The organism is Candidatus Bathyarchaeota archaeon, assembly GCA_026014735.1.
Taxonomy (GTDB): domain Archaea; phylum Thermoproteota; class Bathyarchaeia; order Bathyarchaeales; family Bathycorpusculaceae; genus Bathycorpusculum.
This window is the reverse complement of sequence record JAOZHT010000002.1, coordinates 1-57,671: the sequence shown is the minus strand read 5'-3', so window position 1 is coordinate 57,671 and position 57,671 is coordinate 1. Positions and strand designations below refer to the sequence as shown.

Below are 57,671 nucleotides of genomic sequence, written 5' to 3'. Positions count from 1 at the left end.
CCTCATGATTTTCTTATCCTTAATTATCGTGCCCATGCTTTTGGTTCCTATATTCTTCCAGCTCAACGATTCAGTGCTGGTTTTTCTTGAAATCTGCGACTGGATAATTGTCCTGCTCTTTGTCGCCGAGTACCTAACCAAGCTTTATGTGGCAGAGGACCGCTGGAGACACTTCAAATCATCCTGGCACATAGTGGACTTGCTCATTATTGTTTTGCCCTTCGTGCAGTACCTGCCCCTGCTCCAACTCACCCTAACCGGTTCCCCCTCGCTTCTGTTGCGGCTGCTTAGGCTGCCCCGAGCTATAGCGGTGGGCGGCAGAGCAGTTGCGGGAAGACGGGCAGGAGGCAGCATCGCGTTAGAATCTAAAGAAATGTTTCCTGAAACCCTCATCCGCCAAGTAGACTCTGAGTTGGAGCCTAAGACCCTCTCGTGGAGCGAGTTTAGAGAGCATTTAGCAGACTCGACATGCGAGGAATGGATTGACCTACAGCACGTTTCCGACGAAGGCTTCCTGGAACTCAGTCGAGTGCTAGGAGTCTCTGAGCTGCATTTTAAAAGCAACTTGGTTGACGACATTTTTCCGCACATCGATTACGTGGCGAAATCTTCCTTTATTTTTCTGCAGCGGGGTAAAATCCAGTATCCTGAGCATGCAGGCAAAGACTTTGTTATTTCCCGTTTGGGTTTAATTGCCATATGTAACGGCACCAAAGTCATCACCGTATCTCGGCACAGCACGGCTATCCTTGAAAACATCCTGCCCTCGCTTAAGCAACGACGAGACATCGACGCTTTTGCGGTTCCCGTACTCTATAGCCTCCTTGATTACATGCTAAGCGGTTACCGCTCGGTGCTCTCAGAAATCGAAATTGAATTACTCAAAATCAGCGCTACCCCCCGCTCTAAACTTCCCAAGGACTTCCTCGAACGCATCTACCAACTTGACAAAGAGGTCTCTCGGGTGGTGTCTAATTTGCTGCATTTTAAGGATATGCTAAGCGTCATCATATCCCGTAAGGTTCCTCTAGCCGGCTTCGATGAGGACGGGGAAGAGGCGTTTCATGTGCTGCAGGACAGCGCCGCCTACCTTAACGAGATATCGCATGATTTAATCGAGAATTTACGCTCCATCATCGACCTCTACATTAACCAAACGTCATTTGAGACTAACCGTATTCTTAAAATCCTCGCGGTTGTGACCTCCATTTCGGTGATCCCCTCGGCTGTCAGCGGCGTTATCGGCGCGAACCTGCTGGATGTGCCTTATGGCGCTTTTCTTTGGCAGGTAAGCTTTGTTATCGCGATTTGTATGGCTTTTGCGGCTTACAGTTTTGTTAAGTTGGGTTGGCTTAAAACTTAGCGCGTTAGGGCGTTTTCGGTTGTTTTTTTGTTTTGCTATCCTCTTAATCCATGATAAGGCATATATATTTCGCTGTGACAAATAAACACCATTTGTCTGCCAAGAGAGAGGACAGTGGATGGTACAGCAGGACTCAAAACAACAGCATCAAAACGAAACCACAAATAGACACTGTGTTTTTCAGAAAAAACACACCTTTCGATGTCTCAAAAATAATAACGCCTGCGATTACCCCGACCAACACATAGCCTGCCCGAGCTATCAACCTAAACCATCCAACGCCCGAAGTCCACTCTACGCCGGAACGAAAATCGGAGAATGCGACATCTGCAAAGCAACCAAAGAAGTCCTTTGCCTAAAGTATGGTTTCACCTTATGTGAAAACTGCTTAACGATATGTGCTGCAATACTTGATCAACTGCTAATCAACCAAAAAACCCCGCCAAAAAGCAAGGCCACCGGTAGACAAGACAGCAAACCCCAAACAATGCTTAACGAGGTTTAACTAATGCGCGTGCTCACGAATACTATAGACAAAAAGAGCAGCACACCTGAAATTGAGCAAGATACGGCTGCACTCATCAAAAAAGGCGGAAGAAAATTCTTAACCACCCTCAAGCAGAAAGCTCTCCGAGCTAACAATTCATGGTTCCGCGTTCTGCCGCTTGATAAACGACGATTCATCGACGCGGTCATCCAAACCGTTGACAGAGTACACAGCTCTCTGCTGCTAAAGATCCTTACGCCCCTGGCTGAAAAACTAATGAAGGCAATAGGGGGCCTCCAAGGGTTAATGGGGCAGTTATTCTACGGCATGCAAACCTACGGGCGCCCTCTAGCACAACGTGTAAGTGCTGTAGCCTCAGGATGGGGAAACAAAAACGCTGCTAAATGGGCAACCGATGTTGCCTTCATACGGTACCTCACCGTTATCGAGATGAATAATCTATCCATATTCAAAGTGGCAAATAAGTAACCATGGTTTCAGCTCTAAAAAGCGCAAAAGTGCAAGGTGTGAAAGGGTCGAGCGGAATCACTCCTCTTTATACTCTTGAACTCCACCGTGATGAAACCCCACAAAACCAAAATGCACTCAGAAGACGCGATCTAACCTTAAACAGAAAGCTCATGAATCAACTTTGATCGTTAGCAAAACCCCCCTGCGCTTAACCTTAGGCGGTGGCGGCACAGACCTGCCTGCCTACTGCAGCCAACACGGCGGCTTCGTGGTCACCTCAGCCATCGACAAATACATCTACCTAGTCATAAACCGCCGCTTCGAAGAGCCCGTTAGGGTCAGCTACTCCATAACGGAAATCGTGGAGCCCATCGGCAGCATCAAGCATCCTGTAATCCGGGAAGCCCTGGAAATGCTGGATTTACGCAGCAACCTCGAAATCATATCCATAGCCGAAGTCCCCGCTGAAACAGGCCTGGGCTCCTCCAGCAGCTTCACCGTGGGGCTGCTGCATGCACTCCACATGTACAAAGACGAGCATCTCTCCCGGCAAGTACTCGCCGAGGAAGCCTGCCGCCTACAAATGGATATCCTCAAAGAACCATGCGGCTACCAGGACACCTTCATTGCCGCATACGGCGGCTTAGTATGCCTCGACATAGCAAAAGACGGAAAAGTCAACGTTTCCTCACTGAAAATCTCCGATGAAGCCATGCGGGAACTCGAAAACAACCTCGTCTTCTTCTACACAGGAATAAAACGCAGTTCATCATCGGTCCTAAAAGACCAGGGCAATGCAGTGAAAGAGCAAGGAACACAACTTGACGCCATGCATGAAGTAAAGGCAATCGGCTACAAGGTCAAGCATGCCCTTGAAAACGGCGACATCAACCAGTTCGGGCGACTGCAGCATGAGCATTGGCTGGTAAAAAAACGAACTTCCCCAGTCATCTCAACAGGATTAATCGATAAATGGTATGAGCTTGGCCTCAAAAACGGCGCTTTAGGCGGCAAACTCATGGGGGCAGGCGGAGGCGGCTTCTTAATGTTCTATTGCGAAAACGGACGCGACAGCCTGAGAAAAGCCATGGCAAAAGAAGGCCTGCGCGAAATCGCGTTTGACTTCGAAGCCGACGGCTCCAAAATCTCACTGAACCTCTAAGGGAAAACCATGAAGACCGAGAAATTCATCAAAGATTACCTTATCGAGCTGAAAACGGCTGCAACAAATATTCGCCAAGAAGACATCAACCTCGCCCTAACCCTGCTCTACAACGCCTGGAAAGACGGCAAACAAGTCTTCGTCGCAGGCAACGGCGGATCAGCCTCAACAGCCACCCACTTTACATGTGACTTAGCCAAATTCACCGCAGTCGAAGACAAACAACGCTTTAAAGCAATCTGCCTAAACGACAATATCCCCCTAGTATCGGCGTTAACCAACGATTTAGGCTGGGAAAACGTGTACTATGAGCAGCTTAGAAATATAATGAACTCCGGCGACCTATTGGTAGTCATCAGCGTACACGGCGGCTCAGGAGCAGACAAAGCGGGAATCTGGTCGCAAAACATTCTAAAAGCAGCCGAATACGTGCAGAACAACGGCGGAAAAGTCATTGGGCTTGCGGGTTTTGACGGCGGCGCCCTAAAACAGATGGCTGACGCCTGCATAGTTGCCCCCGTAAACTCGACGCCCCAAGTTGAAGGCTTCCACGTTGTGTTAACCCACCTGCTCTGTGCTGCCCTACGTCAAGCCATAACCGAAACCGGCTCAACATGAAACGCACTATCGTCTGGATAGATAGCACCGACAAAGACGCCTGCAAAATCCGTAGGCGCTTAAAGGATTATCTTCAAAAGTCCGGCCTGCAAGCCACAGTTTTCGAAGCCTGCGAAGTTATGGAGTCAGAATGCGAATGACCGACGCAGTTTTGCTTGACCGCGACGGCGTCATAAATGAAGTCGTCTTCTTCCCCGAATTGGGCCTAATAGATTCGCCTCTAAACCCCTCACAGTTCAAGCTAATACCCGGCGCCGCCGAAGCAATCAAAGCCTTCAACAAATTAGGCTTGAAAGTCATCATCGTCTCCAATCAACCCGCCATAGCTAAAGGAAAAATGTCCCCTGACCTCTTTGAGTCTATCCGCCAAAAAATGCGCAACCTACTCCAGAAAAGCGGCGCATACATCGACGCAGAATACTACTGCTTCCACCATCCCAACGCTACACGGCGCAAGTACAAGGTTATTTGTGACTGCAGAAAACCGCGTCCAGGCTTAATCCTGCAGGCGAAGGCAGACTTGGGCTTAGACCTCAGTAAATGCTACATGATCGGGGACGGATTAACCGACGTAGCGGCAGGCAACTCCGCAGGATGCAGATCAATCCTGCTGGGGGAACGCAAATGCGACCTCTGCCGGGAGATGGAGCGCCTCGCAGTTAAACCGCATTACATAGCTAAGAACCTCTTAGAAGCATCTAAAATTATAGAAAAAGGAGCGGAAGAAAAATGGAAATATTCCTTGATACAGCAAGCATAAAAGAAATAAAAGATCTCCTTTCCTGGGGAGTGATTTCTGGGGTAACAACCAACCAGAAAATCTTCTCCTGCGAGAGGGGAATAAACTTCCAAGATCGCGTCCAAGAAATCCTCGCCAACATCGATGCGCCAGTAAGCATAGAAGTCACCAAAACAGGCGAATCCGACGAAGCGCTGGTCGCGGAAGCAAAAGAATACGCAAGCTGGAACCCCAAAAACATCGTCATAAAAATCCCCATGTTTGGAAACGGACGCGGACTCGTCTTAGCCAGCAAACTCCATAAAGAAAACATAAAAACCAACGTCACCTGCCTCATGACAACAAACCAAGTATTGCTGGCGGCTCTAAGCGGCGCAACCTACGCAAGCATATTTTTCTGCCGAGTCCGAGACGCAGGCAGCGACCCCGTTAAAGTTATTCAGGACAGCAAACGCATCCTAGAAGAAAGCAATCTGTCAACCAAAATCATCGTGGGAAGCATACGAAGCCCCGACGATGTCGCCCAGGCGGCAGCTGCAGGAGCACACATCATAACTATCACCCCAAAAGTGCTGGCGCAGATGCCGTTCCACCAGAAAACCGAAGACACCATCAAAGAATTCGACCAAGCCTGGCTTGAATTCAAGAAAACCGAAGCCCAAAAAATCCAGTTAGTGATCGCATAAGTGTACGCAATAATCCTCGCCGGCGGATACGCAAAACGCCTCTGGCCCCTCACACAGGGCACACCTAAAGCGCTGCTGCCCATAGCCGGTAAACCCATACTCGACTACATCGTGGAGAAACTTCAGGCGCTCAATCCGCCGCCCAGCCGTATCATCCTCTCCACCAACATGCTTTTCCAGCCCCAATTCGAAGGATGGCTAGCCGCTAGAAGCTACCGAAACGTCGAGTTCTTCCCGGATGTTTCCTCCTGCGAAAACGATAAGCCCGGCGCCATAAAAGCCATGGCAGATATCGTTGAGAAGCTGCCCGACGAGGACGTGCTGGTCATAGCAGGCGACGGCATGTTCAACGATAACCTCGCAACCATGCTTGAAACCTTCAGAGCAAAAAACGAGTCCACCGTTGCCCTCTACGAAGTCGCCAGTCTCCAAGACGCCAAACGATGCGCAACCGTAAAAGCGGCGCAAGATGGAAAAATCATAGAGTTCACCGAGAAACCCGCCGAGCCTAAAACAAAAATGGTCTGCGGTGCAGTGTACCTCTTCAAAAAAGGCATAAATCGCCAGCTAAAAACGTACTTGGCATCCAAGCTGCCGGCGGATCAGCCGGGACGGTTTGTTGAATGGCTCTGCCGAAAGGAGCCAGTTTACGGTTACATGTTAAGCGATCCTTTATGGGATATAGGAACCCATGAAGCCTACAGGGCATGTGACGAATATTTCGTCAATTCTAATCTATTAAAAGAGTGAGCTGAAAAGAGCAAAGATGCGCGCAATTGTTACTGGAGGAGCGGGTTTCATTGGGAGTCATCTGGTTGATCGGTTAATTATAGATGGCTATGACGTTACTGTATTAGACAACTTCTCATGTGGAACGATGGAGAACCTAAGGCAACACGAGAAAAACCCGAAACTAAGAGTCGTTAGAGGAGACATAAAAGATGCAGATGTAGTATATCGCAGCCTCAAAGGGCAAGATGTAGTTTTCCACTTAGCCGCTCATGCCAACATACGATCAAGCCTCAACAACCACAAGGCCGACCTAGATAACAATGTTATTGGTACCTTGAACATTCTGGAAGCCATGGTCAAAAATAATGTTGTTGACCTAGTCTTTGCGTCAACATCGGCTATTTATGGAGAAGCAACAGTGACACCTACACCCGAAAATTACATGCCCACACAAACTTCTCTTTATGGTGCATCGAAACTTGCCTGTGAAGCATATGCTGAAGCGTTCACAGAATTTGCCCCGATAAAGTTTTGGGCTTATAGATTCGCAAATGTTATAGGTGAACGATGCCGAAGAGGAGTAGTTTGGGATTTTGTACATAAGCTAACAAAAAACAGCGCCGAGCTAGAGATACTTGGCGATGGAAAACAAAGCAAAGAATACCTCTACGTAGACGACTGCATCGAGGGGATAAACACAGGTTATCATAAATCTCGCGGAAAAGTAAACTTGTATAATCTAGCAATCGAAGAGAACATCCAAGTTGACGAAGTAACCGACATCGTTTTACAAGAACTGGGACTAAAACTGCCACATCGCAGGTACAGTGGCGGTTCAAGAGGCTGGATTGGTGATAATCCAGTAGTCCATCTCTCGATTGATAAAATCAAAGCATTAGGTTGGCAACCCCGGTTTTCGGCAAAGGAAGCCATCGCTATCACGACCCGATGGACACTTGAGAATCTAAAGAACCCATAAAGTGCTCTTATGAATTTAAGCGGTAAAGTTGTGGTTATTACTGGCGCTGGACGTGGTATAGGCAAAGCCACAGCCCTCATGTGTGCCCGAGAAGGTGCAGATTTAGTTGTTGCCTCCAGAACACAATCCGAATTCATGGATACAGCCAAGCAAGCCATGGTATTCGGTAGACGAGTTATACCACTGCATGTTGACGTTTCAGACAAAAATGATGTTGCACTAATGGTAAAAACCGCTGTTCAGAAATTAGGGCGAATCGACGTTTTGGTAAACGCTGCAGGGATTATTGGTTCGATCGGCCCGTTTATTGACAACGAAACAGATGAATGGATAAACGCAATAAACGTCAATTTAATTGGAACCTTCCTCTGCTGCAAAAACGTTTTACCCCACATGATAAAGCAAGGAGGCGGAAAAATCATAAACTTTTCCGGTGGCGGAGCAACATTCCCGCGACCACGCTTTTCAGCTTATGCTACATCCAAAAGTGCAGTAGTAGGTTTGACCGCTACTCTGGCAGAGGAAATGAAAGAATACAATATCCAAATTAACGCTCTTGCACCTGGCGCTGTCTTTAGCCGCATACACGAACAAGTTCTTTTAGCTGGTTTAAAAGCGGGAGACAAAGAACTTATGGTCTCGAAGCGGACCAAAGAAAACAAGGATGAGCCATCCCCGACTGAAGTGACTGCGGAATGCGTCGTTTTCTTAGCTTCCGATGCTTCATGTGGCTTAACTGGGCGTTTGATTAGTGCTGTTTGGGACGATTGGCAACAAATGACCGGGGCAAGATTGACTGCAATAATGGCATCAGATCTTTATACATTGCGCAGAATAGATAACGTTTTCTTTGCTCAGGTAGCTGGAAAATAGTGAAGATTAGGCCGTTTAATGTTGGAATAATTGGTTGTGGCCTTCAAGGTCAGCGCAGAGGCAGAGCCCTCCAAGCTAACGGCGATAACTTGATTTTTGTTGCTGATGTTGATTGTAAAAAAGCTAAGGCTCTTGCAACAGAAATGAATTGTGAAGTTGCCCCCGACTGGACCCATATTGCTGATTGCAAGATAATAGATGTAGTGATTGTTTGTTCACCAAATTATCTGCATGCACCAATGACGATAAGAGCGCTTGAGTCTGGTAAACATGTACTGTGTGAAAAGCCCCTAGCTAGAAGTCTTGAAGAAGCCAAAAGCATGGTACGGGCAGCAAAAGAGAATGACAGATTATTGAAATGCGGATTTAATCACCGTTATCATCCTGCAATACGCCAAGTGAAGGAATGGTTTGATGAGGGAACGCTTGGGGAGTTATCTTTTCTACGCTGTAGATATGGAACATGTGGACGATCGAATTATGAACGGGATTGGCGTACCAGTTTTGAAAGAGCAGGTGGTGGAGAATTACTTGATCAAGGTATTCATGTGCTAGATTTATTCCGTTGGTTTACTGGGGGGTTTAATCAAGCAGTTGGTTTTACTTCTACCAAATTTTGGGATATAGCGCCCATGGAGGACAATGCCTTTGCACTATTAAGAACTGAGAAAGATGTAGTGGCGTCATTGCATGTTAGTTGGACTCAATGGCGGAACATTTTTAGTTTTGAGGTTTTTGGTAAAGATGGTTATGGTATTGCTGAAGGTATAGGTGGAAGTTACGGTGTTGAAAAGGCTATTCTTGGTAAGCGGTCATTTGCAAAACCATTCTCTGAGCAAATTATAGATTACCGCGGTGATGACCGCTCTTGGCATGAGGAATGGAAAGAGTTTACATCTGCAATCAAAGAAAAGAGGGAACCAATGGGCAATGGTAATGATGGCTTGGAAGCCTTAAGGCTAGTCAATTCTTTGTATGAATCAAAACGCGATAATTGTGTTGTAAAAATTTGATTTCTGAAAATCTAAAATCCACAAAAACAAATAATAGACTTGGCGTTGGGCTAATCGGGCTAGGCCATTGGGGCTTCAAATGGCTAAGGATTTTTGATGAGTGCGGAGCACGAGTTAAAGCTTGTTGTGATATAGATTCAAATATCCTGAAAAAAGTAGTTGACGGGGATCCAAGCATTGCCGTTTTCAATAGCTATCAGGATTTGCTGAAAACCGAAGGCATTGACGCTGTTTACATTGCCACTCCTCCAGTTACCCATTATAAGATAGCCAAAGAATGTCTTTATTCAGAAAAACATGTCTTTGTTGAAAAACCGATAACGACAAGCTATATGCAAGGCATAGATTTAGTGAAAGCCAGTGAGGAAACAAATCGTTTAATTATGGTTGGAGACACGTACATTTACAATGAAGCCATCCGTAAGGCAAAAAAAATCTTGGCTGATGGTGAGATTGGGAAACTTAGATACATCCAATCTTGGATGACAAATTCAGTTGACATGTGGGCAGGTAAACAAATTGGCAACTACTCAGATGTTTTATGGGATCTGGGGCCTCATCAAATTTCAATTGCTCGTTACTTAACTGGCACAGAACCGTTGACTGTTTCAGCGGTATGTCCATACTTACTACAGGATGAGATCACACACAAGTTAAACGACGCTACGATTATAAATTTACGCTTTCCACACGATGTTTTGGTCACCATAAGCTTGAACTGGTTTGATCATTCAAGAAATCGGCGGGTATTCATCTCAGGTGATGAGGGCATCATAAACATTGATGACATTTCAAGCAAGGATAGTACCAAGATAACGGTAAGTAAAATCGGCTACAAAAACAAAGAAATAGTTTTTCAGAATCAGGGATATGATATTTCTACGAATAACACTTTAACAAATGAATGCGCGCATTTCATCTCCTGCATAAGGAATAACTTTATCCCTATCACAAATGGTGAAAAGGGCGTATCAACCGTTCGAGTGCTTGAAGCAGCCCAGAACTCTGTATCTAACAAGGGCATGGAGAAAAAAATAGTTGATTAAGCCTTGTTTTCAATGACCGAAATCTTGAAAAGATATTCCGCCGACCAAAGAGGCTGGTTAATTCGTGAAGGTACTTTTATAGAGGAAGGCAATAGAATCGGGATAAACTTGGAGACGGGGCACAACGTAGTAATTCGCGAAAATTGTACCATCGGTAATAACGTAAGAATTTGGGCCAATGCAGTTATCGATTATGGTTCTACCATAGGCAACAATGTAAAAATTCACTGTAATTGTTATGTGGGTCAGCACACAACTATCTGCAATAATGCGTTCCTTGCACCTGGCGTTATAATACTTAACGATTTACATCCAGGTTGTAAGGAATCACGCTCTTGCATGCATGGTCCATTTATTGGAGATCATGTCCAAATTGGGGGTAACTCAACTATAATGCCTTATGTGAAGATCGGTGAATGCTCTCTGATAGGTGGAGGTTCGGTTGTAACCAAAGACATTCCGCCTCAATCCGTTGCATACGGAAATCCGGCACGAGTGGTTGGTTCAGTATTTAACCTCCGATGTAAAACTGGCCTTACCGATAAACCTTACAGCAACAGGTTATGAGGAAATGAAAATACCTCTTATTGCAATCGAACGGCAAAACAGGTCGATTGAGGCTGAGATCAAAAAAGAAATTATTCGCGTAGTTGACGAAGGCTTTTTTGTTCTTGGAAAAAACATGGAGCGGTTTGAACAAGAATTTGCAAAATATTGTGGCTCAAAATTTTCAGTCGGCGTTGCCAATGGGACCGATGCAATTCTGATTGCATTGAAGGCAGCTGGTATAGAAAAAGGTGACGAAGTTCTGGTTCCTGCCAATACTTTTATCGCGACAGCGGAGGCTGTAACTCACGCAGGAGCACGTCCAGTCTTCGTAGATATTGATCCTAAAACCTTCAACATAAACATCGAAGCTGCCAAGGTGAATAGTAAAACCAAAGCTGTAATTCCTGTTCATTTATATGGTCAATCCGCGGATATGGGAAAGGTCATCGATTTTGCCAGAAGATTTGACTTAAAAGTGATCGAAGATGCCAGTCAAGCTCATGGGTCAACATTTAACGGCCAGAAGGTTGGTTCAATCGGAGCTGCTGGGTGTTTCAGTCTCTTTCCAACTAAGCCCTTAGGGGCTATGGGTGATGCTGGAATCATAACTACGGATGATGAAGAAATTGCTGTCAAAGCAAAACAGTTAAGAAACCACGGACGATCTGGGCTTAATAGCCACGTAGTACCAGGTTACACCTCAAGATTGGATGAAATCCAAGCAGCCATTCTCTTGGTGAAGCTTAAGTATCTGGATAGATGGAACGAAGAAAGAAAGCGGATTGCAGAATCTTACGATACTTTATTAGGTCAAATACCTCAAATTCAGGTGCCGTATTGCATTAGTGGAGTAAAACACGTTTATTATTTATATGTTATAAGAGTGGCGAAGAGAGATGAGTTGAAGGAGGCATTATCAAAAAAGGGTATACAAGCATTAATTCACTATCCAACGCCTATACATTTACAACCTGCATATAATGACAACCAAGCAGATAACCTTAAATTTGTAGAGCAGGTATCGAGAGAAATTCTTTCATTACCCATGTTTGCTGAACTCAATAGCGATGAAGTTACGTTTGTCTGTGATGCCATAAATGAATGGATTGGAAAACACGCTTAAAGTCAATAGTGAAATTAAACCTACTGTAGCAGTTATTCTGCCCGTCCTAAATGAAGAGAAGCGAATCCGCAGATTGGTTTCAGGGATTTATAAATACGGGCAGGGTCTTGTTACCGAGGTTCTTGTGATCGTTGATAGTGGTACTACAGATGGATCGAGAAAAGAGGCCTTTGGTGCTGGTGCTACTGTACTGGATACTCATTCTTCAAAGGGCGTAGGTGCAGCTATACGCTGTGGAATAGAATATGCGCTTGGAAAAAACTTTGATATCTGTGCGATAATGGCTGGGGATAGTCAGGATGATCCTAAAGATTTACCGACTGTTTTAAATCCATTGATTAGTGGCGATTTCGAATTCGTTCAAGGCTCCCGTTATTTATCGGGTCAGCGAACCATAAATATGCCTTTATCAAGGTCAGTTCTAACCCGATTATATACTCTTGGCTTTAGACTTGTTTCAGGTTTCCCTGTTACTGATGCCTCGAATGGTTTTAGGGCATTCCGTCTTAAATCGGTGAAAGGTATTAACTTATGGCAGAGCTCTTTGGACAAATATGCCTTGGAAAATTACTTGTTTGCACAAGTCATAAAAAAAGGATGTAAACTTAAGGAAGTTCCAGTTACTAAAAAATTTGATAGAAAATGTGGCTACAGTCACATGATCGTCTGGAGAGATAATTCTTTTTGGGCTGTTATTCGCGGTAGAATGGATCATGTCGACTATAGATAGTAAGCAGCGAATATTAATGGCCTGTTCAGTACTACACCTTTCTGTTTTCAATTATTTGACTGATAATAGAATTGTGAAGGGTAATCTTTGAAAAAAGTGTCAGCGCTAATTTTTAACTCTGAGGCTTCTAGACGTAATATTGGCAATCATTTTCTTTCGGTAATTGCCCCTTCTTTTACTATTAGGCGCTCAGGTGATATTAAGAAGCTTATCGATAGCTTTGTATGTCAAACATTTAAAGGCATCGAACTAATACTAGTTATTGAGCAATCAAAGGAACTTTTCCATATCATAAGCAACTATATAGAAAAAAAAGGATATTCGAATGCCCGAGTCATATTCTCAGAATCTAAAGCTGGTGCTTCTAAGGCCAGAAATCTTGGCTTGGCTCAAGCCAGAGGTGATATAATAGCATTTGTTGATGACGACGTAATTTTATTTTCTGATTGGGCAGAGAATTTACTCGCTTCCTTCGAGGATAATGAGGTTGTTGCCGCAACAGGTCAAGTGATTCCATTATGGGCAAAAAAAGGTTGGGAGTGGTTTCCGCAAGGGTTTGATTGGATATTTGGGTGTTCGCGAAAGAATAGTTTTGAGTCTCTTTTTGAGGTGGGAAGTGTCAATGGTCCTAATGCTTCCTTCCGAAGAGATCCTCTTGTTCTTGTGAAAGGTTATTCTCCAAATCTTGGCGCTTTTTGGCTTGAAAAAGCGCAATGGCAAATTTTCGGTGAAGAAACAGAATTGTCTTTGAGAATTCGATCAGAAACAGGAAAGATTATTGTATATAACTCGCATTGCAAGGTTTGGCATAATGTACAAGAATACAAGCTCTCTTGGCTCTTTATTGCTCAAAGAGCTTTTGAAGCTGGTCGAACCCGAAAAATGCTACTACTGCTATCATTAAAAGAGGGAAAAAAAAGGGACAGAGGATCAACCGAGGCCCTCATATTAAATGAAGTGCTTTCTGAAGTATTTATAACGGTTTTCACCAAAGCTTTTAAAATGCCATTTATTGTTATTCGGCAAGTTATGGCTTCATTGTTTATTCTTTTCTTTGTGATGGTAGGGTTTTTTCTAACAAACACAGAAATTCCTACAAAATTTCCTACGTCTTGACTTAATGACTCGTATATCTGTACCTAAAACTAATCCTACTGCGCTCACCCAAATACTGGAGCTTTTCAAACTATCATATAGTTGCGATAAAGGCGCTGAACATAAATATGATCTGTTGATATCTTACTGTAATACCTTTCATTTGTCTGATTATAGAGTTTTATGTATTCCTTCTAATACTGATGTTTTTCGAAAGACACTTGACAACATTGGTGTAAAGTTTATCTATAATGAAATTAACCTTCCGTTACTCCTGAACGTAGAAAAGACTGCAAAAATTAGGTTTAAGGTGTCGGGCAGTTTTAGTTATGATGGACCAATAGACACTCTGATTTCTGCCAAAGGTCATCCTATTCTTTGTCGGTTACGTGGCTCGAAAATTTACCTCTTGTGTATTGATGTTATTGAAGAAATCAATAGACGTTTTGCCGGCATCAACCTCAAACCAACTAATACTTTTAGGTTACAGACTGCGCTTAATTTGCAATCCTTAGTTCCTCGCAGAGTCGGAGATTTGCTTCTCAAATCGACTACAAAGATTAAATTGGATCCTGAAGAATATATTTCTAAAATTAATGCCGTTGATGGTCTAAGTTATCTCCTCCTTGTATCAATAATTACTGCAACAGGTAAGCCTATAAAAACCGCAAAATTTTGGAAGAACAATAAGAAGTACGCTTTTACGATCACTCATGATGTCGATACCTCCGAAGGCTTTAACACGGGAATTGATATACTTCGAGGCGTGGAAAGAAAATATGCAATAAAATCTTCTTGGAACATACCAACAGGACGTTACGCCTTAGAAAAAAGCAAAATACAGAATCTATCCTTGGAGGGGTGTGAGGTAGGCTCCCATGGCTTTCGTCACGATGGAAAATTAATACTTCTTGATGAGCATAAGATACAACAGGTTTGCCGCGTTTCAAAAATAACGCTCGAGAAACTAGGTAATTGTACCGTATCAGGTTTCCGCTCGCCATTACTACAACATTCTCAGAGCATAATTCGGGCCGTTAAGGCAGAAGGGTATTTGTATGATTCGTCCTTGCCTGCTTGGGAGGCGCATTGCAGAACAACCGGGCATGATCATGGTGTTGGCACTGTATATCCGTTCACTCAAGATGGTCTACTTGAGATTCCAGTTACCATGCCTCAAGATCATCAGTTATTAAAGCTGCAAGGGTTAAAACCCTGTGAGCTTTTATCTTTTTGGCGTTCGGTTCGAGAGCATATACGTTCAATAGGTGGTTTATGCAGCGTTATCATTCATCCAGATAAACAATTATTCGGTCAGGAAAAAATGAGTTCGCTTTATAATATTTTCCTTGAGGAACTCGTGGCAGATAAAGACTGCTGGGTGGTATTGCCTTCCGAACTAGCAAAGTGGTGGGCTGCAAGAAGTAGGATTGATAAAATTGATGAGAATGATCCCAGAAATGTGCAAATATTCGGCGGTTGCTATATTCATGAATATGCTGCAAGCGATTTTTCTTTTTCATCATGACATGGTCCGTTAAATTATGCATGACTTTAATTATACCGCTCATAAAAGCGATGAAATTGACCGAACTATTGAAAATCATATGGCTATAGTTGTTAACGAAATATTGAAATCAATGCATAGTGTCGATTCAATTTTATTATCAGGCGGTTTTGGTCGCGGAGAAGGGAGTGTCTACAAATTCGGAACCACTTATGTTCCAATGAATGATTATGATTTATTCGTATTTTCAGATTCGATTCCTTCTAAATCGATATACCGGTCGATGGTGAATAGAATAAGTAACAAAATCGGAGTTGAGACGCAAGACTCATTTTTTGACGTTGATATTCAAATAATAAAAACCTCGAATATCAAAAAGTTGAATCCTGATTTGAGCACTTATGGTTTAAAATACAAGAGTAAAAAAATTTGGGGAAAAGATCTGAGAGCTCTGATTTCAATTGAAAAAAATGACGTTCCTTTTAATAGCGTGGCCTTAAACGTGCTCTTCCTTTCCACTTTGGGGTTGATTCAGAATTTTGATTATGAATACATGAATAAATATTCCGTAAAATGTGCGGCTAGATTCAATTACGAATGTTATAAGGTATATATTGCAATTAGCACTTCTCTTTTTATGCTAAAAAAGGTTTTGGAATTGAGGCATCTTAAGCGTTCAGAGATCCTTCTCAAGACCTATGGTGATTGGTTCCCAGAATTGGCACAAGTGATCCCTGATTTGGCAGAACGTGTCTTTCATTATACTAATCTCAAATTGATGTCGCTAGACTTCAACGAAGAAAAGGATAGTGTGTTATTGTGGTTCAGGGCACGTCGAGATCTAATGATTGTTATGCAGTATATTATATCAAAACTAATCAACAAGGAATTTTACAGTTTAATTGATATGACAAAATTAGTCAGTGAAAACTTGCGATCTATATCTTTTTTTTATTTTGAGCCATATATCTGTTATATGCTCAGGAAGAAGAGTTTACCTGCCTCTTCTTCCTCAATCCGAACAACGATGGTTGCAGTTTCTCTTATTCTAAATTTAATGTATGCCCGAGATTGGAGAATGTACCAAGAAAAAACACTTGTTCGCGCTTTTTTTTCTACAATTCCTCCTATTATTCGGACGTACGCAACATCTGCTTTGCTGTTAAATGCCATAGATACGGAAGGAAAGGTTGATATGCAGGCAGTTGGTCAAGCGTCAAAGATTCTGCGAATAATTTACCCCCACCAGTATCACAACATTCCTCCCGTGTGCGCTTGGACAGGCTTGAAAAATCTTTGCTTATTATCGTATAGTATACCCTCACGCATTCAAAAGACCGCATTCTAACCGTCAAGTAATATTATTAGCAATAAAACTCCGATGTTATCTGGCTATGAAGAACCAACTTAAACTAACTCCCACTAAAATATTTAGATCAAACAAGGAGTCTTTTGTTATCTCACGATATGGTCTACTGACAGAAGGCCGTTTGATTGATGAATATTTAAATATTGATCATCCAATCGAAAAACTATGCCAAATTAATGATCAGGTTGATGTTATTAGTTTTCCTCAGCGGTCTTTTTTCGATAACATTGAGCATTATCCTTTTTATTCTAAAACAGAAACGATTGGACTGCTAACGCTTGAAAATCATGATATGTGGTTCAATAATTTGAGAAAGAGCGAACGGCGTTTGATACGAAAGGCGAGACAGTTAGGTATCGAAACACACATACGTCGTAAAAATGAAAATGACAACAAAGCCATTTTTAACCTCTATCATGAGACTCCTGTTCGGCAAGGTATGATTTTTTCTCCCTATTTTGGTTATTCAAAAACTAACACGATCGGGGATTTCGCGGGCGCAGATGCTGAATCTTTAATGATTGCAGTCGCTTATCTGGACGGAAGACTGGTTGGTCTCCTTTGTTGTAGAGTGGGTACTTTAGGGGCTAGATTTCAGACATTTATTTCAACTTCACGGAGAATACCCGGACTCAATAATTTGTTAATAGACTGCATTGTAAATGCCGCTTGTGAACGAAAACTTCGATTTATAGTATATGGTCACATGAATATAATGCCATCCTTAGATGAATTTAAAATTCATAATGGCTTTAGGCCGCATTCGGAACGAAGGTATTATGTTCCATTGACTCAGCGAGGCGCCGCATTAAGTAGACTGGGTCTCTGCCTAGAACCTTGGGAACTATTCCCAAAGCCTATTTTTAATATAGCTTATTCCTTTAAAGGCCTTTTTAGTAGATTGCTGGATTTATCCCCTGCTCCTACCGACCGTTATGTTCGCCTTCAAAAAAGCGAAGCTTCCTTATCAAATTCCGAAAGTGGTGAATAACATGTCTATTTTAGCGATAAAAAGAGAAGTAATTGAAGACACATTTTCACACTGGGAGCGGTTAGCGGCTGATAAATCAAATAATGACCACAGTACGCTCGGTGCCTCTCAAACTGGTAAAAGATTCGCAGATGTAAAGCAGCTTGAAGAACTGATGTCAGTAGATATGAAAAATCGCAATATTCTGGATGTAGGGGCTGGTTATGGAAGATTCACCGTCTCGATAGCTGAAAAATGTTGCTCCGTAACTGCTGTTGAAGTTTGTCCTTCAATGATAAACCGCTTGGCGGCCAATTGTAATGAGCATGGCGTTAAAAACAAGATTAATATTATCCGAGCTGATGCCAGATATTTACCGATTCAAGCTACTTCAAATTTCGATGGTGTGTTTTGCTACGCCGTCCTATACATATTACCTAAAAAGCATTGGGATCCTATCCTCAAAAACTGCTCGAACATGCTAACTAATAAAGGTTGGATGTTACTTACTCTAAAACATTGGAGAAATGCGTTTAGACCTCGTTTTGCTTTCGGCTTACTTTATGTAGCAGCATATGCTGTTTTGAAGATCGAGCAAAAATTTAGTAAAATTGCGTTTCTTTCAAAAAGGTATGGCTTACATGGACGAACCGAGTATCTTATTAGCAAAAAGAATGCTGAAAAGATGTTGCTTCGGTTCTTTCTAGATGTAAAAACAAGAGGTTCTCCATATGCAGTTTATATTTGTAAGAACCCTCGGGCTTCTAATCTTGATTTAAGAGCTGAATGATCATTGAACTCTCGCGTAGATTTGGTAATGTGGACGAAGAATGGCTCTTTAACACTTCCTCTAGTTTTAGAACGGATTGGTAAAGTTATTCCGGCCAGCTCGGTAGGTATGCGGTTAATAGTGGACGATATGAGTAGTGACAATACGAGAGCTATAGGCGAAGCATACGGATGGGATGTAATCACTAATAAAGGAAAGGGCATAAGCGATGGTGCCAATACTGCTTTGGAATATGTATCGGCTGATTTTTTTATTAGTTTTGAACAGGATCTGTTGTTATCTCCTGTTTGGTGGAAAAAAATACCCTTATCTTTCCAGAATTCAAAAGTGGCCGTCGCCTCTGGAATTCGATTTCCAAACAAACCAGTAGGTCTCATGCGGTTTGAGAAGTATTATTCCTCAGTATATCACTCTCCCCAATTCGCTTCGAAATTTGTAAATAAAAAAACTTCGGTTCCTACCTTAGGCAAAAATTTGGATAACACAATGTACGACACTGACTTACTTAAAGCAATAGGTGGCTTCCCAAAGATGTCTGTTAACGCAGGAGTCGATACAGTTTTAGCTTTTAAAATTGCTAAAGCTGGTTTTGAGTGGCGCGTTGATCATAGTGTTGCTTCTATTCATCTGCGAACTGGACTTCGCGATGAGCTTAAGCATCAATATTCTTATGGTTCCCAGCTTGCTGGGGCCTGGAAGATGATAACAAAAGAAACTGGTTTAAAACCATCTATTTCACGGTCTAGTGTAGCGAGACATATACTTGTGTCCCCAGCGATAAGCCTTTTTGTAGCTTTCAAGACAAGAGATCCGACAATTACTTACATTCACCCTGCTATTTGGTTGTACCAATTAAAGGGTCTTATCCAAAGTGCAAATTCATAAGTATCGTAATTGATTTTCGTAATTTTTTTTTGGTAATCAATATGACGAACTATTGGCTTTAAATGAAGAAAACCAGTCTGAAAGCTGCTTCGTTATTTTGTCTCTTAATTGGGGCAATTTCAACACACATATATTTACTAAGTATACGGCTTGATCAACCAATAGCAATATTTGTATTGTTATTTGGGGTAGCGGCGCAGTCAGCTGGTATTCTCTTGGCAATCGAGTTAATTTTCAGAAAATTGATTTCCGAGCGCTTCTTTTTCTTTTGTGTATTAATACTTTCATTATCTGTGATCTTCATGCAAGTAACGCGATTCGCTGTCCCTTTTTATTCTGATACTACACTTGAGTATGCAAATGCGCTTACTGTAAGCCAAGCAACCGTATGGGACCCTAGCAACACATTCTTGCCATATAATTCATATTTGAGTACCACAATCTTTCCAACTGTCTTATCTCAGGTTCTTGGGCTTTCTGTTTTCTCAATTTTTTCATGGATATTTCCGATAATAATTAGCTTTCTCCCGCTCATATTTGCGGCTGCGATAATCAAGTACTTTGGGGCTTCCCATATATCTTACTTATCGGTTGGTCTTATTCCTATGTTCTTTTTCTTCCAGGAGTACATTCAGAACTTAAGATCGACAATTGCAATTATCTTCTTGTTCTTGGTTATACTCACTTTAGCGATGAGTAGCAAAAAATCTATAATACTAACGGCGCTGTTCGGGCTTGGGCTTGCTTTTTCTCATTTTACAGTTGGGTATTTCTCAATCGTAATTTTGACCACATTCTTACTTTCTCCTTTGATATCAAAAATATTTAAGACTCAATCCATCCATCTAGGGAAAAAAGCCATTACAAAAGTCAGTATTATCCTTATCGAGCTTTTTGTATGGTCTATATACATTGGTGTACATGTTACAGGATGGAATTTAACCGAATTTTCAAATTTTTTGGGCACTTGGGTTTCGGGTTCCGCTGGTCTATCATCATGGGGCGCTTGGGCTGGGGGATCGCCTCGTGGCCCAATTGTTACAGGCTGGTTTGATCTTCAGTTTATCTTAATTGGACTTGGAGCTTTATTGCTTCTTTATACTTGTTGTTCCCATTCGAAGAAGGGGGTTCCTTCTTGGGCATTGGCTGCGTGTGTTAGCATTACTTTGATTATTGCCGTCATGTATTTACCGGGTTTCGGGAGACTCCTCGGTCTAGAACGGCTTATGTTGTATACATTACCCTTTCTGATTATATCGCTTACTTCGGTATTACTCCTGATTAGACAAAGAATCAAAATTGTGTTTTTTATTTTTATTTTTATGATGCTTTCGATGAATATGATGTTACCATCCCATGAAATTGATGTATTATATCATCCAGTTGGTTCACTTTCACTCGAAAGGCAAGCTGCAACTGCGCGAATAACCGATTCAGATATTATGGCCTCTCTATCAATCTCGAATTATATGCCTGCGACTGACCAATTGATTGGAGCGGATTCACTTTCTTATACCAGCATGTTATTGAACAATTATGCGCTCTCTGAAAGCTATTTCAATCTAGTGAGTCCAAATGGTACACTAAACGGTAGGGCAACTTACTACCAATTTAATCAAATCCTTTTAGATTCTGGGGTGTTCGTTGCTTCGTTATATGACGAAGGTTCAATAAAATCATATAGAGTATCAGTTAATGCTGATTGGTTTGAAACCAATGCTGTCAATTTTGTATACACCACTGGTTCGATGAACTTAGCGCAGAATCTGAAAACTAACGACTAACTTTAATAACTCCTGGCTTGCTTGCCTTTATAAGGTCCCGAAAAGACGAACCCTAAACGCAAATCTATTCAAGCAATTGTTCTGTAGCTATTGCTCAATTAGCGGAAAGATTTTTTGTCGGGGGATTGATTGATTGGCCGCCGAGTCATTTAATCATTGTCTTCTTGTAATATGGGTTGATGGTCTCAGTATTGATTATTTCAGTGAAGATAAGACTCCTTTTATGTATGAGCTTTCTAGAAAATCACTAACAGGGCAATACAAACCACTCTTTGCCTTTGAGGGAATAGGTGCTAGTATATTTACCGGAGTTTATCCGGCAAAGCATGGTGTTTGGACTGAATTCTTATTTGACCCTGAAGAATCACAATACAAATGGACGCGGCCCTTAACAATCACTAATCGGTTGATTGATATGTGTGCAGACAATTTGCGTTCCTTTCCCCGTATAATTAGGACTGCTGCGGTGTTTTCAATATTCAAATTAACTGAACGTATACTAAATTTAACACTAACCCCAATGGCTATTAATATTCCCCTGAACAGGTTAAAGTTCTTTAAACAAGCTATTTCTTACGACTTGATAGTTAAGAACTCACTATCAGTGCCAACTTTGTTTGATATTCTTAAAACAAACAAAGTTCCGTACAGAGTATTAAGTCAATCTAACATGAAGGATGATAAAATTTTCAAGGAGGCTTTGGTGATACAAAAGGTCAGCCTCAACTTTTTCCAGCTAGGTGAACTTGACTTAATAGGGCATAAATACGGACCTTGCTCACAAGAGCTAAGCAAATGCCTGCTCAAAGTTGATAATGAAGTGAAAGAAATTATCGAGAGTTACCGTAAGCGTTTCGATACTGATGTCTTCATATTTTCTGATCATGGTATGGTTCCGATTAGTTCTGTAATCGATGTTACAAAGGAAATTGGAAAACAAGGTTTGAAAGACGGTCGTGATTTCATCGTTTTTTTAGATTCAACAATTGCCCGATTCTGGCCATTGAATGACGCTGTTAACGCTATCTTGATAAAAATTTTAGCAAATATGGAAAACGGTCGGTTGATTAACTCAGAAGATCAGAAAGAATATTCCATTCCTATTGATCAAAAATTTGGTGAAATCATATGGGTGGCAAATCCGGGTGTATTAATTTTGCCAAATTATTACCAAGGATATGAACGATCCAATGGCTCGCATGGTTATATGCCTGAAGCAAAAGGGCTTTGGTCACCGTTTATAATCCAAAAAAAAGAAGTTAAGCCAAAAAAAATAAAACATATAGCCAGTCCAATGGACATTTTTGCGACTATAGCCTCTTTGATGGATTTACCTGTCCCTTGGCCCATTGATGGTAAGGATCTCACCAAGATTGAATAGAGTTCATTAAGGGGTAAGAGAAAATGGATGAAAGTCCTGATAAGAGTATAGAATCGGTGGATAACAGCGTAACCTCTAATGCACATTCAACGATAAGCTGCATAGTCATCGTTCGAAATATGGTTGGTACCATTCGTAAATGCTTAGAAAGCTTGCTTAAAGAGAGAATCGATCAAATAATTGTAGTTGATGGTCATTCGACGGATGGCACCTCCCAAGTGGTTGACCTGTTTCCTGTTACGCATCTATATGACCATGGAAAGGGAGTTCCAGCCGCAAGAAACATCGGTTTATTTGCCAGTACAGCAGAATATATACTGATTGTTGATGCCGATCAATGGCTGCCTTCAGAGTTTATTGAAAAGCTTAGAAATCATTTGAATAAATCTAATTGCGATGCAGTAACCTGTGATGAGATCTGGTCAGGATCTTCGATCTGGGCAAGAGCACAAGAGGCTTCCTGGACTCAAGTTGCATATTTTAGGAATAATTGGATTTATTGGCCGAGGTTAATGAGAAAATCTTTGATCTGCGCTGTAGGCGGTTGGGATGAGAACTTGAAAGGTTTTGAGGATTTAGATCTTTGGAATCGTATTGTTGCCTTCAATCCTCGTACTCTAAGGGCTAACTTGAAAATTTATAGTAATGCTGACGATATTACTGTCGTTTCTGCCTTAAAACGAGGCATTTATTCGCACGTATCATTGCCCGTGTATATAGCAAGATACCCTTCACAATGGCAAAAAGTACTGAGTGTTGCGCCGATAGGGTTTGGTGTCGATTTCGTACTCTCTTTAGGTGTTCTCGTGACTACAAAGGATTTGAAAATTGCTGTAGCATCCTTTGTACTCCGGGCGAGCATGTCAATAGGGCGCTTCGTTGGCGTTTGTTTACATCGCTTTACTAAAGAGATCGCAAGGTATCCAAGAACAATTAGGTAAAAAATGATAGAACGAATAGGCTGCTATATACCGCTAACTGGTCTTAATTTTCTAAAAAAGAACCTGATTGGTGAATCTATTTTAGATGTCGGATGTGGAAATGGAAAACTAATACGAACACTCACAGAGAAAAGGGATATTTTTTCCGTCGGAATTGATATTTTTCTTCCTTACTTAAAGACATGCAAAACAAAGCACACTTATGATGAATTTGTTATGTGTGACGTTCGTTTCTTACCCTTTACTCGAAAAAGCTTCGATGCAATTTTATGCTCAGAAGTATTGGAACACTTGAATAAAAATGAAGGCTTACGTGTAATACAAAACTTGGAATGTCTCTCAACAAATATTACAATTCTAGCAATGCCTGTTGGTGAATATTCACAGGAACCAATCGATAATAACCCAAACCAAGCGCATAAGAGTGTATGGCGTCCCATTGAGATGAAAAAGCTGGATTATGTTGTAAGATTATTTGGATTTCGTAGCATCAGGGGAGAAATTGAGGTGCGGTCACGATTTATTCCTCGTTTTTTCCATCCTATATGTAACTCGTTTAGTAATCTGACTTTCTTTTTGATAGAACCCTTAATTCCTGAAGTTAATGAATTGGCTAGCCATATGATTTGTGTTAAAAAATCTGTTGCTGATAGTAACTATTGAAAATTTTTTTTCCTTAGTTGTGGATATGATCAAATTTGGTATTTCAAATTTTTTTTTTGCAAATGTTAATAAAGGGGCGGGTGGTTAGATGCGGTTAATAGTCCTGCTACTATATGAGTGGTTATTTGTCAGTGGAGGTTGCTTTATATGATGGAAAAAGTGGATGGGAAAATGCGTGCGGATTGGAATAACCGTGCGAAAGAAGATGCCATCAATTGGGTGCGCCCTTCTTCAGATCCTCTCGATTTTGATAACTCGGGAAAAGAAGATGCTGCGAGGTTACTTTCTGGGTTAACCTATCTTCCCTTTGAAAAAATGAAGCTGCTTAACATAGGATGTGGTATTGGTAGGCTTGAACCATATTTAGCACCTCTATTTCATGAGGTTTTTGGAGTTGACGTTTCAGATGAAATGATATCCCTCGGGAAAACCAGACTTACCAGTTTTAGTAATATATCCCTACAGACATCTAATGGGTCAGATTTACGCATTTTTTCAGATAATGAGTTTGATATGGTTGTCTCTTATACTGTCTTCCAACACCTTCCTAGATCTGTGACAGCCAATTACTTACAAGAGGCTTTTAGAGTATTAAAAAAACAGGGGATATTTAGATTTCAAATAACCAGTTTGAACGTTCCTAAATGGTTTTTTTCCTTATTGCTGAAGATCAAGCATCGCTCATTGTCTATTTCAGCAGAACCAGAAGCAAACGATACCATAAACATTAGGTATTATAAAAAAGCCGAGCTGGAAGAAATGATGAATAAAGCTGGTTTTATTAACATTCATATTAGCGAAAGACGCAGACATGTATTTGAAAAGCATCTTTTTATAGACGGGCAAAAATGACGTTTTAGTGGCTTTCCTTTGTTGTTACATACCCATGAATGACTATTTATGAGTCGTTTTTTTGATTGCACAGTTATTGGAGATGTTTTCTTTGACGTTATCGCTCAGAAACCATCTTGGCAGAATTGTGTTTATCGCGGAGGTGTTTCGGAAATGGCATTTGCCAAAATTACACATGGGGGCGGTGGAAATGTTGCGGTCGGTATGTCTCTGTTTGGCCTAACCACCGCTTTTATAGGTAAAGCAGGTAACGATGTGTTGGGTGAAATGTATGATTCAGACCTGAAGTTAAATAGCGTTGTATCGAAATTAATATTTGATGACAGTCTTCCAACTGGCATTGCAATTTCTTTCATTGAGCCCAATGGTGAAAGATCATTCGAAGTTTTCAGAGGGGCGAACAGCAACCTTACGGATGATGAAATAACGAAAAATCAGCAGCTAATAGAGGAATCAAAATATCTCTATATCGTAGGATATTCTATCATTTCGGAAAACCAAAAAAAAGCTATTTTGAGAGCGATAGAAATTGCAAAACGAGCGAAAACCAAGATAGCCTTTGATCCAGGGGCTCATAATATTATAGCCCAAAATAAAACACTGTGTTTGAATCTTATCAAATCAAGCGATATTCTGTGTCTTAACTTTGAAGAAGCATGTGAATTAGTCGGTACTCGAGATATCGACCTAATAATAACGAAATTGCAGCAATGGACTAATTTTTCTTGTTTAAAGCTCGGTGGTGAAGGGTCAGTCATGATGACAAAAAGTCGTATTATTAAGAGTCCTGCATACGAGGTTGATGCAATTGATACTACTGGCGCGGGGGATGCTTTCATTTCCGCTGTTATTTATGGTGAGTGTAAGAGGCTTTCTTTAGAATTAATCTCAGATTTGGCAAATTGGTACGCTTCAAAGGTTGTATCTAATGTAGGGGCACGCGGCTTTCCCCGAAAAGACGAAATATTAACTCACTTAAAACATCTTCAATTAGCAGGGCCCTAAAACCTGTAGGCTTTAAAACTTGTTATCGCCTATATCGCGCGTACTTTTCGGACAAATTTTCCGCAAAGGCGGATTACCACTCATTCGCATAAGCACGCAACCTACATTGGTTTTAGACTGTGATTACGCTACAGCCCTCCCTTTGAGTTTTTTCCTATAACTTAGGTCTGCTCGGTGTTGAGTCTTTTTATTGTTCTTTTGAGTTTCTGGATTTGTGCGGGCTGGATGGTTTTGGTTGGTTGTGGGTTTATGGTTGTTTTCTCTGTTGTTTTGAGGGCTGCTTTGAGGGTTCCCTTGAGTTAGTCGGCGTGGTTCCGTCCCCCCGACGGTAGCGACTCGGTTGCTGCAGTTAACGCAGCCATAGACGGGTTTTCTTGACTCGTTAGGCATTCGGCAAATACTCGATAGCAACATCAAGTCCGAGGTTACTAACGCTCGAGAGCTTTCTTCGTGATTATCGATAATTCTCTTTGGCGTATTCACCGTAAAATAGCGGCTTAGCAAATCGGTAACTGGAATCATCGGGGAATAGTTAATGGCGCTTGTTAACCTGAAGTGCTGCGACCATATGCGTTTATACATGAACAATCCATTCTTCATCGGTTCTGCCAGTCGTCGGCAGCCAGTTTAGTGAGGTTTAGCTTATCAGCATCTCCATTTCTTTTAACTAAGTTCTCGAAGGCTAACAGTTTAGCTTGACCGCCCTAACGGAAAAGGGTGGATGTTTGGTTTAGGGCTTGCGTTACAGAATAAACTTTGTCTGAAAAGAATAGCGGTAGAGAAAACACTGGTGGTTTTTATAGCATGCGTTGACGCGCTGAAGAAGTCAACCCCCGAAAAACCAACCCGACATACACTAACAACGACAACCGAAAAAACTAACATAGAAAGTGAAGAAAAATAGCGTATCGCCACAAACATACATAACCTGAAAAGCAATTTAGTGCCCACAACGGCACAAAGCAAAAATCATAGAATCTCCAAAGAAGCCATGTTTTACGATAACCCCCGCTCGATTGTATATGCAAACCGTATATGCACCTTGTTCTGTTTGGAGAAAATTACGCACACTTGCTGCCCAATTAGCCTGCAAGCTTATATTGTTACTATGATGTAGCCTTGTTCTTTGTGTTTCTCCAGCGTCACCGATAGCGCATCTGCGTCTGCGCTTCCTGTTGATGCCGCAGTTATTATTCCTGACGCGGGGTTTTCTGTGTGCTTTTGTTGATTGCCTCTGTTGCTGGGTGCGTTTTGGCGGAGGTTTGGATAGCTCCGTGTTCAAACTCTAATATTACCGTGAACCTCTCTGACGGCTTCGTCTCGGGTTTGCTAAGTCCTTTTATTATTGTTGCCCAAACCTTTTCTGACCGATTAATGACTAATCCAGACGCAACAAACAAAAGCTACAAACGCCAAACCAAAAAAGCAATTCAAAACAGGCTCATCCAGAAAACAAAAACATCCGCTGTTCTACTTCTAACAGACTAACAAAAACTGGTATCTTTTTTAAAAGCAAGACTTATTTCAATTGCACGTTGTTTTAGGCACTTTTTCAAAAAGAGTGCTCTCGCCAAAAAAGAAAGCAACAAAAATATCTCCTTTAAAGTTGGAATCCGCATTTTTTTGTATTACAGAAATACTGAGTTCTAATGCATGGATTAAGTGGGCTTCAAAGCGAGAAAACAGTCTAAAAAAGCACACTTTCTATTGGTTAAAAAATGGTCCTAGTGTATCGGTAAGTGAAAAATAGTGAACTAACAAAACCATCTACATCCACTATTAAGATTGTTAGTTGTCATACAAACCCTATAGCCTGCTAATGCAACCCAGAAACGTTGCTCCAAATATGCAAAGCGTATATGCATTTTGTATATGTATCCGTATCCCCTCGGTAGATAGCTAAAGAGCGCCTTTTAGATAGTGACTATGCTGTAGCCTTTTGCTTTTAGAATCTCCAGCGCCACTGTCAAAGCTTCCGTATCTCCGCTTCCAGTTGACGCCACCGTTAACATGGTGGGTGCAGGTGACCTCTCTACGCATTTTTTGAGAGCCTCGGTTGCGGGATGCATTTTAGTTGCGCTTTGGAGTGCTTCAACTTCGAACTCTAATATTTCCGTGAACCTCTCTGAGGGTTCTGTCTCGGTTTTGCTGAGTCCTTTTATTGTTCTTTTGAGTCTCTTGATATCTGTTGGCTGCATAACCTTCTGTGGTGCCTCAGCCACAGTTATTTTCTGTGTTATCTGTAGGGTTTTCTTGAGGGTTTCGCGTGGATTCGTCGGCGGCGTCGCGGCTAGGACTTCTTTTCGGTTAAAGCATGCCAGCCCCGAGGGCAGGGACTCCGTTGCCGCAGTTAACGCAGCCATAACGACGTTGTAGATGAGTTTATCTGCGCTTTGCGCATCCTTGGCGGTTAAATCTGCCACGATTATGGTTGGCGTACCCTGTGCGCCTGCGTATTCTTTCACAATCAGCTCATCAAGCATCAGGGTATGTTTCCAATCCACATTTTTTAGTCGGTCGCCGGGCTGGTAGAGTCGGCTGCCGTAGAATTCCACGCCGCTTCGAGCTACCTTGATGGCTCTGGGCGGCGGCGCCGACCCGCTGGAGCCTGCTCCCGATGCGGTTTGCTCAAGGTACTTTTTGGCTAGCCACCGTGCATACTTTGCTCTGGGAATTATATGCAGGTCCACAGGCTGCAGTGTCTGGTTGGTCTGCATGAGTCCCCATGGGTCAAGAGCGATGGTTTGAAGCTGGAGTTTTGTGGGTCCTGCAAGCGGCGGCGTGTAGGTTACCTCTATCTGCGCTTGGCTCTTTGGCTTCAGGGCGAGTTTTTCTGGTTTAGGCCGTATCCATGGCTGGGCGGCTGCTATGGTGATGGTTAGCGGCAGTTTCGCTTCCGTTTGGATGTTGATGGATGTGTTTTCGGTTTCACCGACTAGGATTCTGTTCCATGTTTTGGTTTCTTTGAGGGGGGTTTGTGGGATTCTGCGGTAGCTGACTGTTAGTGCTGCTGTCAGGTAAATCAGCAGAATGGATCCGGCGAATATGAGGGGCAGATTTTGCAGTATGAGAGCAGCAACAAGAACCGCGCCGAGGGCGGCTGTGAGACCAATTAATGTATGCGTTGGGGTACGCATGGATTTTGTGGTTTTGAAGGTTTGGTTTGACGCATTTTCCCGCAGGTTCCTGTCTAGCAGGTAAACCGCGGGACTCATGAGAAATGCTGAAAGGCTGCCCAGAAGCGGCACCAGTGTTAGAGGCGCAAGAACCAGCGTGCCAAAGGTTAGCGCCATGTTGATTTTGGGGACCGGGGGCTTGTAGGCGATGTATAGCTGGACTGCGAGCAGCGCGATGGCTAATGCAAGCTGGGGAAGCGGCGAAACCAGCATGCCCACTATGATGACTGCTATAAGGTAGGTTTTTGCAGCGGCGGTTTTCAGGTTAATTGTGGGCATGTTTTGTTTCTCTGGGTGGATTAATCGATTTTTGGTACTGGGACCTCTTTGATGAGGCGTTCGATGATGGTGTTTACTGTTACATCTTCCATTTCGGCTTCGGGTTTTATTCGGATGCGGTGGTCTAGGACTGGGTGTATTAGTTTTTTCACGTCGTCTGGGAGGACGTAGTCTCTGCCCGATAGATACGCGTTGGCTCGGGCGCCTTTGAAGAGTGCGATGCTGGCTCTTGTGCTTGGGCCCGTCAGCACGTCGGGGTCTTGGCGTGACTGAACAACCAAGGATAGTATGTAGTCTCGGACTTTTTCTGAGACAAAAACCTTTTTTACTTCTTGCTGGAGCTGCATGATTTCTTCTAGAGTGATAATGGGGTGTATGTCGGGTTGTTCGATGTAGTCGATTCTGCCAAGTATTTGTTCTTCGTATTCTTTGCCCAGATAATCGCTCCAGGCGCGGAACATGAATCGGTCTGCCTGCACCTCAGTTAGCGGGTAAGTGCCTTCTGAGCCGTAGGGCAGCTGGCTGGCGATGACCATGAATGGTTTGGGGAGGATGCGTGTTTCGCCTTCGATTGTGACTTGTTTTTCCTGCATGGCTTCGATGAGGGCGGCTTGGGTGCGGGGGGTTGTGCGGTTTAATTCGTCGCATAAGACGACGTTGGTGAAGAGGGGGCCTTCGATTAGACGTGTTTTGCCGTCTGGGGTGTAGAGGTAGAAGCCTGTGACGTCTGCGGGGAGCATGTCGGGGGTGAATTGTATGCGTTTGAATTGTCCGCCGATGACGTGGGCGAAGGTTTTTGCCAGCAGCGTTTTAGCTGTGCCGGGTAGCCCTTCGATTAGGATGTGGCCTTCGCTTAGCAGGGCGGTTAGGAGTAGTTCTTGGATGTCTTGTTTGTCGATGACGACTTTTGAGATTTCGTTTAGGATTTTTGCGGACAATTCAAGGTTTGTTTCTTGTTGGGTTAGGGTTTGATTCATGATTTTTTCACCTTTTTCCACATTGGATAAAACGTGACTGTGAGTAGGGCTGCAAATACAAGGATGGTTCCCAGTGGAGATGCCGCTGCACCGTAGATGGTGGCTAAGACGGTTTTGGCGCCATAGATGGGCATGGTGGGCAGGTGGGTTTGGTCGATGTAGATTTTGGGGTTGCTGGTTTGGAGTGCTGCGGCGTTGTGGATGAATTGGAGGTTGCCGTCTAGGTTTATCATGCTGTTGATGAGCAGGCTTGGATCCGCCACAGCTACCACGTAGCCCTGTTCCAGTTTTGTGTAGGCAACCATGGGGAAGGGTCCTGTGGGTTCGGACTCGCCGTGTTCTTGGTTGTCGTTTGTGTCTAGAAAGCTGAAGATAGAGGATTTCGCTGCTATCGTGGCGTCCTCGACTTGTAGGGCGGTTGCGTGGTTGAAGGTGATGCTGCTTACGTTTGCCGATAGGGGCGTTGTAGCTAAGTCGGTTATTTTTGGCAGCATCTTATTTTGGTAGTTAAAGAGTGGGTCAAGCAGCGGTTGCCCAGTGAACTTTATGTTAACATCTAAGCTGGTTAAGACTTGGTTTCCGTATCCGTAATCATCAAGCAGGATGAGGGTTCCGCCCTCTGTAACGTAGTTTCGGATTTGTGCCAGTTCAGCTGCTGTGAAGGGGCTGTATGGGATCAGGATCAGCGCTGTTTCTTTTTGGTCGGCGGGCAAATTAGTCAGCGAGGTTAAGGGTGTGGCTTGGGCTTGCTGGGTGTATTTTTGCAGCCCATTCCAGAAGGGGTTTTCCAAGCGGAAATCTCCGGTGGGTGGATAAAACCACACGATTGCAGATGCCAAAAGCAGTATCAGCAGTGTTGAAAGCATCAGGAGTTTACTTGGCAGCACCTAGGATCCTCCTTATGGCTTCTTTGTGTTCCTCTGCCCTCTGCAACTCTTCTGGTTGGGGTGTGTGGGGCGAGTAGAGGCTTTTCTCTGCCTGCATGGTTAGGGATTCGAAGAGTTTGCCGGCAGCTCCAATGCGTGGGCAAGTTATCTTGGTATACTCTCGTAGTGTCATGTTAATTGTTAATGTGGCGCCTGTTGCTGACTGGACGGCGGCGAGGGCTTCAACGTAGGCTTGCAGGATTGCTCCTCTTGCTCCTTGGAGCTTAACCTGGGGCAGAGTCGGTATTGTGGTCGGCGCCTTCTGCAGGGTCGTTTCTATGCTGCTTTCCTCCTTAGCTTGGAGTATGGGCATCTGTTTCTTCCCTGTTTTCGATAGCTTCATGTATGCGACGGCAAACACGGAGAGAGACGACGCCAAAGCAAGGCCTGTACTCACCGAATTTAAAGCAAGAACATTGGCTTTTAATTGGGCAGCCGCTTGCCATGGTTCCGAGGGATGGGCACTGATGGTGAGTTCTTGGTAGCCCGCCAAAGCCGTGTTTAAAGGGGCATCCATCGTTATGTTGAAGCTTCCGTCGCTTGCGGTTTTGGCTGCGGTTGTGAAGTTGATGAAACTCAACTGCACTGTTGCCCCGCTTAGGGGTTTGGTGGCTGATTTTACGGTTCCGGTGACTTGAATTTGCGTTGGAAGCAGAACAAACTGGGGGGCATCCAATTGGAGATACGTTGCCATTTTCTGTATTCTGAAGCTTCGTGTTTCTGCAGCCGGCGCATATAGGCCGCTTGCCTGGGCAGTTACGGTTAAACTGTGGTTCCCCAGCTTCGCCGATGCGTCAACGGTGAATTTGATGCTGCATGTTCCGTTAAGGCTGGTTTTTCCCTGCGCTTTTAATGCGCCGTCGAGGTAAACCTTGATTTGCCGTTCACTTTGCGCTGTGCCGTCTTGAGCTGTGACTTTGCCGCTGACGGTCATCGATAACCCTGGGTAGGCTACGGTGGGCGCGGAGACCTCTAGGAGGGTTTTGTAGTATAGGACCTTAACTTTGATTGTGGAGCTTATCGCCGCTAGGTAAGACTCTTTGTCGTTGCCCACCGGGGTATAAAGCGCGTAGATCGAAACCGAGTCAACGTACCTGTAGGGGAGTTTAATCGCCGCCGAGTAGGCGCCGTCTTGCCCGGTGGTGGCTGTTGTTACTTGTTTTCCATCCAAAAGCAGCTCTACCCTGCGACTGCCCAATCCGTCGCCTGCGGTTAGGTGGCCAGATGCGGTTATGGTGCCGCCGACAAAGCATCGGGTTCTATTGAGCGCTAGGGTTAGGCTGGTGGCTTTGAGGTTTTGGGCTCTGATTTCCTGTTCTCTTTGGTTTGCCCGCTGCAGGAGCTGATGGTAGAGGTCGATGAGGTCTTTAAGCCGCTGCAGCATGGCTTGCAGTTGGCTGTAGGCTTCACTGATTTTGCTTTGACCTGCCCCTGCATAAACGCCGATTTTCTGGCTTAAGATGGCGGTTGCGTCTTTGAGGTCATCGAGTAGAATCTGGGCTTTTGCCACCAAGACGCCTGCGCGGTCAAGGGCTGGTCCTACTTCGCTGAGCCTGTTTTGATCCAGCATCTTAGAGGCAGTGTCCAGTGACCTTTGCAGGTCGCTTAGGGTAGTGATGAGTTGCTGGGTGAGTTGGTTGTAGCGGCTGATGATGTAGCTTAGGTCCGGGGGAACGGTTATGTGGCTTAGCTGCTCACTTAGGTCGCTTGCGTTCTGGTACTTCCTGTTTGCCATGAGTGCAAATATGTCTGCATACTCTATCAGAAAGGAGTAAGCGTCTATGCTGCTCTTGGTGGCGGTGGGGTCTTCATGTGGCGTGAGGGTAGGCTGGGCTTCTATGGGTAGGCAGGCTCCGAAAATGCTGGTTAGCATCAGAAGTGCGAGGAGTACGGCTTGGGTTTTCATAAGACGTTTGCACCCAAAATCTCCATGATTTTTATGCCAGCAATCAGCAGAAAGACAGCGAAGAGCACGTAGCCGATAAGGTTGGTGAATTTTTGGGTTTTCGCGCTGAGCGGCGTGTGCAGCAGGGTAAGGATGAAGTATTCGACGATGAAGACTGAAGCATACAGGTCCAGGCTGGTGGCGCTGTAGAATGCTAACAGGAAAGTGGTTACGGCGTAGGTTGCGGCTAGCGAAAGCAGGTATCTGTGCGGGGTCCTCAAGGTTTTCTCTCCAAAACTTTCAGTTCCACGATCAGCTTGCTGCGGTTTGCTTTTTCTGCTTCGATAGTAACGGGCTTATCGAGAGCCTGCGCAATGATGGATGCAGCTATGGAGGCTATGGGGCTGCCTATACAGCCGTAAATCCACATGTTTTGATTCTCAAGCCTCGGATTCAATACCTCCAATAGCACTGCCACGTTATCCATGCTTACTCTTACACCATCAGCCAACGCCATAGTGCCCGCTAAAACATTGGAGACCGCCGCCTCCAAGTCCCCGGCTGTAGCATCCGCCTTGGATTCAACATACCCGCCGGCAGCGGAGCCCGGTGTGATAACCAGCAAGCCGATGTCTTGGGGTCTTGAACCGTACTTGACGATGAGGCGTCTAGGCATTGTTTTTTTGTCTAGCTCGATTTGGGAGTCAAGCGGGATAAGGGCTTTTGGTTTATCTCCCGTTATCGACATGGGCAGGTAGATGGCTTTGGTTTTCAGCCCTAGCTCTTCAACCAGCGCTGAGATGTTTTCGATGCCTGACTGGAGCAGGATTGCGCTGGCTTGCGGCGGAATTTTTGGTTGCCCTTTCTCGATAGCGAAAGCGACTGCGCCGAGGATGATTGTGGAAATGCCTAGCGCCGTGAAGGGGGTTGAGTTCAGTATGATGGCTGCAAGCAGGCAAAGAAGGATGCCTGTTAGCGTGAGCATGCCTGCGAACGAGGCATGTAATACAGTTCTTCTTTGGCGGTTTTTTGGTGGACATTTGTCTGACATAGTTAAAGTCAAATTAGCATAGGATTTAATAAGTCTTCATCAAAAAATCAGCTACCGACTAACCCCAGCATATGATACCGAAACTTACGCGTCACCGTAGCCAACGCCAGCGCCTCCACCAGCAAAGCCATAGACGCCACAATCGGCTCAAGCCTGATGCCCCACGGCGTATAATTCAGCCCCAACCCAACCAGCGGAACAAGAGCGAGGCTAAGCCCAATCGAGAGGGCCACCCGCTCAAGCATGTCCAGTTCTTCGCTGCGGGGGTAGAGCGCTGAAATAAGCATGAAGCCGGGCAGAAAAAGGACAAAGACGCCGCCTAAAACGTACCTGACGTAAAGCAGCGTTGAGCTGTTAACCGTGAAGATGGCCAGTGCTGTGACGGCGAGCAATGCGGTGATTGCCCAGAACCACGCGTTTTGTAGGCTGAAAAAATACTTCGCTATGTTCCTTGGGGGGTTAGGTTCTGTGAGGTTTAGGGTGCCTTTTTTCCATTCCACATAAACCGCTTTTATGGCGTCAGATTGTTTGAGCCCCTTTGCGGTAAGGTGCTCGACGAGGTCGTCGACGGTGGGTTGCTGCAGATTTTTTGCGGCTGCTAAAACCGCTTCATGGGGGTTGGTGCTCATTGGGTTTTTCCTCTGGGCTTGTTTTCGAATCAATTTTTATATATGTCTTATGCATGAATTCGTTGATAGTGGATGGCAGACAAATGGTAAACAGAAAGATACTGGTTGGCGGCTGGCTGATAATCGCGGTCGCACTCTGCGCCCTTGCAAGCGCCCAACAGCCCACTCTCAGCGAAGCAGAAGTCGACATAACCGCTGCATACCAAGCCATCCTCGCGGCCCACCAATCAGGCGCAGACATCACTCAACTGACCGCGCAAATCAACAACGCCCTAAACCTAACCCAGCACGCCCAGCTGCTAGAAGAAACCAACCCGCAACAGGCCCAGCAGTTAACCAGCCAAGCCCAAGCCATAGCCCAAAACGTAACCGCCCAGGCACAGGCCGCTGGGCAATCCGCATCCGTTGGAGTTCCTGCGGTTGTCGCGGCGGCTGTAGCTGGCCTGTTGGCGGCTGGGGTAATCACGTATCTGAAAGGTCCGGGGGTGTTTTGGCGGATATGGTATAAGCTCCGAAGGAACTACCTTATAAAAGCCACCGGATCGGCGCCAAACGATAAAGCCCTCGTTATTACGCCTCGGCAATTATGCGCCGCCGTTTTAGCCCTCACCGTCCTCGTGGCGTTTATTGCGGTTTCTGGGGTTTTGTTGCCGCGGGGGCAGGGTGAAGAATTCTCTGAACTGGGCATTTTGGGACCGAACCTGAAGCTGGGTGATTATCCTTCGGTAGTTGTTGCCAGCGAAACCGTCCGCCTATATGTTTACGTGGGTAACCAGATGGGGAAGCCCATGCTATATGAGGTGCAGGTTAAACTTGGCGACAACAACACCGCTGTGAACCCCGCTAACGCTTCTGTGCTCCAGCAGAACTGGCAGGTGCTTGATGTCAACCAAACCTGGACTTACCCCGTCCAAGTAACTTTGACGGAGCCTGGGGTTAATCAGCGGCTTATCTTTGAGCTGTGGCTTTACAACCAAACTATTAGCCAGTTCCAGTATCACCAGCGGTGGGGGCAAATCTGGCTGAACGTGACTTCACCTGCCTCTTAGCTACCGATTCATGTTTGCTGAGGTAGAAAAATGCGGTTGCTTGCCTTCAAAATGCTATTTCGCCGGCGAGGAACAGCGTCAGCTATCATATCAATCGCGTTGCTTGTTGCCTTGGTGACTGCGGTGAATTGCTTGGTAAACAACATTAGCTCCCAAACCTCGGCGCTAAGCCAACTTGCCAGTGTAGGCGACACCTACATAGTCACTGAAGGCTCAGGTGGGCTTGGTGAAAGCGAAATCGACGCTGCCGTGGTCGCAGAGATAAATGGCAGTAGACTCCTTTCCGATTTGACCTGCCATCGCCTAACCCGCGGGGCCATCCAAACCGCCGACGGCTCCTACCCCGTGACTATGCGAGGCATAGATGACCCACAAGCCTTCTTTCGTCGCCACAACGCCGCCGTCAACGGCTCCGCCAGTCCAAATGGTGCACAAGCGGTGGCAGGGGTTATCCTTTCAAAAGCAGCCTCTATCCATAGGGGCGACCAGGTGAATTTAACCATCCACGGCAAAGCCTTCTCCCTCTCCATCGTTGGGGTTGTGCAGGCCAACGGGCAAACCGACACCGAATTAATCCTGCCGCTTACAACCCTCCAGGAGCTCTCCCCCAGCGCCGGCTCGGTTTCCCTCATCGAATTCTCCACCCAAAACCCCGCGGGAATAGCCAACTTAACCCGGACGCTGCCCTCCAACCTGAAAATCGAGTGCACCCAGCAGACCGCCGCGTTTGCGGCCGACATCAACAACCAGCTGGTGGCTTTCATCACTGTTTGGTCAGTTTCCGTGTACGTGGTGGTTGCCGCGGCATCCTACGTCATAGCTACCCGCGTCGTCAACGAAGCAAAATACGAGTTCTGCATGCTTGGAACATTGGGCGCAAAAAAGCCGCTTACAACACAGCTGATCTTGGGCTATGCAGGGGCTATTGCTTTGGTAGGCTGCCTTGTAGGAATTTCCCTTGGCGTGGTGGGCACGCAGGCGGCGGCGACTTTTGCGCGTTGGCTCTTGGGCAGCAGCGGATTAGCGCCGTTTCTTGAGGGCAGTCAAGCTTTGGAGATTCTGATTCTCGCGTTCGCTGCCTCCCTCGCTGGCTGCCTCTACCCCTCACTGAGGGGGCGCTTTGTGGCGTCGGAGGCGAATCAGGCGTGAATCTGCTGCGTTTCCGTTATCTACGCACCAAACGCGTCGCCGCTTTAATTGTGGTTTTCACGTTGGTTTCCACGCTTTTCTCGGTCACAGCCTACAGCTTTCTAGGCTTCTACGATGGCTTCTCAAGCTATGTAGGCGAAGACGCCGACGTGGTAGCCATCTACAGCAAAGCAGGCAGCACCCCCTTCACCGGCGTGGTTCCACTCGAATTAGCTGACACAGCAGCTCAAGTTAATGGTGTGGTCGCCGTGAGCCCCGAAGTCCTAGCGCCCGCCATGATCAATGGGCAATCCGTCTTCGTCCGCGGCGTGCTGCCCGAGGAACTCGCCAAACTCAACTCCATCGCCATCCGTGAAGGTCAAGCCCTCAACTTAACCGACGCCAACTCCGTTATAGTCGGCGAAGGCTTAGCGCAGCGGCTGGACCTAAATGTAGGCGATGATTTCTTGGTTTTGGGGGTTCTCTCCCAGCGATACGTGACTTTGCAGGTTAGCGGCATCTTCGAATCTGCCTCTGCGCTTAACGATGAAGCGTTGGCGCCGCTCTACATTGCCCAGTGGCTCCGCGGCTTAGGCTACAGCGACGCCAGCCTGCTGCGCGTAAAAATCGACTCTGCCCAAACCAGCGCCGCCCGCATCTACCAGCAAATCAGCAACCAAACCGCCCCCGTCTCCTCCCCCTCCGATTCATCCTCGCCTTCTCCGACACCCAAAAGTCAACTCAGGCGGGACCTTGAGGCTCTGCTGCCGCTTGCCCACGCCAACATTAACATATCTTTGATAGGCGTCGAGGATTCACAGCAGTTCATGCAAGGCTACCTTGGTCGCTACGGCGTAACAAAGGACACGCTGCTGGTGCTTTCGGTGGTGGTGCTGCTTTTTGCCTGCGGAACCGCTGCCTGCGCCGTAGCCTTGTTTGTGAAGCAGCATACAGGCGACATTGAGGTTATGCGCTCCATCGGGGTTTCCGCTTGCGCAATGAAGGCGGATTTGGCGGCTCGGATGGTAGCTTGGGCGCTGGCGGCTTCTTTTCTGGGCGCCATCTTAAGCGCTGGGTTCATCAACGTTTTTCAGCGGCTCGGCTACTTGCAGGTGCTTTCCCACGCCATCAGCTTCCAACTTGACCCGCTGGTCGTCGCCGCCAACTTTGGGCTCCTCTCGCTGCTTAGCGCCCTCACCGTTGCCCGCATGGAGCTAAAACCATGAAAAAAGCCCTCGCCCTCTCCCTGCTATTGTTGGCAATATCCGTAGCGGTGACTGTGCGGCTCTACCCCGCCCTCATCAGCGGCATGCCCTTTTCGGTGGACGCTTGGCCGCTTATCCGCAACACTGAACTGCTAAGTCAGAACACGCCTGTGTCCCTTACCAGCGGCGTATTTGATGGCTACAACAACTATTGGCCCGCCGTCCAGCTTTTCGGCGCCGTGCTCTCGGAGCTGTCGGCGTTGCCCGCGGCGTCGGCGATGGCTTATGCGGTGCCTTTGGCTGCGGCTTTGGCGGTTCCCCTTTTTTATTTAATCGTCAAAAAACTCACGGGCAGCACCGCGGCTTCTCTGGCTGCGGCTTTCCTGTTAGCCACTGTCTTCCCTTATGCCCTCTTCACGGCGGGCGTCACCAAAGAAACCTTCGCCAGCCCCCTCTACCTCTGCTTAATTTTTGTTTTTCTACAAAAGCACAATGCTAAATCGCTGGGTCTTTTCCTGGTGCTTTCGTTGGTGTTGGTGTTGACTCATCATTTTACAGCTTTTTTAGCCGTCGCCATCCTGTCGGGTTTAACTGCGGCATCCTTCATCACCAAAAAAGGCCTCAGTGATAAGGCGAATTCACCCCAGTCAAACCTGCTCTACCTAGCCGCCTTTGCAGGCGCCAACTCACTGTACTTTGCCCTCTTCGCCTACCCAGCACTTAACTTCACCATAACCCTTAGCGATTTACTCTCAGTGGGCGCCTACGAAGTCCTCCTTGCATCCCTAATCATCTACCTCTGCTACGCCGCCAAACCCTTCACAGCCCTAAAAACCGCCCTCTACTGCGGGGGGTGGACGCTGATGCTGGCGTTGCTTGTGCTTTTAACCACCCAAATCCCCATCTTGCCCAGTGCGCCCACCCTGCCCCTCCGCTACCTCCTCTATGCCCTCCCCACCCTGCTGGGACTGCCCCTTGTCATCTACGGGTTTAGGGAGCTGCGGCGTCGCCAGAGTTTTCTGTTGGCGCCGTTTTTCTGGGTGGCGGCGGTTGCGGCTTTTGGCATCTGGGCGCTCTTCTCTAACGCCCTAGGTGGCTATGGCTTTGTTTACCGCTCCATCAACTTCATTCTGCCGCCGTTTCTTATTCTGGCTGCGCTGGGGCTTTGGCAGCTGGTGGGCAATCGGAAAATGCAGAGGCGCCTTTGGGTGGCTTTTGCTGTTGTGCTTGTGGCTTTCATGGCGGTGCTTGGCTGCTTTAGCGTCTATGCGGCGGTGGCGCTTGAGGAGCCCTACTTCGGCTACTTCTGGCGTTACTCACCCAGCGAGTACCATGCAGCCGACTGGACTGCGGCATCCGTGGCTAACCAGACCGTGGCAGGCGACTCCAAAATCCACTATCTCTTAAGCGACTACTTCGAATGCGGCGTCGACATAATGGGGGGCTACCGGTTTTTGGGCGAGAACGCTTCCGCGCCGCAGCTTCTTTTCGTATATGGTCAGATGTACCGCAACGGCTATGTGCTCTATGACGGCAGCCCCGCCGCGCTCCCCGCAAACTGGACCGATAAGCTGGCGAACTACAACTGCGTTTACGTTAACAGCGAGGTAACAATCTATGCAAACCCCTAAACCCACCGTGCAACTGACAAACATATCCAAAACCTACGGCGCAACCCCCGTACTCAAAAACCTGAACTTAACCGTTAGCCCCGGAGAATTCGTTTGCATAAGGGGAAAATCAGGCGCAGGCAAAACCAACCTCTTCAAAACCATCGCGCTCCTCGAAGCCCCCACCGCTGGAACCATGCAGATCTTCGGCAAAGACGCCTCAACCCTCAATGACAGCCAACGAGCGAACCTGCGGCTGCACCACATCGGCTTGGTGTTCCAGTTCTTCAACCTGCTGCCCACGCTTTCGGTGCTGGAGAACGTGGAGTTGCCGATGGCGCTGGCCGGCGTAAAGAAGGTTGCTCGGTTGTCGCGGGCGATGGAGCTTCTGGGCTACTTTGGGCTGGCCGGGCTGGGGGAGCGGTTCCCCTCTGAGCTCAGCGGCGGGGAGCGGCAGCGAGTGGCGGTGGTGCGGGCGCTGGTTAACCGCCCCAGTTTGCTGCTTGCTGATGAGCCCACGTCGAGTTTGGATGATGAGAACGCTCTGCTGGTGCTTTCTATGCTATGTAGGGTGAATCGTGAGGAGGGGGTGGCGGTGGTTTTGACGACTACGGATCTTTATGAGCCGCTGGCGGGGGCTTCGGCGGATTTTGTGTTGCGTGGGGGGCGTCTGATGCGGAGTGATTCGCGGTTTGAGGTGGCGGAGGCTGGGGTGGCGCGGCAGTGACGTGTTTAGGTGCTGATTTCTGGTCTAAATCAGAATTGAAATTAACGTTAAATATGCAGATTCTTGATACTGCATTTTCAACGGGAGTTGGGAGTATATGGTAAACAAAAAGAAACAGCTGAAAGTAACCATGGCGGCGCCCTACGTGGCGGGCATGGAGCAACTAATCAACGATGGACTCTACGAAAGCCAAGGTGAAGTCGTCAAAGATGCCCTGCGGCGACTCTTTAACCACTATGAAATCCGCAGCATAAGCGAAGCCTGCACACCATAAAGAGCACACAAAAAAACATGCGGCTGCTCATCTGTCGGGCTTCTTTGCTGCTGTTGGGGCAGTTGGAACTGAAGAAAAGCCTTAAATTCCATTTTGCCCCCTTCATGGAATTGTAAGTGTATGTTTAGCTTTTTTTGGCTGGACAAAGTTTTTATGCGCGTTTGAAACTCTACACTTCCCCGATAAGTCAAAGGATGATTCAAGATGGCCCTACAAAAAGGAGATTTCATACTAATCGATTATGTAGCCAAAGTTAAAGAAACAAACGAAGTTTTCGACACAACAAAAGATGAAGTAGCAAAAAAAGAGCACCTTCACAAAGAAGGAGAAATCTACGAGCCAAAACTCGTCGTAGTCGGCGAAGGCTGGGTTCTTAAAGCCCTCGACGATGCACTTCTCTCCGCGGAAGTCGGCAAAGCCGAAACCGTCGAAATCCCATCTGACAAAGCTTTCGGTCCACGTGACCCCGAGAAAATCCGCCGCGTCCCCATAAAGCAGTTGTTCGCAAAACAAATCAACCCCGTCGTTGGCGCACGCATCGAATTCCAAGGCAAAAACGCCACCATACGCTCCATCGGCGCAGGCAGAGTTCTACTCGACTTCAACCCCGCGTTGGCAGGCAGAACCCTCATCTACGATTTAACCGTTAACAAAAAAATCGACGAGGAAACCCAGAGGATTGCAGCGTTGATTCACCGCCGTGTTCCAGTGGTGGAAGAGGACAAATTCAAGGTGACTGTGAAAGCCAAGAACCTAAGCATCGAAATGCCCGAGGACACCTTCTACGTGGAAGGCATCCAGATCGCAAAACGCGGCATATCCATGGATATCCAACGGTTCTTCCCCGATATGGCAGAGACCAAATTCGTTGAAACCTTCAAGTACGAGCCCAAGCCCGAAGCAGCCGCCCCCGCAGCTCCAGCAGAATCCGCTCCAGTTGAGGAAAAGAAGCAAGCGCCAGCGGAAGTCCCCGCGGCGGAAGAAAAGCCTAAAGCCAAAAAGGCTTCCAAGGCAAAACCTGAAGCTAAAGAATAAGCTTTCAACCCCTTTCCTTTTTAACGTCCAGTTTTGTTTTCAAAAAATTTAAATCTGCAGTTTCTCCATAGTCCATGGTGCATTTCTACAGTTAACAGATGGGTGTGTCTGGAGGTGAAACCAAAAGATGGACCATACCGTAATCCATTTTGAAATCCCAGCGGACAACGTAGAGAAACTCAAAGCTTTTTACGAGCAGGTTTTCGGCTGGAAAATCATCCCCGCCGAAGGCCCCATCGAATACTGGGTTATCCAAACCGTGCCCACCGACGAGAAGGGCATGCTGATGCATCCGGGCGTAAACGGCGGCATGTACCGGCGGCAGCTCCCCAACAGCAAACCCATAAACTACATCTCCGTCGAAAACCTCAGCGAGTTCCTCGAGGTAATCGTCAAGTTAGGCGGCAAAGTCACCCAGCCTAAACAGGAGGTTCCTGAAGTGGGCTGGATAGCTGCGGCGGAGGACCCTGAAGGTAACCAGTTCGCGCTGCTTCAGCCCATGTGTCCCTAGCCGATTATGCCTGTTGCCCGCGCCACGGTTTCGCATGCGTCGTAGTTGAGGTTAAGTTTATGCAGTATGGTGTAGCGTTCGGGGCGGATGGCGGTGGATGACTGCAGCGCCTTAACGACGTCTGCGTCTGTGACGCCTAGTTCCTTGGCGGTGGTGGGGGCGCCTATCTGTTTGAGGGTGGCCTTGATTTTCTGCCAGTTTGACCCATGCAGAAAAGAGGTTAAGATGGAGCCGACGCCGCATTGCTCGCCATGCATGGCATGATGCGAATTCACCAGGTCCAGGGCGTGGCTGAAAAGATGCTCTGAGCCGCTGCATGGTCGGCTGCTGCCCGCGATGCTCATGGCGACGCCGCAGCTAATCAGCGCCTCAAGCAGCACCCGCAAGCCCTCATCCTGATGCTGCACAATCAAATCCGCGCTTTCCGTCACGAGTTTGGCGCTCATCAACGCGAGGCTGGCTGCGTAGCCGCCATAGTACTCGCCTTTTTCGGTGTGCGCGAGTTTCCAATCTTTGACGGCGGTGAATTTGCTGATGACGTCTCCGCAGCCGCTGACGACAAAGCGCCAGGGTGCCTTGGAGATGATTTCTGTGTCCGCGATGATCGCCATCGGCGCCTGCGCGAGGATAGAGTAGGGTTTATCGGAGCCTTTAATCGAGGCGAGGGGGCTGGCGATGCCGTCGTGGCTCACCGTGGTGGGGACGCTGACGAAGGGGACGTTGACGCTGGCGCTGCTGAGTTTGGCTGCGTCGATGATGGTTCCGCCGCCGACTCCGAAGAGCACCCGGGGCTTCTGCTCTTTTAGCTGCTGCTCAACGATGATTAAGTCGTCCACCGTCATGGATTTAACTAAAATGAAGTCTGCAGTTAACCCCGCCTCCTCAAGGAAACCCGAGACGGTTTTGCCCGCGAGTTCATAGCACTGCGCATCGGAGAGCACCAGCGCTTTGCCCTTAAGGTTAAGTCGCCTTACCACTTCGGGTATGCGCTGCAGGGTGCCTTTTCCAACGATGACTTCGCGGGGCAACTGCATATAATGGTAGTTTAACGTCAAATCAATACCACTGCTGTGTAGTCAACCTATTGGGGCAGCTAAGTTTTAAAACGTTTGGGAACTAATCCACCGACAAAAGAGGGAATAAAAATAGGGGAAGGCAAGTTTTAGGACTTGCTTTCTTGGGCTTTTAATGCGGCGTTTTCCTGTTTTAGAGAGGTGTTTTCTTCCGTTAACGCTTTGAGGACGGCGTTTAGTTGGGTCATCATGTCGTTTATGCGCAGGTTAAGCATGCCGATTTGCTGCATGACTGGTGAGGCTTCGGAGGACATCATGCACTTGCACCTCCTTGAGAGGTGATTTTCTGGAGTTGGAGGCGTAAATTATCGATTTCTTGACTTAAGCGTTCTTTCTCGTTCAAGAGTTCAAGCAGGGTTGCACTGTATTCGTCCTGTTTTTTGGCCAGCGCTTTGGCGCAGCCCATGAGGAAGCCGCTGACTTTTCCTGCGTCGAAGAATTCATCGGTTTCAGCGCTTTCTTTGTTGCCTTTGATTATTTTAAAGGGGTCATCTGTTGGAGGCGCAAGTTTGGTTGTGTCGTAGGTTAGGGATAGCGTTTGGTCTTTTTCGCCCCATAGTTTAACTATGCTTAGGTCGTCGTATGCATCGAATTGGCTTAAGGTCTTGTAGTAAACATATCTGGATATTACTCCATACCAGTAGCGGCCGCCCTCGCCTAAGTAGCCTGTGTTGCTGCCTGCGCCTGGTTCAATGTTTTGGTATGCGTAGAGAGTGTTTGTGCTACCGCGTTCTATGTATACGTCGTTGCCTGACCCCAAGTATAGTCGTGCATTACCTCGGTTTTGGGCACCTTGTAAGCTTATTGCGTTTGCTACATTAATGTCACTGAGATAGCAATCGTCGCCCACCAGAAATGCGTCTCCATTACCTCCCCCTCCGTGGATTACATTATCGCAATCTACTCTGCCGGAGATATTGATTGAGGTTCCATACGGCTTGAGGGTGTCCATGATGTATATTCCTTGGTTGGTTGCGCTGTTTAGGTGGTCTGCGAATAGGTTACTTACATCAAGCGTTCCTAATGCTCCTGAGGCACTTTGGACCTGAAGAACGCCGTCAGCATTTGAAAATAGCCTTGATGCGCCGTTACGGAGGCCTATCCATCTTGCATTGTTATCGAGTGTCAATGATCCATTTAGCGTGAAATTATCTGGTGTATACAGAACATCGCTATCACTGCGGTAAATTTGCACGTCTCCTCCAATTTCTAAGCCACCGCTCGAACCAGTTAACGGAAGAGAAATTTGACCGTATACTGTTCCACCTGTGATATTAAGATAGCCTTTGTCTCTTGGAGACAGATAGTTATATGCAGAGAACTTTATGTGTGCTGTTCCGTCGGGGTAGGACCCTTGTCTTATGGTTAGTCTAAGTTTTTTTGCGTCGCAAAATGACTTTATGATCTTTCGTGATACGGTATTATTGGTTTCGTCTATTATTTGAGTCCATACGTCTGAAAGGTTAAGGTATTCAAGCTTATAACTGACCGGATAACCAGCGCTTCCCCAGTCGCCTCTAAGGTAGAAACCGCCAAACCAGTATTGTGAGCAACCTAAATCTATCTCCATCGTCGCTGGCAATCTATCTGGGGAAATTAGCCAATATCCCCATTCTTCGCCGTTGAAGCAGCCTGAAGTATCTGCGCCATTGGATGTGGTTACGGTTAATCTTTTGTTTGCGTGGATAAGATAATCGAATGCCGGATTCGTAAGAAAAGTGGTCCATCCTTGAATAGCAACGCCTTCACCAATATAGCCTGCCGTTATTGTTCCGTTTACGCCTAAGTTAGTAGAGACCGACAATGAATTAGCTGATAATGCTTGCTCAACAATCAATCCTCCACCCACAGGGGTCTGCACCCTCAAACTATGCTCAGATGCGTTACCATATACCTTGCATAGTTCGCTTCCAGAGTTAAACCATATTTCAGGGTTGCTGCTTGTATTAGCAAGCTGTAGAATCGGATTCGTTTTTTGGATAACGATATTACCGGTGATTGTGCCGCCGTTCCATGTGTCACTGCCAAAATCCCAGTCAGTACCATTAAGGTGCTTAATTGATTCGGTGTACACTGTTTGAATGCAAGCGCCAAGCCATACATGTTGTGGTTCGCCTAATCCGCCTGTTTGCGTAACTTGCGGATAAACGTTGGCTGCATGAAGGTCATGGCAAGCTAAGTGTCCCTGATCATAAAGTTGTATTGGCAAATTAGGAACGAATGGTCCCATATCAACCCATTGTGGTGTTGTGCCTATGTATTGCCACCGTTTGATATGACCATCGCTATTGTTATAATAACATTGAAGATATGCTGGATTATCTGGTGGGCTATTGCGGTGTTCTGGGTCTAGAATAACGCTATATTGATTTCTTCGAATGTAGCAGGTGTCCATGTTATAGTTATAGCTGGTGGTGTCGTCACTTTTTGTTAACCAAATTCCTGGAGGATCCAATCGATTCTTCATTCCATAACCTAATGCTATCAAGCCTTGGTTTGCAGCTACGAATCCACCCGCTGAAATATCCTTCTTCACAACCAAACCTTGATCAGTTGCCAATATAGGCGAGAATCCATCGACTAAAACTAGCCCTAATCGTGCTGATACTGGATTATTTGGATCAGAAACGTCGGTAAAAGTTAACGGTTGTGATCCAAGCGGTAGGCCCGCTTGATTTAGACCTATTAATCGCCAACAACCGTTTAGTTTTTGATAAACTTCACCGGCAGTGTACCGGTTGTAAATCTGCAAATTGACTCCGATATCATTGATTGGTATGTCTGTTCCATAGATGTCATATACGATGGCTCCGCCGGCTGTTTCTAGACTAACCCACTGTCCGCTCGTTCCATCGCCATTATGTCTGTAAAGAATCGCTGTATAATTGTCAAGCAGAAGGAAGAAGTCATTATTATGTGCAATTGCATTATCGGGAAGAGTATGTCCTGTTGGGAATACTATTCCCGGTGCCCATGTCTCACCTACAAAGTGCCATATAGCATTAACTAGGTCGGTATGTGTTATTTTTGGCGCATAAATATCTGTCAATTTTACACCCTCCAAAAGCAGTTATTGTCTTTTTGGTTGGTCATCTTAACTCGAAATAACTGAAATTTTGTTGTTTTCATTTTATGTTCCTTCGATTACTTTAATGCCGAATAAACTGAAAAGTTGAATTGTACTCCCGGTTGGACCTAGTAAAGGCCCGCTTGTTGGGTCTCCTGTGGGGTCTTGCGCCAAAAATGTTGCATAATTTATTTTATGTAAAACATTATAAGCTCTCCAATGAACATTAGACATGTGTATAAATGTCTTATCCTTATCCTTTCCCTCTGTCTCATCATAACACTTTTAAGTCTAATAACTACTGAAACGACTGGATCAACGACTATACCTAAACCCTCTGTTCCTCAATTCACAGTTAACTTCATCGATACATCCTATGACACGTCTCCAACTCCGACTATTGACCCTTACACTGGAAAAACGGTAATTCCCGAATCCGTGTATGTTGAAGCCAGAGCAATTGAAGTAAGAATACAAAATGAACCTTTCACCTCATTTACTATACAGGACGATTCCGGTAATACTTGGAATGTCAATTACCTCTATAATATTCGTTGGAAGGGTCATTTTGAGCAAGATTGGACTGAGGTCTCTTATCCTTCAGATGGTTATCTGCGCAGTAATTCGGGCTCTGAATCAGTGTTTTCTATAATTGGTGGAGAATACTCATCCTCAGAAGGGTTGAAGTTATATATTAACGGTTGGCAGTCATCATATACTGTTGGGGCCCAAATAGATGTTCAAGTTGAGGCGATGATAGGGTACGTTCACCGTGTTTTTGAAAACGGTGGGTTCCCTTATGTTTTTACTGGTGAGACAAGTGGCTGGAGTGGCACCCAAACTTTAACGATTACTGATACAGCGCCTATGCCCGCTCCTTCGTCTGTTACTGTAGACCCGTCTGATTCGCCGCAATCTCCCACGCAGACGCCTCTGGAGCCTAACGTTGGCACCTCGGTGTTGTTTGGTCTGGATTGGGTAGGCATAGCTGTCATAGTGTTGCTTGGTGCGGTTGTGGTGTTGTTGGTTTTGGTGGTTGTGTCTTTGCGTAGGCGTGGTTAGGCGCCGCTTTATTCTTTGGTGGGTTGTTTGTTTTGGGGTTTTTTTCTTTGTAGGGGTTCGTTTATGAGGTTTACTTCTTTGGCGTAGTCCATGAGTGCTATGCGCATTGTTTCGCTGTCGCTGGTGCCTAGCTTGTTTGATAGTGCGGTTAGGATTTCTTTTTGTTCTTTGCTAAGCACCACTTTTGCTATGACTTTTTTAGCCACGCCTAGGTTCCTCCAGGTGAAAGAAAGGTTGGGTTATTTTTTGTGCGGCAGGCTTCATTAGGGTTTGCCTGTTTTCTCTTTTTGCTCTGCAGCCTGTTTTAGGGTTTGGTTTTCTTCAATCAGCATTTTTAGGGTGCTGTTGAGTTGGGTCATCATGTCGCTGATGCGCAGGTTCAGCATGCTTATCTGCGCCATGATGGGGGTGGGTTCGAGTGGTTTTTGGGGGGTTTGGCTCATTTTAATCACGTTACCATATTAGGTGGGGTTTGTTGATATGCTGTGTTGTACCTTCTGTGGGCCCGTCTGATGGCCCGTCTGCGGGGTCTTCTGTGGGGCAAAACGGATGTTAGGGGAAAAGCTGCATGAAAATGCCAAAAAATCATAAAAGGCACAGGCGTCAAGGGGGAGGTAGACCATTGAGACGCATATTTTCCCGTTTTGCAGGTGTTGGAAGCCGCCGTTTTTCCGCCTTCAAATAAGGGGAGGGAGGTCTTGGCTGAGCAGCAGACGTCCAAAGCTGGCGGTTACTCTGCGTGTCCTAGGGCATCTGCCCAATAAACCCAGTTAGAACCCCATGGATGCTCAGCTACGCAGCTGCCAAATCAATGGATGCCTACCACTTATGATGGGGGTTTCTGCGTTTGCCTTAGTATAAATAGAGGGGGGATAGAGGTGGCAGAGCAACAGCGCAAAAGCGGTGGCAAAGCGCCTTTTCGACCCTGAACTGCTGCTATACTTATATTGACCGCTTGCAGTACAGTTTTTTAGGAGACACAAATATGCCCGCTATTGAAGTCGGTCGAATCTGCATCAAGCAAGCTGGACGCGAATGCTGCAGCAAATGCATCGTCGTCGACATGATGGATAAGAGCTTCGTGTTGGTCACGGGGCCCAAGAAAGTCACAGGCGTTAAACGCAGACGCGTCAACATCAACCACCTTATGCCCCTAGACGATAAAGTCGAGGTTAAACGGGGCGCATCAGACGAGGAAGTCACCTCGGCCCTTGAAGCTGAAGGTAAACTCGCCGAAATGACCTCTGACTGCTGCTGCTAAACTTTTAAGCTTTAATACCTCGCATTTCTTTTTCTTCCCCTGTTAGGAGACTATCATAGAGTATGCCCAGAACCACTCCGCCGTGGGAAACCAAACGGGAACTGCAAACCCGAGCCCAAGACACCACCGACCCAAAATACGGCTGCAAACCCAGCGAACGCCCCGCCAAGCAATACATCAAATTCGGCACCATAAACCTCGACAAACCCGCAGGACCCACCAGCCACGAGGTTGCGGCGTGGACCAAAAAAATCCTCAAAATCGACGTCATCGGACACGGCGGCACCCTGGACCCTAAAGTCACCGGTGTCTTGCCGGTTACGCTGGAGGAAGCCACCAAGATGGTGCAGGCGCTGCTCTACAGCGGCAAAGAATATGTTTGTGTGCTTAAACTCCACGGCGAGGTGGATGAACCCAGCATCAAGCATGTGCTCACGCTTTTTGAGGACGAAATTTATCAGCGTCCTCCCCTGCGTAGTTCGGTTAAGCGTGCGCTGCGTACACGTCGCATCTACTACATCGACTACATCGAACGCGAGGGACGCAACGTGCTCTTTAGGGTCGGCTGCGAAGGCGGAACCTACATCCGCAAGCTCTGCTATGACATCGGAGAAATCCTGGGCGTTGGCGGCCACATGCAGGAGCTGCGCAGAACCCGCGCGGGACCCTTCACTGAAACCGGCAGCAAATTCGTTACCCTCCACGATGTCGCCTACTGGTTTGGCGAGTACGAACGCACCAAAGACCAAAGTTACCTGTGTAAATTCATCGAGCCCATGGAAAACGCCCTGATGCATCTGCCCAGAATCGTCGTGCGGGATTCAGCGGTAGATGCGCTCTGCCACGGAGCCAACCTCACTGCACCAGGCGTTTTGCAGGTGGATAGCGGCGTTGACAAAAGTAACATCGTGGCGATTTTTACGCTTAAGGGCGAGGCGGTGGCGCTTGGCCGCGCGCAGGTTTCCACTCAGGAGATGCTGGATCTGCGCTATGGCACCGTGGCGACGCTGGCAAGGGTGCTGATGCCCCGTAACGTTTACCCCAAGGTTTGGAAGAGCGGGGGCGGCGATGAGCAAGAAAAATAGTTCTGAGCATTACTTTTCCGCTGAGCCTAAATGCACGGACCGATTCGGCATCGTTCACGCATCTTTGCGGGGTCGCAGCTTTGAGTTTTTGACTTCGTCGAGTGTTTTTTCTAAGAAGCGGGTGGATTTGGGCACACGGGTTCTCATCGAAGCCATGGAGTTGCCAGCGGAGGGCACCGTGCTGGACATCGGCTGCGGTTATGGCGCAGTGGGCATTGCGGCGGCGGCTTTGAATCCTCGTCTGCAGGTTGTCCTCACCGACGTGAATATGCGTGCGGTAAGGTTGGCAAAGCAGAACTTGGGTGCCAACAGAATCGTCAATGCCCAGGTTCGCTGCGGTTTTCTCTATGAACCCGTCAGTGACCTGCGCTTCAACGCTGTTCTCTCCAATCCCCCGGTGAGCGCAGGGATGGATACCGTTAAAGCCATCATCGCGGGTGCTCCAGCGGTTTTGGCGGCGGATGGCGTTTTTGAGATGGTTATCCGCAGCAAAATCGGCGCCAAAGTTCTTCCCGAAGCCTTCGTGGCGGCGTTTGGTAACTGCATGGTTTTGGCTCGGGAAAGCGGTTACCGTGTGCTTTTGGGTCGATTGGGCGCTTAGCTGCCGAATGGTTTTTAATGTTGTCTTGCAGTTGGTTGTTTGGTCATGTTTTGGCTGATATACAGTGCCTGTTTGTCTGACAAGCACTTATATGCGCTGCAAACGTGCACTTCTGTACACTAAACGGTGACCCAAATGTCTGATGGAAACAAACGGGAACGCATCACGATCCGCTTAACCAAACGCTACCTGGACCTGCTAAACACCCTTATCGATAAAGGCGTCTACAACAGCCGCAACGAAGCCATACGCGATGCACTTCGCATCATGTACGAGTACCATGGCCTCAAGGTGGCGCCGGAAAAGAAGGGTGCCGCCAAAAGCGGCGACGAAGCCAAACCTGAGTAACATTGCGTTTTTCGATATATCTCGCTGTTGGAAACTCCGCTTATATTCCTACAGCCTACACTTTGAGGTAAGGAAGAAGCGGGGATGGAAGAGCAAAATTCGGATGCTTGCTGCGAAATCGGCGTTAAGGGTCCATGTGGATGCTGCGATTTCAGCGTTTTCTGCAAGGGCAAATGGAGCACACAAACCAGTAGCCACAAGGGTTTGTTGAATGCCGCAAACCACATGCCTTAAGAGCCGTTGACTGCTGAGCCTTCTATGTGTTCATTGCTATACAGAATAATCAGCGGTCAACGCAGCTACCCAGCTGCTGCTGCGCCATCCCGATCCTGCAGCTAAACACGTGGATTTTTAGCTGCCATCCGTTGGCTACCGCAAAATACAAAAAGCCAACTGCCCACATAATGAAACTAAACACCATTCACATTAGAGGGTTTGATGAAAGATGAAACTAAACAAAACCGACGAAAAAGTTGTCGCGGCACTGCAAACCGAAGGCAAAGAGTTGTCTCTCCAAGAACTCGCCGACAAAACCGGCGAAACAACCAAAAAAGTGTTCCGATCACTCAAAAAACTCTTCGAAAACGAAATCGTCTCCACCCAAGCCCGCAAATACAAACTCATAATCACCGACACCAAAGCCATCAAGGCGAAGCTGGCGGCAAAAGGCGACGAAGAAGAACCAGAAACCTAAACCCCAAACCACCCATTTCCCCAGAACAAACTTTCATTTTTGTAATCAGCACCAAACAGCCTCTGACACGTGCGATTTTTTCTCTTACCCCCCTTATAAATAGGCTCAACAACCACACAACACAACCAAACAAAAGCAGGCACTTGCTGGTTACCCAACGCAGAATCCATGCAACTGCAGACAAATTTTGAAAGCAGCTAGGCGTTCATGCCACAAGCCTGCAGACAAAAGGAGCCCTGGGCCTTGTTGCTCTACCACCTACCTCCCCTCCCCCTATAGGAAACAACAAAAGAACCACCAAATAGAAACCAAACATGTTGGCGAAAAGCACACGATTCGTTTAACAGGAACAAGCCTAACAGCACATTCTATAGCGCTCGTTATGAAGAATTGACAGCTTTCTTCAAAGAATATGCTGACCTAAGTGAAAAATAATCACGAAATATAGAGAATAACAAAACTTCGGATTTAATGAACGAAATATTCGGTGAAGAGGTAGGCGAGTTTAGGAACAGAGCAGTGATTGTTTCTGCATACCTTTTCGTTGAGCAACTAATAGAAAAAGGGAAAGTAAACCAGCTTCCGGCGTTTAAAACATTTTATATTCGCTTTTTAGACAAACTCTCATATGAAGCAGCTCGTGGGCTTGATTATCACCCTGAGTATCATGAATTACTAGACTTCCAAACGAATATATTACAGGCAGCTGTTGGTCGAGCCGCTATTGAAGCCAGGCACAAAATAATTACTGAATACTTTGATTATTTCATCAGATCTCATGGAGAGATCAAAACAACCAAAAAATTGTAGTTGTAACCTATTTTTCGTGTAAAGAATTAAATTGTTCTATTACAATAAAAAACAAGGGAGTTAGGGTTAATCTTGCCAAAGAGGCTATTGAACGTTTCAGCTTTCTTTTCATTATTCAAGCGAGGACTGAAACTTCCTCTTCTCAAATTACAATCACTAAGAATAATTCGAGTTGATGATCGGCAATGACCAATTTAGACTGTAAAAAATGTGACAATCCGTGCATTATTCTCAATAGCAAGTCGAAGATTGAAGCAAGACACAATGAGCCATTTTGTTGTTACTTCAAGGATCATGAGCTAACCGGAAGCTTTGACGACCTATTAGAAGGGATTATACAGCGAGTTACTTATGCGTGTAAGACACTATACCCATCAAAACAACCACCAAGTGACCAATCCTTACGAAATCTAAGGGGTGCTTGGTTTGAGACCGCTATAGCAGTGATTTCTTGGAACGCTTCAGTTGAGCATAATAATTTGAGCGCTATGAAAATTGCTGTCTTAAAATTTCCTCCCGCAAGCAGAATTCAATGGTGGGATATTTTTGACAATCGAGCAAAGATAGTGCTCGATGAAGGTTTATTCAGATCCTTGAAGAAGGTTGGCATCAAAATGACTCTGCCAAACCCTGATTTGCTGTGTATAGGCGGAATAAATGAAAATATAGCCAACCTAATAGACACTGCAACGGTGAAGCCTACACTAGATTTTATCAGAAAAATTGAAAAAATGTACGAATTTGTTAAGGAAACATGTCCATACAACTCGCTTAAATTCGGTCTTTCAGTTAAGAATGAACTAAAACCTGATCGACGGTATCTTATCGTATATGAGGGAAGTTTAGTTAAAGCAATTATTTCCCACCTTCAGATGCGGTTCTGGGATATTACGTTCGATACTAAATATTACGGGCTTGTCCACAAGCCATTGTCTTCACAAGATAAAATTGTCTATACAAATCCATCTATTGATTCTATTGTTGATGTCCATGCAAAGCCTCGAAAAGCGGTTGATGAAATAATAGCCTGTGAAGAAGTAAGTGATGCCCAAGAGATAATAAAGAAATGGATAGAATCTGGCTAGAGCTTCTTATTTTTCAAATCATAGATAAGAATGCTCTCTGTATCTATTGCTGCTCCGTATTCTCGCATCTTTGGTAACCTTTTACTTGGCAACTTTCGGCTATAGCAAGCATCCAGTTTTATGCCCATGTTGGAGAATAATTCTGTTGTTATCCTTGCATTATCAAAAACGTTATTCAAAAGGACTCTTTGACCAATGACAATGGCTATTTTATCCGAGGTTACTCTTGCCATGTTCTGGAGGGCATGGTAATAATCGCTATAAAAAGCAATCGCTTCCATCTCAGTCCGTTTGTTATGCTTAACTTTTTCAATTAATCCCTTCAGTGTTGGTGAATCAGGACAACGAAAGTCTTTTCTCTTACCGACCCAACCTAACGTCTGCTCCTTAAACGCAAGTATTTCCTCTCTAGACACCTTTAACCAGAACAACATATTTCGAGAAAACTGGAAGTAAGGTACGCCATTCCTTTCGTCGCCGTAGGGTGGCGAGCAAATTATGGTTGTAAATTCGTCGTCCTGAAATGGAAGCATCTTTGCAGTGTTTGCTGGAATTACTTTGACGATTGAATTCTTCTCTAACTCTGAGACACGCTCGATACTATAATTTGCTCTTGCAGTAAAACAGTCAATTACATCGGGCGTAAAACGGTCCAGTTCTTGGGGCTCAAGTTTACGTAACCGAATTTCATTCCTATAAGTTAGCGAAACATCCCTTGCAGTAGCGGATAAAACGCATTGATAGAAGTTTCTCAATTTATCATATTTAATGCTGTTAATAAAATTGGCTAACGCACTCAAAGGCTTTAGCATATACGGTTTGTACCAAAAGTGGATCATTGAATTTCTTGGGAATTCAATGTAGTCATTTGGGTGATTTATCACATAATGAATAATTTCATTTTTTTGGCATTCGAGATGGTTTTTTTCAATTGGTGTTGTTTTTGCCCTTGAGATAATAGACGCCAACGGGTTAATGTCCACACCCGTTGACTCAAAGTGATTAAGCATGCCTTCAACTAAGACGGCGCCGCCACCACAAAAAGGGTCGAGAAGTCGTTTAGGCTTTGTGAGCTTAATTATCTTGCGAGCAAGGGGAGGGTTCATGGCTGCCAGCCAGGTGTGTATCCCATGGGTTGAATACTGTGTGTTATAACCATTAAAGTTCCATTCTGTAAGATTGTGAAGGTCTATATCGACTTCCGAAAGGATTTTTAATTGTCCCATTTTGTCCTCCCTCCCCATGTAAACTGTTTTACATTGTCAGAAGTTATTTAAGAACTATAAAACTTTTATCAGCAATCCCTGTGAAGGTGACCAACCGATGATGCCTTTTAAAAACGCTGCGTTTTTTTCTCAAAATAAATGATCTCTCGAGAACAGTACGGTAAATAGGTTCGTTGCCTGATGGCTGTCTGGTTCTGCTTTGTCTGCATAATCCTGATAGAAGTTTTTTTTTGAGAGCCTCGAGCGGGCCTTGCTCCCGCGGCCTGCTGCTTACAAGGCAGCCGCTCTACTGGGCTGAGCTATCGAGGCGCCCGATGTTGCCCAGAACACACACATCATAAAACTTTAAGCAAATAAAAGTTACTGCTGTAAAAGGGGGATATGTGGAGTTGTGGGTTATGGTGGCGCTGCATTTTAGCCCGTGTTTGTATGCGACGGCTGGCTTGATACAGTCAAATCGCCTTAGTGCCCTTTTTTTAGCGGTAATTCTATGAAGAACCGGGTGCCTGCTCCCTCCTCTGTCTCGTAGGTTATTTCCCCGTTTAGGCCGTTCACTAGGCGCTTTACCACTGCCAGCCCGAGTCCTTGCCCTTTGGATTTGGTGGTGAAGAGGGGCGTGAAGAGTTTTTGTCTTGCCTGCTCCGGGATGCCCATGCCTGTGTCTGCCACACTTATCTGTAAATGGTTAGCTGTCGCCTTTGCCTGAAGCGTCAGTTTTCCGCCCTCCGGCATCGCTTGCAGGGCATTGTTAACTAGGTTGTTGAGTATTCTTTTGAGGTACGCGGGGTCAGTGAGAAAAACAATCTCCTCTGTTTCCAGCTGGGCCTCTACATTTTTTGGTATCTGGATAGCTGACAGGACAGCCCTCAGCAAATCATTGATGTTCACCGGGATATGCTGGGGCGCGAGGGGTCTTGTGTAATCCTGCAAATCGCTAACTATCTTGTTGATGTAGAAAACGTTCTCCTCGATCTTCTCCAGGCTCTCCTCGACGCCTTCAAGCCCCCGGCATTCCGGATGACTCCCAAGCTCCATCCGTATCAGGTACAAGTCGCCCTCGATGGACTGCAATGGATTACGGATATCATGGCCCACCATGCTTGCGGTTTGCCCAATCGCCAAAAGCCGCTTGTTCTGTTCCTCCTCAGTTTTGTCCTCAACGATGATGAGTATCCCAAGGGTAGAGGGATAAGTGGAAATCTCAAAAATCGCGTCCTTACCGGTCTCCCTGCTTTTTGTATTCATCATAAAGCGGGCGGATTGCCTATCCTGCAGGGCAGAATAATAGGGGGTAACATCCACCGACTGCATCTCAGGCAGCACCTCGTAGATTTTTTTTCCCAACGCATCCTTCGCCTCCACCGTGGTTACTCTCTCAGCGGCTTTGTTCCAGTGAATAACATTTAGTTCCCAATCCGTGGCAATAAAGCCCTCACCGAAACTCTCATACAACTCCCTGTAGCTCTGCTCGCTTTCACGGATTTTTCTGGTGCGCTCCGCCACCATTTTCTCTAAATTATCCGCGTGCTCTTTGAGCTGGGTCTGCGCCTCACGAAGCGCCTCCTCGGCTTTTTTGCGTTCAGATACTTCTTTCTCCAGCTGCTGCTTAGACGCAGTGGCCGTTATGAGGCTGCCGAGCACTTCGTCGAATTCAGCGAATAACTCAGTGATTTCGTTGTTGCCGCTTTTCTGTTTGAGTTCCTTTGGCTCTTTGTGGTTGATGTCCTTGGTTTTTTTCTGAAGCATAGCTATCGGGGGCAGGATGCGTCTAAAAACCAAAAAATACGTCAAGAGAAAAAACGCGATGAACAAAGCCACTAAACTGACGTTTAACATCCTGTTGGTTTGGTAGGTTTGGCTAATCTGCTGGTCAACGGTTAATGTAAGCTGCCTGGATTCTGAAATTAACCCTTGAATTTGCCCATCCATCTCGCTCCATTGGCTTCCGAGGATGCTCATGTTTAGGGCACTTGGGGGTTGCTCCGTTGGAACATTGTTTTCCGGGGAAGCCGCCACGTAAGCGTTAAACGTTGCATTCACTGTCGTTAACTCCGTCATCATCCTGTCCGCTAACGTTTGGCTCTGCGGGTAAGTGTCATTTAAGGCGCAAAGGTCAGTGTAGAGCAGCAGAACATTTGCCTGCCAAATGGAAAGGTTCCCTTGATACAGTAAATAGTTGGCGTAGACATAACCCAATTCTTTTGCGGCGCTTTCGATGTCAGAGGCGATTTCTCCTTGGCTGTGAAGGTTAACTAGCGTTAGGTCTATGGAAAAAATCGAAGAAGCAGTGAACGCGGTGAACAAGCCAAAAACGGCGATGGCGATTAAGAATTGGCTTCTTAACCTCATGCAATTCCCAAATAACCATAGGTACCGTTACATTTTACCTTTCCGAAGGACCCCTCGGCGGGTTTTATAGCCTAAATCCTATCCATGCCGCCAACGCATCCGCCCGCCCGCAGAAAAGTGGACGTGCGGTCGCCCCTTGGCTTATCTGAACATAATGCGCCCAGCGGCAATGTAGATCAAGAAAAACTCGGCGGATGCCATCATAAGCCCCTAGAAAAGTGTCAATTACCCCAAAAACCCCTGGTTCTATGTGGAACAAAAACCTTCAAGGTTGTTCCAGATGATGCGACATCTTTTTATGAGGGTTTGCGGTAGAGTTGTTTCCCCATTAGTTGGGCTCGCTACCTGAAAATGCAGGTGCGAGAGAGATAGAAGCGCAACGTAACCAGACAAAGCACCGACGACCAACATAGCCAAACCGCAACGATAGACTTATATTAACCGTTGACGCTTCTAATGCAATCCCAGTAACATGGGTTACACAACAAAAAAAGATGCAGCTCCCCACCAGAAAACGATGGGGGGTGAAGCGGTGAATGGGCGTATCCATACTGGACGCTTAAAATGACACCATGCACAGGACAAACATATACAACGACGCCAAAACACTTAATTTGAAACATATGTGTTTCACTAAACGCCAAACAGACACTACCATTGGCCCGTAACATGCCACGCTGTCTGGAGGATGGCTCGGCTTGAGAGCCGAAGAAGGGCGCGGCAAGCCGCGATACC

58 protein-coding genes and 1 tRNA gene (1 of these 59 running past the window's edge) are annotated in these 57,671 nt (G+C 45.9%); 44 read left to right on the top strand and 15 right to left on the bottom strand.

Going from position 1 to position 57,671, the window contains the following annotated elements; translation table 11 throughout:
* From NWE93_06145 to NWE93_06015, 27 genes are all read left to right on the top strand, one after another.
* On the top strand, positions 1–1,363 hold the 3' portion of the coding sequence (locus tag NWE93_06145; GenBank protein MCW3999801.1) for an ion transporter. It extends 116 nt beyond the left edge of the window; the window shows 1,363 of its 1,479 coding nt (coding positions 117–1,479); its start codon lies off the left edge, out of view; it ends in the stop codon at positions 1,361–1,363.
* A 118-nt stretch (positions 1,364–1,481) separates the two neighbouring features.
* Positions 1,482–1,868: a hypothetical protein gene (locus tag NWE93_06140; GenBank protein MCW3999800.1), complete on the top strand. Its 387-nt coding sequence runs from the start codon at positions 1,482–1,484 to the stop codon at positions 1,866–1,868.
* 3 nt (positions 1,869–1,871) lie between these two features.
* The gene (locus tag NWE93_06135; protein MCW3999799.1) at positions 1,872–2,339 is read left to right on the top strand and encodes a hypothetical protein; all 468 of its coding nucleotides are present in this window, start codon (positions 1,872–1,874) and stop codon (positions 2,337–2,339) included.
* A 163-nt stretch (positions 2,340–2,502) separates the two neighbouring features.
* Positions 2,503–3,483, top strand: a complete 981-nt coding sequence (locus NWE93_06130) for a galactokinase (protein ID MCW3999798.1) — start codon at positions 2,503–2,505, stop codon at positions 3,481–3,483.
* Positions 3,484–3,492: 9 nt separating this feature from the next.
* Positions 3,493–4,101 carry an SIS domain-containing protein gene (locus NWE93_06125; GenBank protein ID MCW3999797.1) on the top strand — a complete coding sequence of 203 codons (609 nt, stop codon included), beginning with the start codon at positions 3,493–3,495 and terminating at the stop codon, positions 4,099–4,101.
* A complete protein-coding gene (locus NWE93_06120) occupies positions 4,098–4,241 on the top strand; it encodes a hypothetical protein (protein ID MCW3999796.1) in 144 nt (47 codons plus the stop codon). The genes NWE93_06125 and NWE93_06120 overlap by 4 nt, the downstream gene beginning before the upstream one ends.
* Positions 4,232–4,861: an HAD family hydrolase gene (locus tag NWE93_06115; GenBank protein MCW3999795.1), complete on the top strand. Its 630-nt coding sequence runs from the start codon at positions 4,232–4,234 to the stop codon at positions 4,859–4,861. The genes NWE93_06120 and NWE93_06115 overlap by 10 nt, the downstream gene beginning before the upstream one ends.
* Positions 4,831–5,526, top strand: coding sequence for a transaldolase (locus tag NWE93_06110; protein ID MCW3999794.1), 696 nt, complete (start codon positions 4,831–4,833; stop codon positions 5,524–5,526). Before NWE93_06115 ends, NWE93_06110 begins: the two co-directional genes overlap by 31 nt.
* On the top strand, positions 5,527–6,276 hold the full coding sequence (locus NWE93_06105; GenBank protein MCW3999793.1) for a nucleotidyltransferase family protein: 750 nt from the start codon (positions 5,527–5,529) through the stop codon (positions 6,274–6,276).
* 16 nt (positions 6,277–6,292) lie between these two features.
* Entirely contained in the window at positions 6,293–7,237 is a 945-nt protein-coding gene (locus tag NWE93_06100; protein ID MCW3999792.1) for an NAD-dependent epimerase/dehydratase family protein, read from the top strand.
* Between the two features lie 9 nt (positions 7,238–7,246).
* A complete protein-coding gene (locus tag NWE93_06095; GenBank protein MCW3999791.1) occupies positions 7,247–8,110 on the top strand; it encodes an SDR family oxidoreductase in 864 nt (287 codons plus the stop codon).
* The gene (locus NWE93_06090; GenBank protein MCW3999790.1) at positions 8,110–9,123 is read left to right on the top strand and encodes a Gfo/Idh/MocA family oxidoreductase; all 1,014 of its coding nucleotides are present in this window, start codon (positions 8,110–8,112) and stop codon (positions 9,121–9,123) included. The genes NWE93_06095 and NWE93_06090 overlap by 1 nt, the downstream gene beginning before the upstream one ends.
* Positions 9,120–10,169, top strand: a complete 1,050-nt coding sequence (locus tag NWE93_06085; protein MCW3999789.1) for a Gfo/Idh/MocA family oxidoreductase — start codon at positions 9,120–9,122, stop codon at positions 10,167–10,169. The genes NWE93_06090 and NWE93_06085 overlap by 4 nt, the downstream gene beginning before the upstream one ends.
* Before the next feature lie 499 nt (positions 10,170–10,668).
* Entirely contained in the window at positions 10,669–11,841 is a 1,173-nt protein-coding gene (locus NWE93_06080; protein ID MCW3999788.1) for a DegT/DnrJ/EryC1/StrS family aminotransferase, read from the top strand.
* Complete coding sequence (locus tag NWE93_06075; protein ID MCW3999787.1) at positions 11,816–12,571, top strand: glycosyltransferase family 2 protein; 756 nt, start codon at positions 11,816–11,818, stop codon at positions 12,569–12,571. Before NWE93_06080 ends, NWE93_06075 begins: the two co-directional genes overlap by 26 nt.
* 96 nt (positions 12,572–12,667) lie before the next feature.
* Positions 12,668–13,687, top strand: coding sequence for a glycosyltransferase (locus tag NWE93_06070; GenBank protein MCW3999786.1), 1,020 nt, complete (start codon positions 12,668–12,670; stop codon positions 13,685–13,687).
* A gap of 4 nt (positions 13,688–13,691) precedes the next feature.
* A complete protein-coding gene (locus NWE93_06065; GenBank protein ID MCW3999785.1) occupies positions 13,692–15,194 on the top strand; it encodes a polysaccharide deacetylase family protein in 1,503 nt (500 codons plus the stop codon).
* A 16-nt stretch (positions 15,195–15,210) separates the two neighbouring features.
* Positions 15,211–16,521: a hypothetical protein gene (locus NWE93_06060; GenBank protein ID MCW3999784.1), complete on the top strand. Its 1,311-nt coding sequence runs from the start codon at positions 15,211–15,213 to the stop codon at positions 16,519–16,521.
* Between the two features lie 46 nt (positions 16,522–16,567).
* On the top strand, positions 16,568–17,533 hold the full coding sequence (locus NWE93_06055; protein ID MCW3999783.1) for a hypothetical protein: 966 nt from the start codon (positions 16,568–16,570) through the stop codon (positions 17,531–17,533).
* A gap of 1 nt (position 17,534) precedes the next feature.
* Entirely contained in the window at positions 17,535–18,302 is a 768-nt protein-coding gene (locus NWE93_06050) for a class I SAM-dependent methyltransferase (GenBank protein ID MCW3999782.1), read from the top strand.
* Positions 18,303–18,329: 27 nt separating this feature from the next.
* Positions 18,330–19,187 (top strand): glycosyltransferase, encoded by an 858-nt coding sequence (locus tag NWE93_06045; protein MCW3999781.1) that lies wholly within the window; start codon positions 18,330–18,332, stop codon positions 19,185–19,187.
* Positions 19,188–19,249: 62 nt separating this feature from the next.
* Entirely contained in the window at positions 19,250–20,971 is a 1,722-nt protein-coding gene (locus NWE93_06040; protein MCW3999780.1) for a hypothetical protein, read from the top strand.
* Positions 20,972–21,104: 133 nt separating this feature from the next.
* Positions 21,105–22,352: an alkaline phosphatase family protein gene (locus NWE93_06035; GenBank protein MCW3999779.1), complete on the top strand. Its 1,248-nt coding sequence runs from the start codon at positions 21,105–21,107 to the stop codon at positions 22,350–22,352.
* A 23-nt stretch (positions 22,353–22,375) separates the two neighbouring features.
* Complete coding sequence (locus NWE93_06030) at positions 22,376–23,293, top strand: glycosyltransferase (GenBank protein MCW3999778.1); 918 nt, start codon at positions 22,376–22,378, stop codon at positions 23,291–23,293.
* A gap of 3 nt (positions 23,294–23,296) precedes the next feature.
* Positions 23,297–23,956: a class I SAM-dependent methyltransferase gene (locus tag NWE93_06025; GenBank protein MCW3999777.1), complete on the top strand. Its 660-nt coding sequence runs from the start codon at positions 23,297–23,299 to the stop codon at positions 23,954–23,956.
* Positions 23,957–24,103: 147 nt separating this feature from the next.
* Positions 24,104–24,808, top strand: a complete 705-nt coding sequence (locus tag NWE93_06020) for a methyltransferase domain-containing protein (protein MCW3999776.1) — start codon at positions 24,104–24,106, stop codon at positions 24,806–24,808.
* A gap of 48 nt (positions 24,809–24,856) precedes the next feature.
* The gene (locus tag NWE93_06015) at positions 24,857–25,813 is read left to right on the top strand and encodes a carbohydrate kinase family protein (GenBank protein MCW3999775.1); all 957 of its coding nucleotides are present in this window, start codon (positions 24,857–24,859) and stop codon (positions 25,811–25,813) included.
* A 1,913-nt stretch (positions 25,814–27,726) separates the two neighbouring features.
* Here NWE93_06015 and NWE93_06010 read toward each other — a convergent pair.
* The 7 genes from NWE93_06010 to NWE93_05980 all read right to left on the bottom strand — a co-directional run bounded on the left by NWE93_06010 (position 27,727) and on the right by NWE93_05980 (position 34,736).
* A complete protein-coding gene (locus NWE93_06010) occupies positions 27,727–29,268 on the bottom strand; it encodes a DUF58 domain-containing protein (protein ID MCW3999774.1) in 1,542 nt (513 codons plus the stop codon).
* Positions 29,269–29,288: 20 nt separating this feature from the next.
* Positions 29,289–30,245 (bottom strand): MoxR family ATPase, encoded by a 957-nt coding sequence (locus tag NWE93_06005; GenBank protein MCW3999773.1) that lies wholly within the window; start codon positions 30,243–30,245, stop codon positions 29,289–29,291.
* A complete protein-coding gene (locus NWE93_06000; GenBank protein MCW3999772.1) occupies positions 30,242–31,132 on the bottom strand; it encodes a DUF4350 domain-containing protein in 891 nt (296 codons plus the stop codon). The genes NWE93_06005 and NWE93_06000 overlap by 4 nt, the downstream gene beginning before the upstream one ends.
* Positions 31,119–33,077 (bottom strand): hypothetical protein, encoded by a 1,959-nt coding sequence (locus NWE93_05995; protein MCW3999771.1) that lies wholly within the window; start codon positions 33,075–33,077, stop codon positions 31,119–31,121. Before NWE93_05995 ends, NWE93_06000 begins: the two co-directional genes overlap by 14 nt.
* A complete protein-coding gene (locus tag NWE93_05990; protein MCW3999770.1) occupies positions 33,074–33,337 on the bottom strand; it encodes a hypothetical protein in 264 nt (87 codons plus the stop codon). The genes NWE93_05995 and NWE93_05990 overlap by 4 nt, the downstream gene beginning before the upstream one ends.
* On the bottom strand, positions 33,334–34,041 hold the full coding sequence (locus NWE93_05985) for a hypothetical protein (protein ID MCW3999769.1): 708 nt from the start codon (positions 34,039–34,041) through the stop codon (positions 33,334–33,336). The genes NWE93_05990 and NWE93_05985 overlap by 4 nt, the downstream gene beginning before the upstream one ends.
* Before the next feature lie 113 nt (positions 34,042–34,154).
* Positions 34,155–34,736: a DUF1616 domain-containing protein gene (locus NWE93_05980; GenBank protein MCW3999768.1), complete on the bottom strand. Its 582-nt coding sequence runs from the start codon at positions 34,734–34,736 to the stop codon at positions 34,155–34,157.
* Positions 34,737–34,819: 83 nt separating this feature from the next.
* On the opposite strand from NWE93_05980, the gene NWE93_05975 reads away from it, so the two are divergent.
* The 8 genes from NWE93_05975 (at position 34,820) to NWE93_05940 (ending at position 42,275) form a co-directional block, all read left to right on the top strand.
* Positions 34,820–35,785: a DUF1616 domain-containing protein gene (locus NWE93_05975; GenBank protein ID MCW3999767.1), complete on the top strand. Its 966-nt coding sequence runs from the start codon at positions 34,820–34,822 to the stop codon at positions 35,783–35,785.
* Positions 35,786–35,917: 132 nt separating this feature from the next.
* On the top strand, positions 35,918–36,934 hold the full coding sequence (locus NWE93_05970) for an FtsX-like permease family protein (GenBank protein MCW3999766.1): 1,017 nt from the start codon (positions 35,918–35,920) through the stop codon (positions 36,932–36,934).
* Positions 36,931–38,139 carry an ABC transporter permease gene (locus NWE93_05965; protein ID MCW3999765.1) on the top strand — a complete coding sequence of 403 codons (1,209 nt, stop codon included), beginning with the start codon at positions 36,931–36,933 and terminating at the stop codon, positions 38,137–38,139. Before NWE93_05970 ends, NWE93_05965 begins: the two co-directional genes overlap by 4 nt.
* The gene (locus tag NWE93_05960; protein MCW3999764.1) at positions 38,136–39,749 is read left to right on the top strand and encodes a hypothetical protein; all 1,614 of its coding nucleotides are present in this window, start codon (positions 38,136–38,138) and stop codon (positions 39,747–39,749) included. Before NWE93_05965 ends, NWE93_05960 begins: the two co-directional genes overlap by 4 nt.
* Positions 39,736–40,455: an ABC transporter ATP-binding protein gene (locus tag NWE93_05955; protein MCW3999763.1), complete on the top strand. Its 720-nt coding sequence runs from the start codon at positions 39,736–39,738 to the stop codon at positions 40,453–40,455. The genes NWE93_05960 and NWE93_05955 overlap by 14 nt, the downstream gene beginning before the upstream one ends.
* A gap of 97 nt (positions 40,456–40,552) precedes the next feature.
* On the top strand, positions 40,553–40,729 hold the full coding sequence (locus tag NWE93_05950; GenBank protein MCW3999762.1) for a hypothetical protein: 177 nt from the start codon (positions 40,553–40,555) through the stop codon (positions 40,727–40,729).
* A gap of 204 nt (positions 40,730–40,933) precedes the next feature.
* Positions 40,934–41,764, top strand: a complete 831-nt coding sequence (locus tag NWE93_05945) for a peptidylprolyl isomerase (protein MCW3999761.1) — start codon at positions 40,934–40,936, stop codon at positions 41,762–41,764.
* A 127-nt stretch (positions 41,765–41,891) separates the two neighbouring features.
* Positions 41,892–42,275 (top strand): VOC family protein, encoded by a 384-nt coding sequence (locus tag NWE93_05940; GenBank protein ID MCW3999760.1) that lies wholly within the window; start codon positions 41,892–41,894, stop codon positions 42,273–42,275.
* Here NWE93_05940 and NWE93_05935 read toward each other — a convergent pair.
* The 3 genes from NWE93_05935 to NWE93_05925 all read right to left on the bottom strand — a co-directional run bounded on the left by NWE93_05935 (position 42,272) and on the right by NWE93_05925 (position 46,397).
* Positions 42,272–43,330, bottom strand: a complete 1,059-nt coding sequence (locus tag NWE93_05935) for an NAD(P)-dependent glycerol-1-phosphate dehydrogenase (protein MCW3999759.1) — start codon at positions 43,328–43,330, stop codon at positions 42,272–42,274. The genes NWE93_05940 and NWE93_05935 overlap by 4 nt on opposite strands.
* Before the next feature lie 107 nt (positions 43,331–43,437).
* Positions 43,438–43,605 carry a hypothetical protein gene (locus NWE93_05930; GenBank protein MCW3999758.1) on the bottom strand — a complete coding sequence of 56 codons (168 nt, stop codon included), beginning with the start codon at positions 43,603–43,605 and terminating at the stop codon, positions 43,438–43,440.
* Positions 43,602–46,397: a hypothetical protein gene (locus NWE93_05925; GenBank protein MCW3999757.1), complete on the bottom strand. Its 2,796-nt coding sequence runs from the start codon at positions 46,395–46,397 to the stop codon at positions 43,602–43,604. The genes NWE93_05930 and NWE93_05925 overlap by 4 nt, the downstream gene beginning before the upstream one ends.
* A 456-nt stretch (positions 46,398–46,853) precedes the next feature.
* On the opposite strand from NWE93_05925, the gene NWE93_05920 reads away from it, so the two are divergent.
* A complete protein-coding gene (locus NWE93_05920; GenBank protein MCW3999756.1) occupies positions 46,854–47,477 on the top strand; it encodes a hypothetical protein in 624 nt (207 codons plus the stop codon).
* A gap of 8 nt (positions 47,478–47,485) precedes the next feature.
* Here the strand turns inward: NWE93_05920 and NWE93_05915 are convergent, their stop codons facing one another.
* Positions 47,486–47,683, bottom strand: coding sequence for a ribbon-helix-helix protein, CopG family (locus NWE93_05915; protein MCW3999755.1), 198 nt, complete (start codon positions 47,681–47,683; stop codon positions 47,486–47,488).
* A 57-nt stretch (positions 47,684–47,740) separates the two neighbouring features.
* Positions 47,741–47,920 carry a hypothetical protein gene (locus NWE93_05910; GenBank protein MCW3999754.1) on the bottom strand — a complete coding sequence of 60 codons (180 nt, stop codon included), beginning with the start codon at positions 47,918–47,920 and terminating at the stop codon, positions 47,741–47,743.
* A gap of 542 nt (positions 47,921–48,462) precedes the next feature.
* Here NWE93_05910 and NWE93_05905 point away from each other — a divergent pair.
* The 8 genes from NWE93_05905 (at position 48,463) to NWE93_05870 (ending at position 53,361) form a co-directional block, all read left to right on the top strand.
* On the top strand, positions 48,463–48,738 hold the full coding sequence (locus tag NWE93_05905) for a 50S ribosomal protein L14e (protein ID MCW3999753.1): 276 nt from the start codon (positions 48,463–48,465) through the stop codon (positions 48,736–48,738).
* A gap of 62 nt (positions 48,739–48,800) precedes the next feature.
* Complete coding sequence (locus NWE93_05900; protein MCW3999752.1) at positions 48,801–49,823, top strand: RNA-guided pseudouridylation complex pseudouridine synthase subunit Cbf5; 1,023 nt, start codon at positions 48,801–48,803, stop codon at positions 49,821–49,823.
* Positions 49,807–50,424, top strand: a complete 618-nt coding sequence (locus NWE93_05895; protein ID MCW3999751.1) for a methyltransferase — start codon at positions 49,807–49,809, stop codon at positions 50,422–50,424. Before NWE93_05900 ends, NWE93_05895 begins: the two co-directional genes overlap by 17 nt.
* Positions 50,425–50,559: 135 nt before the next feature.
* Positions 50,560–50,772 (top strand): ribbon-helix-helix domain-containing protein, encoded by a 213-nt coding sequence (locus NWE93_05890; GenBank protein MCW3999750.1) that lies wholly within the window; start codon positions 50,560–50,562, stop codon positions 50,770–50,772.
* Between the two features lie 84 nt (positions 50,773–50,856).
* A complete protein-coding gene (locus NWE93_05885; GenBank protein MCW3999749.1) occupies positions 50,857–51,006 on the top strand; it encodes a hypothetical protein in 150 nt (49 codons plus the stop codon).
* Positions 51,007–51,217: 211 nt separating this feature from the next.
* Positions 51,218–51,466, top strand: a complete 249-nt coding sequence (locus tag NWE93_05880) for an Lrp/AsnC family transcriptional regulator (protein MCW3999748.1) — start codon at positions 51,218–51,220, stop codon at positions 51,464–51,466.
* A gap of 471 nt (positions 51,467–51,937) precedes the next feature.
* The gene (locus tag NWE93_05875) at positions 51,938–52,276 is read left to right on the top strand and encodes a hypothetical protein (GenBank protein ID MCW3999747.1); all 339 of its coding nucleotides are present in this window, start codon (positions 51,938–51,940) and stop codon (positions 52,274–52,276) included.
* Positions 52,277–52,461: 185 nt separating this feature from the next.
* Positions 52,462–53,361, top strand: coding sequence for a Cfr10I/Bse634I family restriction endonuclease (locus NWE93_05870; GenBank protein MCW3999746.1), 900 nt, complete (start codon positions 52,462–52,464; stop codon positions 53,359–53,361).
* On the opposite strand, the gene NWE93_05865 is transcribed toward NWE93_05870, so the two are convergent.
* The 3 genes from NWE93_05865 to NWE93_05855 form a co-directional block, all read right to left on the bottom strand.
* Complete coding sequence (locus NWE93_05865) at positions 53,358–54,587, bottom strand: hypothetical protein (GenBank protein MCW3999745.1); 1,230 nt, start codon at positions 54,585–54,587, stop codon at positions 53,358–53,360. The two genes, NWE93_05870 and NWE93_05865, sit on opposite strands and share 4 nt — an antisense overlap.
* Positions 54,588–54,822: 235 nt before the next feature.
* A tRNA-Thr gene (locus NWE93_05860) sits at positions 54,823–54,896 on the bottom strand.
* A gap of 153 nt (positions 54,897–55,049) precedes the next feature.
* A complete protein-coding gene (locus tag NWE93_05855; protein MCW3999744.1) occupies positions 55,050–56,936 on the bottom strand; it encodes an ATP-binding protein in 1,887 nt (628 codons plus the stop codon).
* Positions 56,937–57,671 lie beyond the last annotated feature (735 nt).

Bases quoted from the DNA above. Each gene is read 5' to 3' on its own strand.
- NWE93_06125 (MCW3999797.1), top strand. From the start codon at position 3,493: ATGAAGACCGAGAAATTCATCAAAGATTACCTTATCGAGCTGAAAACG.
- NWE93_06040 (MCW3999780.1), top strand. From the start codon at position 19,250: ATGAAGAAAACCAGTCTGAAAGCTGCTTCGTTATTTTGTCTCTTAATT.
- NWE93_06075 (MCW3999787.1), top strand. From the start codon at position 11,816: ATGAATGGATTGGAAAACACGCTTAAAGTCAATAGTGAAATTAAACCT.
- NWE93_06110 (MCW3999794.1), top strand. From the start codon at position 4,831: ATGGAAATATTCCTTGATACAGCAAGCATAAAAGAAATAAAAGATCTC.
- NWE93_05895 (MCW3999751.1), top strand. From the start codon at position 49,807: ATGAGCAAGAAAAATAGTTCTGAGCATTACTTTTCCGCTGAGCCTAAA.
- NWE93_05960 (MCW3999764.1), top strand. From the start codon at position 38,136: ATGAAAAAAGCCCTCGCCCTCTCCCTGCTATTGTTGGCAATATCCGTA.
- NWE93_05870 (MCW3999746.1), top strand. From the start codon at position 52,462: ATGACCAATTTAGACTGTAAAAAATGTGACAATCCGTGCATTATTCTC.
- NWE93_05950 (MCW3999762.1), top strand. From the start codon at position 40,553: ATGGTAAACAAAAAGAAACAGCTGAAAGTAACCATGGCGGCGCCCTAC.
- NWE93_06140 (MCW3999800.1), top strand. From the start codon at position 1,482: ATGGTACAGCAGGACTCAAAACAACAGCATCAAAACGAAACCACAAAT.
- NWE93_06100 (MCW3999792.1), top strand. From the start codon at position 6,293: ATGCGCGCAATTGTTACTGGAGGAGCGGGTTTCATTGGGAGTCATCTG.
- NWE93_05905 (MCW3999753.1), top strand. From the start codon at position 48,463: ATGCCCGCTATTGAAGTCGGTCGAATCTGCATCAAGCAAGCTGGACGC.
- NWE93_06020 (MCW3999776.1), top strand. From the start codon at position 24,104: ATGATGGAAAAAGTGGATGGGAAAATGCGTGCGGATTGGAATAACCGT.
- NWE93_05890 (MCW3999750.1), top strand. From the start codon at position 50,560: ATGTCTGATGGAAACAAACGGGAACGCATCACGATCCGCTTAACCAAA.
- NWE93_05865 (MCW3999745.1), bottom strand. From the start codon at position 54,587: ATGGGACAATTAAAAATCCTTTCGGAAGTCGATATAGACCTTCACAAT.
- NWE93_05940 (MCW3999760.1), top strand. From the start codon at position 41,892: ATGGACCATACCGTAATCCATTTTGAAATCCCAGCGGACAACGTAGAG.
- NWE93_05900 (MCW3999752.1), top strand. From the start codon at position 48,801: ATGCCCAGAACCACTCCGCCGTGGGAAACCAAACGGGAACTGCAAACC.
- NWE93_05975 (MCW3999767.1), top strand. From the start codon at position 34,820: ATGGTAAACAGAAAGATACTGGTTGGCGGCTGGCTGATAATCGCGGTC.
- NWE93_05875 (MCW3999747.1), top strand. From the start codon at position 51,938: ATGAACGAAATATTCGGTGAAGAGGTAGGCGAGTTTAGGAACAGAGCA.
- NWE93_06115 (MCW3999795.1), top strand. From the start codon at position 4,232: ATGCGAATGACCGACGCAGTTTTGCTTGACCGCGACGGCGTCATAAAT.
- NWE93_05885 (MCW3999749.1), top strand. From the start codon at position 50,857: ATGGAAGAGCAAAATTCGGATGCTTGCTGCGAAATCGGCGTTAAGGGT.
- NWE93_05945 (MCW3999761.1), top strand. From the start codon at position 40,934: ATGGCCCTACAAAAAGGAGATTTCATACTAATCGATTATGTAGCCAAA.
- NWE93_06030 (MCW3999778.1), top strand. From the start codon at position 22,376: ATGGATGAAAGTCCTGATAAGAGTATAGAATCGGTGGATAACAGCGTA.
- NWE93_06055 (MCW3999783.1), top strand. From the start codon at position 16,568: ATGAAGAACCAACTTAAACTAACTCCCACTAAAATATTTAGATCAAAC.
- NWE93_05880 (MCW3999748.1), top strand. From the start codon at position 51,218: ATGAAACTAAACAAAACCGACGAAAAAGTTGTCGCGGCACTGCAAACC.
- NWE93_05930 (MCW3999758.1), bottom strand. From the start codon at position 43,605: ATGATGTCCTCCGAAGCCTCACCAGTCATGCAGCAAATCGGCATGCTT.
- NWE93_06135 (MCW3999799.1), top strand. From the start codon at position 1,872: ATGCGCGTGCTCACGAATACTATAGACAAAAAGAGCAGCACACCTGAA.
- NWE93_06065 (MCW3999785.1), top strand. From the start codon at position 13,692: ATGACTCGTATATCTGTACCTAAAACTAATCCTACTGCGCTCACCCAA.
- NWE93_06045 (MCW3999781.1), top strand. From the start codon at position 18,330: ATGTGGACGAAGAATGGCTCTTTAACACTTCCTCTAGTTTTAGAACGG.
- NWE93_06010 (MCW3999774.1), bottom strand. From the start codon at position 29,268: ATGCCCACAATTAACCTGAAAACCGCCGCTGCAAAAACCTACCTTATA.
- NWE93_05985 (MCW3999769.1), bottom strand. From the start codon at position 34,041: ATGCTCACGCTAACAGGCATCCTTCTTTGCCTGCTTGCAGCCATCATA.
- NWE93_06120 (MCW3999796.1), top strand. From the start codon at position 4,098: ATGAAACGCACTATCGTCTGGATAGATAGCACCGACAAAGACGCCTGC.
- NWE93_05995 (MCW3999771.1), bottom strand. From the start codon at position 33,077: ATGAAAACCCAAGCCGTACTCCTCGCACTTCTGATGCTAACCAGCATT.
- NWE93_06005 (MCW3999773.1), bottom strand. From the start codon at position 30,245: ATGAATCAAACCCTAACCCAACAAGAAACAAACCTTGAATTGTCCGCA.
- NWE93_06095 (MCW3999791.1), top strand. From the start codon at position 7,247: ATGAATTTAAGCGGTAAAGTTGTGGTTATTACTGGCGCTGGACGTGGT.
- NWE93_06015 (MCW3999775.1), top strand. From the start codon at position 24,857: ATGAGTCGTTTTTTTGATTGCACAGTTATTGGAGATGTTTTCTTTGAC.
- NWE93_05980 (MCW3999768.1), bottom strand. From the start codon at position 34,736: ATGAGCACCAACCCCCATGAAGCGGTTTTAGCAGCCGCAAAAAATCTG.
- NWE93_05855 (MCW3999744.1), bottom strand. From the start codon at position 56,936: ATGAGGTTAAGAAGCCAATTCTTAATCGCCATCGCCGTTTTTGGCTTG.
- NWE93_06050 (MCW3999782.1), top strand. From the start codon at position 17,535: ATGTCTATTTTAGCGATAAAAAGAGAAGTAATTGAAGACACATTTTCA.
- NWE93_06025 (MCW3999777.1), top strand. From the start codon at position 23,297: ATGATAGAACGAATAGGCTGCTATATACCGCTAACTGGTCTTAATTTT.
- NWE93_06060 (MCW3999784.1), top strand. From the start codon at position 15,211: ATGCATGACTTTAATTATACCGCTCATAAAAGCGATGAAATTGACCGA.
- NWE93_05910 (MCW3999754.1), bottom strand. From the start codon at position 47,920: ATGAGCCAAACCCCCCAAAAACCACTCGAACCCACCCCCATCATGGCG.
- NWE93_05955 (MCW3999763.1), top strand. From the start codon at position 39,736: ATGCAAACCCCTAAACCCACCGTGCAACTGACAAACATATCCAAAACC.